The following is a 55,596-nucleotide window of genomic DNA, read 5'->3' as shown; positions in this document are numbered from 1 at the left end:
GTCGCCCTTGACCCGCGCGTGGAGGATCTCGATGAGGTCGCCACGGCGTACGGCGACCAGCGGACCGCCGAGCGCCACCGCCGACCGCTCGAGGTCGATCGAGCGGACCAGCCGGCCGGCGCTGGTGCGGATCGAGCCGGCCGCGACCGGGTGCCCGGCGCGGCGTACGTCGTCGCCGACGCCGATCTCGTCGAGCGCCACCATCGCGTTGGGCCACAGGGTGATGGCTCCGCCCGTGCTGCCGAGCTCGGGGCGCTCGTCCAGCAGGAGGTACGGCGTGGCGGTGTCGTCGCGCTGCAGCCCGGCAGCGAGCGCGAGGCCGGCGATGCCCGCGCCGGCGATCACCAGCGGACGATCCATCGCTACTCGACCGTGGCCTCGCAGTCGTGGACCCCGTCGGTCTGCCCGGCCGCACAGCAGGGAATCCTCGCCGGGACCGCCGCTCCCCCGAGGAGGAGAACAGCGACGCGACAGGTTCGGCGGAGCATGATCGGGACGTTACGCCGAAAGTCGGAGGTACGACGTACGCTTCCGCGCATGTCACGACGCCGTGCGACCGGGTTCGCCGTCCTCACCGTCCTGCTGACCCTCCTCGGCTCGCTCCTCGTCGGCACCGCGCCGGCGCGGGCGGAGCTGCGCGTCCTCGACACCACCTATGCCTGTGACTCGTCCTTCGGTGGCGGGTCCAGCGCGGTCCGGGTGAAGGTCGACGTCCCCGACCGGGTCCGGGCCGGTCGCCAGGTCGACGCCCGGCGGATCACCTTCCGGATCGTGGTGCCGGACGAGCTCGTGCAGCAGATGAGGGATGCCGGCGTCGAGGAGGTCTCGGCGCGCAGCGATGACGCGAAGTACCGCGTGGGCACCAGGCGGGTGCCGATCCGCAACCTCACCGTCCCGCCGACGGCGGTGCCGGCCGACGGGGACATGGTGATCCGGGGTCGCGGCCGCGCTGGCGCGTTCACGATCGACCAGGCCGGCCGGTACGCCGTGAAGGTGCCGCGGTCCTTCACGGCCGTGGTGCAGACAGGAATCCTGCCGGTGAGCCTCTCCTGCACCCTCGCCGACGGCGCTCCGGCCCGGCTGTCGACGCTGCGCGTCGTCCGCTAGCGCCTCCGGTTCGGCGCGGGACAGCCCGCGCCGTACCCTTGGAGGGCCATGCACGACGTCCCGACGGTCTACCTGGACCACGCTGCCACCACACCGATGGTGCGGGCGGCGGTCGAGGCGATGACCGCGCACCTCGCAGACATCGGCAACGCGAGCTCGCTGCACGCCTCCGGCCGGCGGGCGCGGCGGGTCGTCGAGGAGTCGCGCGAGACGATCGCGCAGGCGCTCGGGTGCCGGCCCGGCGAGGTCGTCTTCACCTCGGGGGGGACCGAGGCCGACAACCTGGCGCTCAAGGGCCTCTACTGGTCGCGCCGGGCGGCCGACCCGGCGCGGCGGCGGATCCTCGCCAGTGCCGTCGAGCACCACGCCGTGCTCGACCCGCTGCACTGGCTGGGCGACCACGAGGACGCCGAGCTCGAGCTGCTGCCGGTCGACGACCGCGGGCGCCTCGACACCGCGGCGCTGGCGGCGAGCATCGAGCGGGACCCCGCGTCGGTCGCGCTGGTGAGCGTGATGTGGGCCAACAACGAGGTCGGCACCGTCCAGCCGATCCCCGACGTCGTCGCGCTCGCGGCTCCGCACGGCATCCCCGTGCACACCGACGCCGTCCAGGCGCTCGGCTCGCTGCCCGTGGACTTCGCCGCGGCCGGCGTCGACGCGATGACCATCTCCGGGCACAAGGTCGGCGGCCCGCTCGGCGTGGGTGCGCTCGTCGTACGCCGTGAGGTGGAACTCACCGCGCTCGTGCACGGCGGCGGGCAGGAGCGGGACGTCCGCAGCGGCACGCTCGACGTGCCGGCCGTCGCCGGCTTCGCCGCCGCCGTCGAGCTCGCGGTCAAGGAGCAGGCCGACGAGACGACCCGACTGACGGCGCTCCGGGAGCGCCTCGTCGACGCCGTACGACGCGAGGTGCCGGACGCGGTGCTCAACGGGGTCTCGACAGGCTCGACCGACGGCGGGGGGCTGCCGGGCATCGTCCACTTCAGCTTCCCCGGCTGCGAGGGCGACTCGCTCCTCATGCTGCTCGACGCGCGCGGCATCGAGTGCTCGACGGGGTCCGCCTGCTCCGCTGGTGTGCCGCAGCCGTCGCACGTCCTGCTCGCCATGGGGCGCGACGCCGACGAGGCGCGGAGCTCGCTGCGGTTCTCGCTCGGCCACACCAGCACCGAGACCGACGTCGACGCGCTCGCCGTCGCGCTGGGCCCGTGCGTCGAGCGCGCCCGCGCGGCGCGTGGCTGAGGGAGCGCAGCAGATGTTGGTCGTCGCAGCCATGTCCGGCGGGGTCGACTCCGCCGTCGCCGCTGCCCGGGCGGTCGACGCGGGCCACGAGGTCACCGGCATCCACCTCGCGCTGTCGCGCAACCCGCAGTCCTACCGGTCGGGCGCGCGCGGGTGCTGCACGATCGAGGACAGCAACGACGCCCGGCGGGCGGCAGACGTGATCGGGATCCCGTTCTACGTCTGGGACCTCTCCGACCGGTTCCACGAGGACGTGGTCGTCGACTTCATGGACACCTACGCGGCCGGGCAGACCCCGAACCCGTGCCTGCGCTGCAACGAGAAGATCAAGTTCGCCGCCGTGCTCGACCGGGCGCTGGCGCTCGGGTTCGACGCGGTCGCGACCGGCCACTACGCGCGGCTGGAGCCGACGGCCGACGGTGGAGTCGAGCTGCACCGGGCGGTCGACCACGGCAAGGACCAGTCCTATGTCCTCGGCGTGCTCGACGACCGCCAGCTGCGGCACTCGCTGTTCCCGCTCGGCGACACGCCCAAGGTGGACGTACGCCGTGAGGCGGCGGCCCGTGGCCTGCTGGTCGCCGACAAGCCGGACAGCCACGACATCTGCTTCGTCGCCGACGGCGACAGCACCGGCTGGCTGCGGGAGAAGCTCGGCGAGCGCGCTCCCAACCAGGGTGGGCGGATCGTCGACGAGTCGGGGGAGGTGCTCGGCGAGCACGAGGGGACCTACGGCTTCACCATCGGCCAGCGCAAGGGCCTGCGGATCGGCCGGCCGGCGGCGGACGGGAAGCCTCGCTACGTCCTCGACATCGAGCCGGTCTCCGGCACGGTCACCGTCGGGCCGCGGGAGCGGCTCGCCGTCGAGCGGATCCGGGCCGACCGCCCGCGGTGGTGCGGGAAACCTCTCGAGCACGGGCAGGATGGGGCGGTGGTCACCGTTCAGCTCCGCGCTCATGGCGACGAACATCGAGCTGTCGTCCGCATGACTGGGTCGGGAGACCAGCTGGACATCTCTCTGCTCGACCCGGCGTACGGGATCGCGCCGGGGCAGGCTGCCGTGATCTACCAGGGCAGCCGGGTCGTCGGCTCCGCCACCATCGCCGCGACCGAGCGGGTCTCGGCGTGACGCTGGCGACCGGCGTCGGCTCCTTCCCCGGGACCGACCAGCGCGACTTCGACGAGGCGCTGCGCCTCGTCCTGGGCGAGCTCGACCTGCCGTTCCTGCCCGAGGTGCCGGGACGTGGCGCCCCCGCCGGGATGATCGGCCGCACGCTCGGCCTGGTGACCGAGCTCGACGCCGACCTGCAGCCAGCGGGGTGGCGGCTGACCGGAACGTCCGGCGCCCCAGCGGTCGACCAGCGCCGCGCCCGCAGCCTGCTCGGGCAGGACCTCGACAGCGTGGAGGAGCAGGCGTCCGACCACACCGGCCCGTTCAAGGTGCAGGTGACCGGTCCGTGGACCCTCGCGGCGGCGGTCGAGCGGCCGCGCGGCGACAAGCTGCTCGCCGACCACGGGGCACGCCGCGACCTGGCTCAGGCGCTCGCTGCGGCGGTGGCCGACCACGTCGCCGACGTACGACGCCGCCTGCCGGGCTCCGACCGGATCGTGGTCCAGGTCGACGAGCCCGCCCTCCCGGCAGTGCTCGCGGGCTCGGTGCCGACCGCGTCGGGCTTCGGCAGGCACCGCACGGTGCACCCGCCCGAGGTGAGCGAGGCGCTGGGCTGGGTGCTGGGCGCCGTCCGCGGCGCCGGCGCAGAGCCGTGGGTCCACTGCTGCGCGGCCGACGCGCCGCTGGCGCTGCTCCGCGGGGCAGGCGCGAGCGGGCTCGCGGTCGACCTGTCTCTCCTGGGAGCGGACGGCCACGACGTGCTCGCCGAGGCGATCGAGGCCGGGGAGACGGTCGCGCTGGGCGTGCTGCCGAGCGACGACCCGGCCGAACCGCCGACGGAGAAGGTTGTCGTCAACGAGGTCCACCGCTGGATCGACCTCGTCGGCCTCGACCCGGGTCAGGCCGCGGAGCGTCTCGTGCTGTCGCCTGCGTGCGGGCTCGCCGGAGCCTCGTCGGCATGGGTGCGGCAGTCAGTGGCGCTGCTCCACTCCGCAGCGGCGTCCCTGTCCTGACCGCGGACGCAGGAAGGGGCCCGGCCGAAGCCGGACCCCTTCTCGCAGTTGCGTGATCGATCAGCGGTAGGCCGCGCGGTCCACGCGGTCGTGGTAGCGATGACCGATCTTGCCGCCCGCCATCGCGGCGAGCAGCGTGCCGATCAGGAGTGCGACGCCGGTGATGATGCCGCCCCAGGTCGCGGTGTCGGTCGGGATGGGGATCCGCGGCAGGTCGACGCGGTCCATCACGTTGTACTGGTCGCCGAAGACCACGCCGAGGCCGACGGCCACGAGGGTGACCAGCAGCCCGATCAGCCACACGGTCAGCCCTTGGCGGGCCCCGTCGAAGCGTGACATCCGGCCGGCGACGTACCCGCCGAAGAAGTAGGCGATCACCATCACGGCGACCACGGCGATCGCGGCAGCGAGACCGATGGCACCGGCCTCCCGCTGTGCCTGGTCCTGGGTGACGTCGTTGGCGTTGCCGATCGCGGACGCGATGGCGCCGAGGATGCTGCTCAGCAGCACCGTGAGGGCGATGGCCACCAGCCAGCCTGCGATGGCGGCGCCGATGTTGACGCCTCCGAACTTCCCACGGGCGTGCTCATGGCCTCTGATTGCGGCCCTTTCGTCGACGTGCTCGCCCGCGTGCTCGCCGGCACGGTCGCTTTCGTGAGTGCGGTCTCGTTTGAGGTGAACCACGATGCTTGCCTCCTTCGGCAGTCCTCGATGGACCAGGGTTCGGTACCCCACGCGCCGAAGGCCATCCCGCCGCGGACGTACGACGGCCCGCACCCCCGGTCGGGGTGCGGGCCGTCGGAGCGCGGTCGCAGGCGGTCAGCCCACGTGCACGCCACCTTCGGGACCGTCCGTCGCCAGCTCGGTGTGCTTGACGTTCAGGAAGATCCAGATCACCGCGGATGCGGCCAGCATCATGATCGAGCCGACCAGGAACGCGGAGGTCGCACCCGAGGTGAAGCTGCCCTGGAAGAGCGCGGCCTCGAGGAACGACAGGTCGGTGCCCGGCACCGGTGCCGACGGGTCGACACCGGCCTGGGCGAGCCCGCCCTGCAGGGGAGAGGCCAGCTCGTCGACCCGGTTGTTGGTGAAGTGGAGCGCCACCGTGCTCAGCGTCGCGAGGCCGAGCGCGCCGCCGACCTGCTGCATCGTGTTGAGCACGCCGGAGCCGATGCCCGAGTCCTCGGACTGCACGTGGTGCACCGCGGTGAGGGTCAGCGGAACGAACACCATGCCCATGCCGATCGCCATGAGGACGATGTAGGGGAACAGGCTGGTCCAGTAGTTCACGTCGGAGCCGATCGCGTCCTGGGCGCCGAGGGCGGACAGGACCGCCGACGGGGTGTCGTCGACCGTGACCCGCGAGAACATGAACAGGGCCACCGCGGCCAGCAGGGTCCCGATGCCCGAGAGGTAGCGCGGGTCCATCCGGCTCACCAGGTTGGACGAGAGACCGGCGCCGATCACGATGCCGAACGAGAACGGCAGGAACGCGAAGCCGGCCTCGAGCGGGGTGAAGCCCATGATCTGCTGGATGAACAGGCTCAGGTAGAAGAACATCGCGAACATCGCGGCCGGGGCGATCATCATCGCCACGAAGCTCGTGGCCCGGGTGCGGTTGGCGAAGATCCGCATCGGCAGCAGCGGGTGGTCGACCCGCGTCTCGACGACGATGAAGGCGACCAGCAGGGCCACGCCCGCAGCGAGCGAGCCGATCGTCTGGACGTGGTCCCAGCCGTAGGCCTCCTCGCCGGCCCGGGAGAGGCCGAACACGATGCCGAGCAGACCGAGCGTGCCGGTGATGGCGCCCGGGATGTCGAGCCAGCCGGTGTGCCGCTCCGACTCCTTCAGGACCCGCGGCGCGGCGAAGGCCGCGACGAGACCGATCGGGACGTTGATGAGGAAGGTCAGGCGCCAGCCGTCGACGCCCAGAGGCTGATCGAGACCGGTGAGCCAGCCCCCGAGGATCAGGCCGATGGCGGCACCGATGCCGGACATCGTGGCGTAGGCCGCCATCGCCCGGTTGCGCTGCGGACCAGCGGGGAAGGTCGTGGTGATCAGGGCCAGCGCGGCCGGAGCGGCGAGCGCGGCGCCCACGCCCTGGAGCCCACGCGAGGCCAGCAGGAGCGCCTCGTTCTGGGCGAGGCCGCCCAGGAGCGATCCGACGGCGAAGACCGTGAGGCCGGTCATGAACAGCAGGCGCCGCCCGTAGAGGTCGCCGAGACGACCGCCGAGCAGCAGCAGCCCGCCGAAGGCGAGGGCGTAGCCGGTGACGATCCAGGTCAGGTTGGCCTGGGAGATGTCGAGGTCGGCTCCGATGTAGGGAAGCGCGATGTTGGCGATCGTCGAGTCGAGGACGACCATCAGCTGCGCGGTGAGGATGAGCACGAGGGCGAGACCGGCGTGCGGGACTCTGCCCGGCTGGGGAGCCTTCTCCTGCTCCAGCGGCGCGTCCGGGGAGATCGTCCCCTCGGCGCCGACGGACTCGGTGTGGGTCATGAGTTGGGTTTCCTTGGATGTGAGGTGGGGGAGGTCAGCCGCGGGTCACGGCCGGGATGATGAGCTGGTCGACCACCTTGGCGATCAGCTCGGGCGTCGGCGGGTCGCCGAGCAGGAAGGTGCGGTGCAGGACGATCCCGGGCAGGGCGAGCGCGATCAGCTCCAGGTCGAGACCGTCCCGGAGCTCACCCCGCTCCTGCGCGCGGCGGAACAGCTCGGTGGAGATGGCCTTCTTGGGGCCGATGAAGTCGCGCCGGAACGTCTCGGCGAACTCCGGGTCACGCGACATCGCGGTCACGACGCTGCCGAAGATGGCGATCTGCTTGGTGTCGGTCAGACCGCCCATCCCGCAGAACGTCCCGACCAGGTCCTCGCGGAGCGAACCGGTGTCGGGCGCCGTCATCGGCTCCTTCTCCGAGATCAGCGCGTCGATGACGAGCTGTGCCTTGCCGTTCCACCTCCGGTAGAGGGTCGCCTTCGACGCCTTCGCCCGCGCGGCGACCGCGTCCATCGTCAGCCGGTCGTAGCCGACCTCGGCGAGGATGTCGATCGTCGCGTCGAGGATCTCCTGCTCCCGTTCGCCCTCGACCCGCGGACGCGACTGCGTCTCGCCTGCCTGGGTGGCGTGAGTGGGGGACATGAGGCACCTCGCAGATGGAACGGTACGGTTTCGTTTCACCAAGAGTACGGAACGGTTTCGTTTCACGCAAGTCCTTTTCCAAGGCCATCACCTGCAGGAGACACCGGCCGGCCCTCCGTCGTGACAGCCACCCTGCAGGCAGCCGCCGACACCGCTCCTCCAGGTCGGTCCGATGTCGGGGCAAGGCGGCAAGATGGGGCCTATGAGCGACCTGGTGACCGCCGTGACGAGTCCCCCTGAAGCAGCCCGAGACGAGCACCAGCGGCTTGCCGAGGAGGTCGAGGAGGCCCGATGGCGCTACTACGTCCTCGACGACCCGACGCTGTCGGACGCGGACTTCGACCAGCGGATGCGCCGGCTCGAGGCGCTCGAGGACGAGTTCCCCGAGCTCCGCACGCCGGACTCGCCGACCCAGAAGGTCGGTGGTGCGGTCTCGACCGACTTCACCGCCGTCGACCACCTCCAGCGGATGGAGAGCCTCGACAACGCGTTCTCCTACGACGAGCTGGAGTCGTGGCACGCGAGGTTGGCGCGGGACGGGGCGGCCGAGGCGCCGATGCTGTGCGAGCTCAAGGTCGACGGGCTCGCGATCAACCTGCTCTACGAGAAGGGCCGCCTGGTCCGCGCGCTGACCCGCGGCGACGGCCGCACCGGCGAGGACGTCACCCCCAACGTGATGACGATCGCGGACGTGCCCCACCGGCTGACGGCGACCGACGACTACCCGGTGCCCGACCTGCTGGAGGTCCGGGGCGAGGTGTTCTTGTCGGTGACGGCGTTCGACAAGCTCAACGCGTCGCTGGTCGAGGCCGGGAAGCCGATGTTCGCCAACCCGCGCAACTCCGCGGCCGGCTCGCTGCGGCAGAAGGACCCCCGGGTCACCGCGAGCCGCGACCTCGGCATGGTGTGTCACGGCATCGGCGCCCGGAAGGGCTTCGAGCCGAAGGCCCAGTCGGAGGCCTACGACGCGCTGCGCGCCTGGGGCCTGCCGACCAGCGACCGGGTCCGGGTGCTGGCGACGCTCGAGGAGGTCAAGGAGTTCATCGCCCACTACGGCGAGCACCGCCACGACGTGCACGAGCACGAGATCGACGGCGTCGTGATCAAGGTCGACAGCGTCGCGCTGCAGCGCCGGCTGGGCTCGACCAGCCGGGCGCCGCGATGGGCGATCGCCTACAAGTACCCGCCCGAGGAGGTCAACACCAAGCTCCTCGAGATCCGGGTCAACGTCGGTCGCACGGGTCGCGTGACGCCGTACGGCGTGATGGAGCCCACCAAGGTCGCCGGCTCCACCGTGGAGCGGGCGACCCTGCACAACGCCTACGAGGTGAAGCGCAAGGACGTCCGCCCGGGCGACACGGTGATCCTGCGCAAGGCCGGCGACGTCATCCCCGAGATCCTCGGTCCGGTGCTGCCGCTGCGGCCCGAGGGCCTGGCCGAGTGGGCCATGCCGACCGAGTGCCCCTCGTGCGGCACGACGCTCGCGGAGCAGAAGGAGGGCGACAAGGACCTGCGCTGCCCGAACGCCCGCGACTGCCGCGCGCAGGTGCTCGAGCGGGTCTACCACGTGGCCAGCCGGGGAGCGTTCGACATCGAGGGCCTCGGCTCCGAGGCGGCGTTCGCGCTCGTCGAGGCGGGCGTCGTCGACAACGAGGGCGACGTCTTCGCGCTCGACGCCGACAAGCTGCTGAAGGCGCCGCTCTTCACCCGGGCGCCCAAGAAGGGTGAGGAGGGGCCGCAGCTCAGCGCGAACGCCGTCGGGCTGCTCAAGAACCTCGAGACCCGCAAGCAGGTCCCGCTCTGGCGGGTCCTGGTCGCGCTCTCGATCCGCCACGTCGGCCCGACCGCGGCGCGGGCGCTGGCGACCGAGTTCGGGTCGATGGACGCGATCCGCGCGGCTTCCGAGGCGGAGCTCGCCGCCGCCGAGGGCGTCGGGCCGACCATCGCCGAGGCGGTCATCGAGTGGTTCGCCGTCGACTGGCACGTCGAGATCGTCGACAAGTGGGCGGCCGCCGGCGTCGCGATGGCCGACGAGCGCGACGAGTCGGTGCCCCGGACGATCGAGGGGCTGACCGTGGTGGTCACCGGCTCGCTCGAGGACTTCAGCCGCGACTCCGCCAAGGAGGCGATCATCGCCCGCGGGGGCAAGGCGGCCGGCTCGGTGTCGAAGAAGACCGACTACGTCGTTGTCGGCGAGAATGCCGGGTCCAAGGCCGACAAGGCCGAGCAGCTCGGGGTTCCCGTCCTCGACGAGGACGGGTTCAAGGCGCTCCTGGAGGGTGGCCCGGCCGCGGTCTAGGTGCGTACGACGCGGCAACGGTGTCTGGGAAGAACGCCCCGCGACCTGGTGCGAAGCCCACCATCAGCAGCCCTGGTCACAGGGCGGAAAGACCGAGCTGGCCGACGGCGTACTCCTGTGCTCCTGGCACCACCACCGCGCCCACGACCGAAGATTCCACGCCGACAAGCTCGCCAACGGCGACATCAGGTTCCACCGCCGCAGATAGGCCGTGCGGTTACGGGTCGAAGCCGACGTGCACGTGGTCGCTGTGCGTGGGGTCGGAGAAGTACTGACCGCCGCCGCCGTCGAGGTCGTCGGGGCCGCCCACCTGGTGGGCCCCGGTGCCCGCCGCGATCCGCATCACCCGACGCACCAGCCCGGCTGCCTCGGGGTCGACGACAAGCCGGCCGTCGATGCTCCCGATGTCGTAGGCGAGCCCGTCGGGATGGTTGCTGCGCCGGTCGGTGCCGAAGACCTGCACCGGGTGGGCGGAGATCAGGACGCTGACGCCGATCCGGTGCTGCTCGGCCACCGCGAGCATGGACCGCAGCACGGTGTCGGCGACCAGTCCCGCGGCGACGTCGACACGGCCGGCCCACGGCAAGGTGATGCGATCACTGTTCAACACCCGACGGATCAAGAGTCCCGGATCCTGCAGGGGTGGCACCGGCGGGGCGGCCGTCACCGAGTCGACCTGCCACCCCTCCTGGGTCTGACTGATCCGCACGTCGTACGTCGTCCCACCTCCGTTCACGAAGTCGGCCTCGACCAGGATGCTGGCGTCCGGCGGCAGGTACCCGAAGTACTGCGTGTACGTCGCCCGCCGTACGTCGGGCAGCGCCTCGACGGCGCGTGCGGCGGCGCGCTTCGCAGCGCCGTCGATCTCCGCGGGGTGCGGCCGGTAGCGGGTGGGACTCGGCCCGCCCTGGTTCGTGATGCCGGTCGGGTCGTCGGTCGGGTTGGAGGGAGGTCCGCTCTGCGCCGTCACCGGAGCGGAGACGACGGGCTCGTCGGAGTCCGGCGAACAGCCCACCAGGCCGGCAGGGACCACGACCAGGAGCATCGTGCCGACCGTCACCCGGCAGCCGGACTCGGTTCCCATGGTGGAAGCGTAGGTGCGAGGGGTTACGAGCCGTCGGTGAGCGGGTGTCGCCGCAGCCGGGTCTGGATCAGCCGGCGCTCGGCGTCGTTGCCGGTCAGCTCGAGCGCCCGCCGGTCGGCGGCCTCGGCCTCGTCGGGGCGGCCGGTCAGTCGCAGCAGCTCGGCGCGGGTGGCGTGCCACAGGTGGTAGCCGGCGAGGCTCGACCCGAGAGCGTCGACGTCGGCGAGCGCCCGGGCCGCCTGGCGGGGGCCGAGCTGGGCGAGGGCGATCGCCCCGTTGAGGCGTACGACGGGCGAGGGGTCCTCGCGGATGAGGACGCCGTAGAGCGTGACGATCTGCAGCCAGTCCGTTTCCTCCCACGACGGCGCCTCGGCGTGACACATCGCGATCGCCGCCTGGAGCTGGTAGGGCCCGGGGGAGCGCAGGGAGGCCGCGCGTTCGAGGTGCTCGCCGGCCCGCTTGATCGCCGACGCGTCCCACAGCGTCCGGTCCTGGTCCCGCAACAGCACCAGCTCACCGGTCGGGGTGAACCGGGCGCGGGCACGACCGTGCTGGATCCGCAGCAGCGCTGCCAGCCCCCACGCCTCGGCGTGGTCGGGCAGGCTGTCGGCGACGACCTCCGCCAGCCACGCGGCGTCGCTGCCGAGGTCGCGGTCGTGGGTGCTCCCGGTCGAGGCCACGAAAGCCTCGTTGTAGGCGAGGTAGACGACGGCGAGCACGTCAGGCAGCCGCTCGTCGAGCGCCTCGGGCACCTTGAGGTCGATGCCTGCGGCGACGATCTTGCGCTTGGCGCGCACGATCCGCTGGGCGAGCGTCTGCTCGTTGACCAGGAACGCCCGCGCGATCTGGGGCGTGGTGAGGCCGATGACCGCGCGCAGGGTGAGTGCCAGCCGCGCCTCCGGAGCCAGTGCGGGATGGCAGCAGGCGAAGAGCAGCGGCAGCCGGTCGTCCGGGTCCGGGGCGGCGACCTCGTCGGCCGGGGGCACCTCGTCGAACTGCTCTCCGGACAGCCGTTCGGCGACGCGGGCCCGGCGGCCCCGCGACCGCAGCAGGTCGAGGGCGTTGCGCTGCGCGGCGGTCGCGAGCCAGGCGGCCGGTCGGCGCGGGGTGCCGTCCCGCCGCCATGCCGTCACGGCCTCCACGACCGCGCCCTGCACCGCCTCCTCGGCGACGTCGAAGTCGCCGAAGCGGCGGTACAGGGCGGTGACGAGACGGCCCGACTCCTCGCGGATCGTGGCCGTCAGCAGCGCGTCGCTGGTCGTCACCCGGTCGTCACTCGAACTGGCTGTAGTCCTCGACCATCGGCCGAATCTCGACCGCCACGCCGGGGAGCTCGAGGTGCGGCCACGTCTTGGCGAGCGTGATCGCGGCGTCCATGTCGGGGACGTCGATCACGCTGAACCCGCCGACGACCTCCTTGGCCTCGTTGAACGGGCCGTCGACGACGACGCCACCGTGCTTCACGGTGGTCGCCGTCTCCACGGGCTGCAGCTCGGCGCCGGAGTCCGTGATCACCGAGGCGTTCTCCTGGAACCAGGCGTAGATCTTGCCGTAGACGGCCTGCGTGTCCTCCTCGCTCACACCGGCGAGCTGGGCGGGGTCATGGGTGAACATCAGCACGTACTTCATCTCTCGAGTCCTTTCTCGTGGGTGGATCCTTCACCCGTTCGTCGCCGCCCGTCCCCGGAAATCGACAGCTCTGCGGAAAATTCTCGCGCCCGTTGCAGACTGGGCGATGTGAAGCGAGTCTTGGCGGCGATGGTCTGCGGCGTGTGCGTCCTGACCGGCTGCACCGATCCGGACTCGGAGCCGTCCGACGTCAGCCCGAACCCGGCGCCGGCTCCCTCCGCGGAGTCCGGGCCGCCGTCGAGCGGGCCGACAGGGCCGACAGGGCCAACAGGGCCAACGGAGTCCTCGAAGCCGCCCCACCCGGTGTCGCTGCCCGCCCTCATGCACAAGGAGTACGACGGCGGCCGGCTGCGGCTCGGCACGGAGGTCTACACGACGGCGACCCAGCGGCAGTACGAGGTCACCTACCAGGGCGGTGGCCTCACCATCTCCGGTCGGCTCGCGGTGCCCGAGGGTGCCGGCCCGTTCCCCGCCATCGTGCTCGCGCACGGCTACATCGACCCTGCGGTCTACGTGAACGGCCAGGGCATGACCCGCGAGCGCGAGTGGTTCGCCGACCACGGCTACGTCGCGCTGCACGTGGACTACCGCAACCACGCCGGGTCCGACGACACCGCGATCGGTGAGGCCGACCTCCGGATGGGCTACGCGGAGGACGTCATCAACGCCGTGCTCGCCCTGCGGGCCTGGGCCGGCCCGGTCGACGACGAGCGGATCGCGCTGGGTGGCCGGTCGATGGGCGGCGGTGTGGTCTACAACGCCCTGGTCGCGCAGCCCGGTCTCGTCGACGCCGGTGTCGTGTGGGCGCCGGTCAGCTCCGACGCCGTCGACAGCTACAACCGGTGGATCGCGAACGATCCCGGGCGGCAGGACATCGTCCGCGCGATCGACCGCCTCCACGGTCTCCCGAAGGACAACCCGGAGTTCTGGGACGGCATCAGTGCCCGCACCTACTTCGACCAGGTCACCGAGCCGGTGATGATCCACCACGGCACCTCCGACGACACCTGCCCGATCCGCTGGAGCCGCGAGACCGCGCGGCTGATGCGGGCCGCGGGCGTCGACGTCGACCTGGAGGTCTATGAGGGGGAGGAGCACGCCTTCGGCCCGCAGTTCTTCGCCTCGATGGAGCGGGCCCTCAGGTTCCTCCGCCAGCACGTCCGCTGACCGCTGTCCTCAGGACGAGTCGGCCAGGCCCTCACGCAGGGCCCGGTGGACCGCGACGGCGCCCCAGACCAGGGCGATCACGACGATTCCCGTCGGACCGCCGCCGAACTTGATCATCGAGCCGACGAAGCCGACCGCGAAGAGCAGGTAGAGCCCGAGCACGCCGACGTACGTCGCCCTGGGCGAGCTCAGCCTCCGGCGGACCGCCGGCCACCACCGGCCGAGGAGACCCGCGCGCTGTGGCGCGTCGCCGGGCAGAGGGGGGTGCGGCAGGTGGCGGGCCGCCGGGACCCGGCTGTCGATCTCGTCGACGGCGCGATGACCGTCGGTCCACACCCGCGGGTCGACGGTCACGGAGTAGCCGTCGGCACGGAGCGCCGTGCGGGCTCCGTCCTCGTGCACCATCAGCCCGACCACGTCGTCGTACCGCGCCTCGATCGCGGACTGCTCGTCGCTGACCTGGATCGCGTGGTCGGCCAGCCGCAGCCGGCTGGTGTCGGCCGGCCAGTTGATGCTCCGGAAGGCCCTGCCCGACGCGGCCGGTGCTGTCCTCGGGAACTGCAGCATCCGCAGCCGCCGCTGCGCATCCGTGCCCGGTGGCGCGCCGAGGAGCACCGACTCCCGGACCTGGCCGAATCCCTCCGCGAGACCTGCCACCGTCGTGGCGCGGACCCGCTCGACCATCTGGTCCAGCGTCTCCGGCTCCCGGCCGTGCAGGTAGCGCATGCCGGCACCCATGGCGACGCCGATGGCGGCGTACGGGTCGCGCATGCCGCGGACGATCCGGTCGACCGTCTCGGTGACCCACTCCTCGCGCGGACCGGCGGCGGCCAGTTCGTCCAGCAGGCCGAGGGTCGTGTCGACGATGCCCGCAGTCAGCTCCGGTCGGATGTCGGAGCCGGCGGTGACGACGGCGGTCTCGCGGTCGACGCGCTCGTAGTTCGTCCACGGCGCATAGGCGCCGCCCTCCTCGTGGCGCAGACGCTCGACCAGCACCCGCTGGAGCACCTCGACCCCGACGAACATCGGGCCCTCGCGAGGGACGGTGCCGGAGACGACGATGCCGGACCCCTCCTCGTACGCAGCCGGCGGCGACTCGACCGGCACGGCCTCGACCAGCGGGCGCAGGTCGCCCGCGGGGAGCTCGATCCGCAGGTCCGGGGGAGGCGGGCCGTCCAGGATCAGCACCGCGTTGCCGACGGTGAAGACCCGGCCGACTCGCTCGGCCAGCTCGTCCTGGCTCGCCCGGCCGAGGCCAGGTTCGGCGTACGCCGCCAGGCCCGGCCCGCGGGCGCCGTACCTCCAACTGAGGGCGCGAGCGAGCGGGCTGCTGCCCCGCACGTCGGCCTCTGCCCGGAGCACGCCGATCTCGTGGTCGAGCCGCTCGAAGGCAGGAGCCGCCAGCCAGCGGGTCAGGCGCGCCAGGTGCTCCCCGACGTCAGCCCCGTCGCCGTGGAAGTCGAAGGCGGTGTCGGTCAGCGTGACGTGCCCGTTGATGTCGACCGTGCCCCCGCGAGGGAACCGGTCGAGGGCCGCGTGCTCGATCAGGTGCTGCCATCCCGACTCGGTGATGTCCTCGTCGGCGATCCCGGAGCGGAACGCGAGCCGGGCAGCGAGCGTCGGGCGACCGGTGTCCACCCAGAAGCACCGGACGCCGTCCACCTCGGTGTCGTGGAGAGTCGTCATCGCGGGCACAGGCTAGGCGGGATCGACCCTCCTGACCTAGGAACTTCAAGGATCGCCCGGGTCGAGACGGCCACCGGCCCGACACCCCCGCAGCGGTGCCGGGCCGGAGCCTCGGGTACGCCCTTCGGTCAGGACTCGTAGGTCCGACCGCCGAGCCTCAGCTCGATGGTCTGCTCCTCGACGTACTCCGACTCACGCCACTCGCACTGGTCCGGGTTCTCCGCACAGTTCTCGTAGAACTCGGGATCGGTGTGGCACTCGAGGCCGCCGTCGGGGCAGACCGGGTCGCTCATCGTGTAGGTGATCGGGTCCGGCTCGGGGATGTCCGGCTGCGCGTAGGGCTCGGTCGTGCACTCGCCGGTCGCCGTGTCGCAGGTCCGGACCTGCGACTTCTCGACCTGGAAGAGGTCGCCATCGGCCGTCCAGCCCCAGTCGTACGGCGTGCCGAAGACCGTGACGTCCGAGCCGGACTCCAGGTCGAACACCTGCGTCGGCACCTCACGGTCGGGCTCGACCTGCGCCTCCTCCCCCGCAGCGAGCGCCGCGTAGCGGCCGTCAGGGGAGAGCACGAGCGAGCCGGAGCCCGACGACACCAGGACGTCGCCGGTCGCGACGTCGACGACGGCCGACTCGCCGTCGACTGTGGCCGTCACCCGGCCGGCGGCCACGTTCCAGACGCTGGGGATGTCCGACTCGGAGACCTCGCCGGACCGCCAGTCGACGGCGTACGCCGGGTTGTCGTAGCCGTCCTGGACGTAGAGGGTTTCGTCGTCGATGGACACCGGGAACCAGGTCTCCGCAGTCGCCCCGACCGTGACCCGCGCCTCCTCGACGTCCGCCGCAACGTCGTACACGACGGCCTGCAGCTCGCCGTCCACAGCCTCGGCGTAGGCGATGTACTGCTGGTCGACGTCACTGGCGTGGACCGTCTCCTCGGTCTCGAGGCCGAGCCGCTCGACCGTGCCGTCGGGGCTGACCAGCGAGAACCGTTGGGGGCCGCCGCCGTCACTGGCGGAGCTGTCGCCGTGCCTCACCACGACACCGGCCGAGGTGTAGAAGAGCGACTTGACGGCGTTGTCCTGGATCTCTGCCCGATGGCTCGGTCCGTCGTAGAACACCTGGTTGCCGTAGGAGAAGACGGCGTTGTCGCTGATCGTCGGGGAGGACGGGTCCGGAGCGGCCTTCCCGCCGCCGTCACCCGCGAGTGCGACGACGCTGCCGCCGACCACGACCGCGGCGGCGACGCCGGCGGCACCGGCCACCAGCCGGTTGCGGCGGCGCAGGCCGCGACCCTGCCGCAGCACGGCGTCGGTCGAGGGAGGGGGGACGTCCAGCACGCCGGCCTCGTCGCCGAGCAGCTGCCTGAGTCGTTCAGTCATTGTTCGCTCCTGCCGGGATGACGCTGTCGCCGAGCAGGGCTCGGAGCTTGCTCAGCGCCTCGGAGGTCTGGGACTTCACGGTGCCCTCGGTGATGCCGAGCGCGTGGGCGACCTGGGCGACGCTCAGGTCCTCGTAGTAGCGGAGGACGACGACAGCCCGCTGCCGCGGCGGCAGCGTGCCGAGCGCGTCGATCACCGTCCGCCGGTCGCTCAGGTCGGTCTCGTGCCGGGAGTGGGGCGGCGGCTCGGGCAGGAACTCGGTCGGACGCTCGTTGCGCCACCCCTTCTTCCGGAACCACGACGCCGCGGTGTTGACCAGCGTCGTCCGGGCATAGCCCGGCGCCGCATCGATGCTGCGTACCCGCCGCCAGTTCGCGTAGGTCTTCGCCAGCGCCGTCTGGACCAGGTCCTCGGCCTCGGCTGCGTCGCCGAGCATCAGGTACGCCGTGCGGTAGAGGCTCGCCCAGCTCGCGTGCACGAGCTCGGCGAACTCCTCATCCGTCGGTGGCCGCGTCATCCACTCACCCTCTCCTCGCCCATGGCTGTCACGGTGACAGATGCGACGGCACTAAGGATCGGTTGGGCGGGGGCGTCAGTCGGCGAGCGGGACCTCCGCCGTGGTCCGGCGGCCGAGCCGGCTGTGGGTGCGCCCGTAGACGACGTAGAACACGACGCCGATCGCCATCCACACCAGGAACCGGACCCAGGTCCCGCCGGTGAGGTTGAGCATCAGGTAGAGGCACAGCAGCGCCGACGCGATCGCCACGACCCAGACGGCCGGCGTCCGGAAGGCCCGCGGCAGGTCGGGTCGGGTACGCCGCAGCACCACCACGCCGAGGCTGACCAGCACGAACGCGAACAGGGTGCCGATGCTGACCAGGTGGACCAGCGTCTCGAGATCGACCAGGCCGCCGATGATCGCGACCGCGACGCCGGTGACCGCCGTGATCACCCAGGGGGTGCGGAAGGTCGGGTGCACCTTGGCCAGTGCGGGTGGCAGCAGGCCGTCGCGCGCCATGGCGAACGCCACCCGGGTCTGGCCGAGCATCAGGATCATCACGACGACGATCAGGCCGATGCACGCCCCGATCGCGATCAGCCGGCCCATCCAGTCCATGCCCACCGAGTCGAAGGCGGTGGCCAGGGGCGCGGCGTCCAAGGCGTCGATGTCGGTGTAGTTCTGCATGCCGGTGATCACCAGGCTCACGGCCATGTAGAGGAGCGTCACGATCGCCAGGGAGCCGAGGATGCCGCGCGGGATGTCGCGCTGGGGGTTGCGGGTCTCCTCGGCGGTGGTCGCCAGGATGTCGAAGCCGATGAAGGCGAAGAACACGACCGAGGCTGCCGAGATGACCCCGGCAACGCCGTACACCGCCGGGTCGAGGCCGAAGAGCCAGGTGATCAGGGTGGTGTCCATGAACCCGGCCTCGGTGTCCCGCGCCGGCTTCGACTCGGGGACGAACGGGGAGTAGTTGTCGACATCGATGTGGGAGACGCCGAACAGGATCACCGCGGCGATCACGAGGAGCTTGATCGCGACGATGACCTGGTTGAGCCGGCTCGAGAACTTGATGCCGGCGATCAGCACGCCGGTCACCAGCAGCGCGATCAGTACGGCGGGCAGGTCGATCACCCCGCCGGCCGCCGACCCGATCTGGGCCGGGACCTCGAACGCAGTGCCCTCGACGACCTCCTGGAAGTACCCGGAGAAGCTGGTCGACAGCGCGGCGGCGCCGATCGTGAACTCCAGCGCCAGGTCCCAGCCGATGATCCACGCGATCAGCTCGCCGAAGGTCGCGTAGCTGAAGGTGTAGGCGCTCCCGGCGACCGGCACCGTCGAGGCGAACTCCGCGTAGCAGAGCGCCGCGAGCGCGCACGCCAGGCCGGCGATCGCGAACGAGATCGTGATCGCCGGTCCGGCGTTGGTCTTGGCCACCGTCCCGGTGATCACGAAGATCCCGGCACCGATGATCACCCCCACGCCGAACACGATCAGGTCGAGGACGCCGAGGTCCTTCTTGAGCCGGTGCTCAGGCTCGTCGGTCTCCGCGATCGACTGCTCGACGGTCTTGGTGCGGAGCAGGCTTGCTCGCATGTTCATGAGGGCATCTCCTTCGTCCCGAGCCGGACACCTGACGATCAGAGAGCAACCCTAGACTGGCGCTCATGCCTGAGCGCCGTACTGAGCCTGTCGAAGTGATCTCCCGCGACGAGGTGGCCCACCTGGCCGACCTCGCCCGGATCGACCTCGACGACGCCGAGCTGGACCACCTGGCCCCCCAGCTCGCCGTGATCCTCGAGTCGGTCGCGTCCATCCGCGGTGTCGCCGGTGATGACGTCCCGCCGACGTCGCACCCGATCCCGCTCACCAACGTGTTCCGTGAGGACGTCGTGGTCCCGGGCCTGACCGCGGAGCAGGCGCTCTCCGGTGCGCCCGCGAGCGAGGACGGACGGTTCTCCGTCCCGCGGATCCTGGGGGACGAGCAGTGACGACCGGGGGAGACTGGACCAGGAAGACCGCCGCCGAGCTGGCCGACGCGCTGGCCGCCGGCGAGGTGACCTCGGTCGAGCTGACCCAGGCTCACCTCGACCGGATCGCAGCGGTCGACGGCGACGCCACCGCAGGCGTGCACGCGTTCCTCCACGTCGACCGCGAGGGCGTCCTGGCGCAGGCGGCGGCCTCGGACGAGCGGCGCGCGGCCGGGGAGCCGCTCCACCAGCTCGATGGCGTGCCGATCGCGGTGAAGGACGTCCTCACCACCCAGGGGCTGCCGACGACCTGCGGCTCGAAGATCCTCGAGGGGTGGGTCCCGCCGTACGACGCGACCGTCGTGCGCAGGATCAAGGACGCCGGCCTGCCGATCCTCGGCAAGACCAACATGGACGAGTTCGCCATGGGGTCGTCCACCGAGCACTCCGCCTACGGCCCGACCCGCAACCCGTGGGACCAGACCCGGATCCCCGGCGGATCGGGCGGCGGCTCGGCCGCGGCCGTGGCGGCCTACGAGGCGCCGCTCGCGGTCGGCACCGACACCGGCGGCTCGATCCGCCAGCCGGGTGCGGTCACGGGCACGGTCGGCGTGAAGCCGACCTACGGCGCCGTCTCGCGCTACGGCCTGGTCGCGCTGGCCAACAGCCTCGACCAGGCGGGGCCGGTCACCCGGACCGTGCTCGACGCGGCGCTCCTGCAGGAGCTGATCGGCGGCCACGACCCGCTCGACTCCACCTCCGTGGACCAGCCGCTGCCGTCGCTGGTCGACGCCGCCCGCCAGGGGGCGACCGGCGACCTCTCCGGAGTCCGGATCGGGGTCATCACCGAGCTCTCGGGTGACGGCTGGCAGCCGGGCGTGATGACGCGCTTCCAGGAGTCGGTCGACCTGCTGGTCAAGGCCGGCGCCGAGGTGGTCGAGGTGTCGTGCCCGACGTTCGTGCACGCGCTGGCGACGTACTACCTGATCCTGCCGGCGGAGTGCTCCTCCAACCTCGCGAAGTTCGACGCCATGCGCTACGGCCTCCGGGTCGTGCCGGAGGGCAACCCGAGCGCCGAGGACGTCATGAAGGCCACCCGCGACGCCGGTTTCGGCGACGAGGTGAAGCGCCGCATCATCCTCGGCACCTACGCGCTGTCGAGTGGCTACTACGACGCCTACTACGGCCAGGCGCAGAAGGTCCGCACCCTGATCAGCCGCGACTTCGCCACCGCGTTCGAGCAGGTCGACGTCCTGGTGTCGCCGACCGCGCCGACGACCGCGTTCGAGCTGGGGGAGAAGCTCGACGACCCGCTGGCGATGTACCTCAACGACCTCGCCACCATCCCGGCCAACCTGGCCGGCGTGCCGGGCATCTCGGTGCCCGCCGGGCTCGCCGACGAGGACGGGCTGCCGGTCGGCTTCCAGGTCCTCGCGCCCGCGCTGGCCGACGACCGCTGCTACCGGGTGGGCGCCGCGCTCGAGGCGCTGCTGACCGCCGAGTGGGGCGGGCCGCTGCTCGACCGCGCGCCCGTCCTGGAGGAGATCCGATGACCGATCACTCGCCGACCCTTATCCCGTTCGACGACGTGCTGGCGTCGTACGACCCTGCCCTGGGCCTCGAGGTCCACGTCGAGCTCAACACGGCGTCGAAGATGTTCTGCGGCTGCTCGACGGAGTTCGGCGCCGACCCGAACACCCAGGTCTGCCCGACCTGCCTCGGCCTGCCCGGCTCGATGCCGGTCGTCAACGGCAAGGCGGTGGAGTCGGCGATCCGGATCGGGCTGGCGCTCAACTGCGAGATCGCTGAGTGGTGCCGGTTCGCGCGCAAGAACTACTTCTACCCGGACATGCCGAAGAACTTCCAGACGTCGCAGTACGACGAGCCGATCTGCTTCGACGGCTACATGGACGTCGAGGTCGAGGGTGAGACCTACCGGGTCGAGATCGAGCGCGCGCACATGGAGGAGGACACCGGCAAGTCGCTGCACGTGGGCGGCGCGACCGGCCGGATCCACGGCGCCGACTACTCGCTCGTCGACTACAACCGGGCCGGCATCCCCCTGATCGAGATCGTGACGAAGCCGATCCTCGGTGCGGGCGAGAAGGCGCCGGAGGTGGCGCGGGCCTACGTCTCCCAGCTCCGCGACCTGATCGTCGCGCTGGGGGTGTCGGACGCCCGGATGGAGCAGGGCTCGATCCGCGCCGACGTCAACCTGTCGCTCGCGCCGAAGGGGTCCGGCCTGCTCGGCACCCGCACCGAGACCAAGAACGTCAACTCGCTGCGCTCCGTCGAGCGTGCTGTCCGCTACGAGATGTCGCGGCACGCCGCGGTGCTCGACGCGGGGGAGCGGATCCTGCAGGAGACCCGCCACTGGCACGAGGACACCGGCGTCACCACCTCCGGCCGGGAGAAGTCCGACGCCGAGGACTACCGCTACTTCCCCGAGCCGGACCTGGTGCCGGTGGCCCCGACGCGGGAGTGGGTGGAGGAGCTGCGCGGCACGCTGCCGGAGAACCCGACCGCGCAGCGCGCCCGGCTGCAGGCCGAGTGGGGCTTCTCCGACCTCGAGATGAGGGACACCGTGGGTGCCGGTGCGCTCGCGCTGGTGGAGCAGACGGTGGCTGCGGGCGCGTCGCCGCAGGCGGCGCGCAAGTGGTGGCTGGGCGAGCTCGCCCGGCGGGCCAACGACACCGACACCCCGATCGACCAGCTCGGCGTGACGCCGGCCGACGTCGCCGCCGTGCAACAGCTCGTCGACGCCGGCACGATCAACGACAAGCTCGCGCGCAAGGTGTTCGAGGGCCTCTACGCCGGCGAGGGGACCCCCGCCGAGATCGTCGAGAAGAGCGGTCTGGCGGTGGTCTCCGACGACGGCGCGCTGTCGACGGCGGTGGACAAGGCGATCGCCGCCAACCCTGACATCGCCGACAAGATCCGCGACGGCAAGGTCGCCGCCGCGGGTGCGCTGATCGGCGCGGTCATGAAGGAGATGCGCGGGCAGGCCGACGCCGGACGGGTGCGGGAGCTGATCCTGGAGAAGCTGACCTGAGGTCCGGTTCTCGGGCCGATGGTGTCAATCGGGCCGCGCGGGCTTAGGCTGCGCGGGATCAATCCAATACGCCCGTGGCGGGGGAAGCCGGTCGAATTCCGGCGCTGACCCGCAACCGTAGGCCGGACTTTCGGGAGTACGGCGAGCCGGAGCACCTGTCACGGCGCGTCCCTGACGCAAGCGCTGTCGCGGAGAGCAGCGGGTCGGGCCGTCGACATCGGTTCCCTCCCCCTGCTGCAGCGGGAAGGAACACATGTCCAGCACCATCGTTCGCCGGTACGGCGCCGCCCTCGTGGGCGGCGCGCTCGCCGTCAGCCTGACGGCAGCACCGGCCCAGGCCCACGAGGACCCCGACCGTCTTCCGAAGGCGATCGGCACCACCTGGCTCAGCTCCCGGCTCGACGACGGGCTCCTCCACGCGGCGTACGACGGCGGGTCGGGGGCGGTCAGCTACAACGACTACGGCGGCACGGTCGAGGCGGCGTACGCGCTCGACGCGATCGGTCGCACCCGGCTCCTGCCGCGGATCACCGGCGCGCTCGCGGAGACGGTCGACTCCTACATCACGGGCGCCGACTTCGGCGCGCCCGACGACCACTACGCCGGTCCCACCGGCAAGCTGCTGTCGTTCGTGAGCGACCTCGGCGGCGACGCCGACCCGGCCGCGTTCGGCGGCACCGACCTGGTCGCCCGGATGGAGGCGCTGACCGGCGAGTCCGGCCGGATCGCCGACGCCGGCGGATCCGACTTCGCCAACGTCTACGGCCAGACCTGGGCGGCCCGCGGCCTGCTCAACGTCGGCTCTCCGGAGGCCGAGGCGGCGGTCGACTTCTTGCTGACCCAGCAGTGCAGCGGCGGCCACTTCCTCAGCTTCTTCACTGACACCTGCGACGGCTCGGCGGCCGGCCCCGATGCCACGGCCTTCGCCGTGGTCCTCCTCCACGAGCACGCCGCCGGCGATCCGGAGCTGGCGGCGGCGCTCGCCAAGGCGACCGACTGGCTGGTGGGCTGGCAGGCGCGGAACGGGTCTCTCTCCGACGACAACGGCATCGCCAACGCGAACAGCACCGGTCTCGGCGGCTGGGCGTTCTCCGTGGCCGGACGCGACCGCGCAGCGAAGAGGGCCGCGATCTGGCTGCGGTCCCGGCAGGTGCCCGGGCGCTCCTGCGACAAGGCGCTGGCAGGCGAGCGTGGCGCCATCGCGTACGACAAGCGGGCCTACGCCGCCGGCCGTCGGTCCGGCATCAGCGCGCTCGTCGCGGGCGAGTGGCAGACCGTGGCAGCACAGGCACTCCCCGCCCTGGCTCACGCGCCGTCGACGCACGTCCCACTCGCGGTCGACGCCCCCGAGCGGGTCGAGGCCGGCTCGCGGGTGCGGGTGCGGATCGAGGGACTGGCCGAGGGCGAGCGGGCCTGCGTCGGCATCGGCCGGCGGACGGTCGCGATCGTCGGCGGGCGCGAGGGCGACCCCGTCTTCGCACGAGTCACCGTCAGGCAGCCGGCGGGCAAGCGGGCCGTGAAGGTGCTGACTGCCGACGACACCGCGATCGACCGCATCGTCGCGCGCTGATCACCGTGGCACGGAGGACGATCGGACCGGTGGTCGCGACCTTGCTGGTCGCGGCCGCCGGGATCCTCGCCGCCCCGACCCCGGCTGCTTCCGCGGCGTCCGCCGCGGCTGCTTGCTCCGGGGCGACGGGGGTGACGGTGGTCGTCGACTACAACGAGCTCGACGGGCCGACCCGCGCCGGCTGCGCGCCGGACGCCGGCGGTGAGTCCGCCTCTCAGGCGTTCCGTGACGCCGGGTTCTCGCTGGAGTACCACCCCCAGCAGCCCGGCTACGTCTGCAAGGTCACCGGCCTGCCCAGCGACGGCGAGTGCCTCGAGAACGACGCGTTCTGGAGCCTGTGGTGGTCGGACGGGAAGTCGGGCCGCTGGGTCTTCTCCAACCAGTCCGTCGGCGGGCTGAGCGTGCCGGACGGCGGGTACGTCGCCTTCGCATGGCACGAGGGCGCGGGCAACGCGCAGCCGCCCGACGTCGTACCCACGCCGCACGAGGCGCCGGACCCGCCCGACGGCAACGACGGCAACGACGGCGGCGGTGGCAACGACGGTGGCAACGGCGGTGGCAACGGCGGTGGCAACGGCGGTGGCGACGGCACCAGCGGCGGGGACACGGACGACGACCAGTCGTCGGCCGTTCCGTCGACGAACACGACGCCCACGACGCCCACGACCGACGAAGCCACGTCGTCCGCGTCCAGTTCCGGGTCCGCGTCCGCGAAGGCCGACCGTCCGAAGAACCGCCGCGACCGCGGGACCCCGTCGGAGAGTCCGACCTCGAGCAGCACCCTCCCCGCGGCCGCGGACATCACCGACGGCGCGCCGCCGAGCGACCTCGCCACGGACGCGTCCGAGGACGAGGACGGCGCGCTCCCGACGTGGATCGGCCTCGGCATCGCAGTGCTCGTGCTCGGCGCGGCGGGCCTGGTGACAGTCCTCCGGAGGCGCACGGGATGAGGTTGGCGCGGGACCTCCACCCGGTCGCCTGGTGGTGCTGGGCGGTCGGTCTCGCCGTCGGCGCGTCCTGCACGACCAACCCGTTCCTCCTCGGGCTGCTGCTCGTCGTCGCCACCATCACCGTGTTCGCCTGCCGCGGCGACCAGCCGTGGGCGCGGTCGTTCCGGCTCTACCTGTGGCTCGGCCTCATCGTGCTCGTGGTGCGGGTGCTGTTCCGGCTCCTCGTCGGCGGCAACGACGCCGGGCACGTGCTGGTCGCGCTGCCCGAGATCCCCCTGCCCGACTGGGCAGCCGGCGTAAGCCTGCTCGGGCCGTTCAGCCGAGAGGAGCTCGTGGCCGCGGTCTACGAGGGGCTCCGGCTGTCGACCCTGCTCATCGCCGTCGGCGCCGCCAACGCGCTCGCGAACCCGAAGCGCCTTATGCGGTCGCTGCCGCCTGCTCTCTACGAGATCGGCACGGCGATGGTCGTGGCGATCACCGTCATCCCACAGCTCGCCGACAGCGCCCGCCGCGTGCGGGCCGCACAGCAGCTGCGCGGGGGCGACCGGGGGCGCGTCCGCGGGCTGCGACGGCTGCTGGTCCCGATCCTGGAGGACGCGTTCGAGCGGTCGCTGTCGCTCGCGGCGGGGATGGACGCCCGCGGCTACGGCCGGTCCGGTACGGCGACCGTGGGCCAGCGTCGTACCACCGGTGCGCTGATGATCCTCGGGCTGCTCGGCGTCGGGGTCGGCGTCTACGCGTTCCTCGACTCCACCGCCCCGCGGGTTCTCGCCTGGCCGATGCTCGCCGTCGGCGTGGTCGCGGCGCTGGCCGGGTTCGTGACGGCCGGCCGGCGGGTGGAGCGCACCCGCTACCGGCCGGAGCGCTGGCAGCCCATCGAGTTCGTCGTCGCCGGGTCCGGGCTCGCCGTCGGTGCCGCGCTGTGGGCCGTGCTGCACTGGGACCCGCTCGTCGCACACCCGGGCGTGCTCGGCGTGCCCGCGCTCAGCCTGGGCGCCCTCCTGGGCGTGCTCGTCGGCGTGGTCCCGGTCTTCGTCGCACCACCTCCCCTGACGGCGCAGAACCGGGCTGCCATCGCACCTGAGCCCACCTCCGAGCCCTCGAGGGTGGCCGTCTGATGTTCGAGCTGCGCGACGTCACCTTCCGCTACGACGACCGGTTGGTCCTCGACCACGTCGACCTCGCCATCGACCACGGCGAGCTGGTGCTGCTCGCCGGGCCGACCGGCGTGGGCAAGTCGACCCTGCTCGGCGTCGTCGCGGGCCTGGTGCCGGCCTTCACCGGCGGGACCCTCACCGGCGACGTGGTCATCGACGGCGCGAGCGTGCTCGAGGTGCCGGCGCGGGAGCGCGCCCACCTGGTCGGCTACGTCGGCCAGAACCCGCCCGCGTGGTTCGTCACCGACACCGTCGAGGAGGAGCTCGCATTCGGGATGGAGCAGCTCGGCCTCGCCGCGCCGACCATGCGGCGCCGGGTCGAGGAGACGCTCGACCTGCTCGGAATCGCCGACCTGCGCCACCGTGACCTCCGGACCCTGTCGGGTGGTCAGCAGCAGCGCGTCGCGATCGGGTCGGTCCTGACGACCCACCCCCGGCTGCTGGTCCTCGACGAGCCGACCTCCGCGCTCGATCCCACAGCAGCCGAGGACGTCCTCGCGACGGTGACCCGGCTGGTCCACGACCTCGGGGTCTCGGTGCTGGTCGCCGAGCACCGCCTCGAGCGGGTGGTGCCCTTCGCCGACCGGCTGTGCCTGCTGGGCGAAGGCGGTCGGGTCCGGGTCGGCGACCCCGCCGGGCTCCTGGTCGACGCGCCGATCGCCCCTCCGATCGTCGAGCTCGGCCGGCTCGCCGGCTGGTCGCCGCTCCCGCTCACGGTGCGGGACGCGCGCCGTCGCACTGCCGAGCTGCGGTCGCGGCTCGGCACGCCGCCGGACCCTCTCCCGGTCGAGACGGGGCCGACAGGTCCGGTACGACGCGGGCCGGCCGCCGAGGTGCGCAATCTGGTGGTCGCGCACGGGCCGGTCCCGGCGCTCCGCGACGTCGACCTGGACCTCGTGCCCGGGACCGTCACCGGGTTGATGGGCCGCAACGGCGCGGGGAAGTCGACGCTCCTGTGGTCGCTGCAGGGGCGGCACGCCGCGACCCGCGGCACCGTGCGGGTCGGCGGTGACGACCCGCACCGGCTCAGGCCGGAGGCACGGCGCCGGCACACCGGGCTGGTGCCGCAGAGTCCCGCCGACCTGCTCTACCTGGAGACGGTCGCGGAGGAGTGCGCCGCGGCGGACCGTACGGCGTCCGCGGCGGTCGGCACCTGCGCCGGGCTCCTCGAGCGACTCGCTCCCGGCATCGACCCGGCCGGGCACCCGCGCGACCTCTCGGAGGGCCAGCGGCTGGCGCTCGCCGTCTCCATCGTGCTCACCGCCGGCCCGCCGGTCCTGCTGCTCGACGAGCCGACCCGCGGCCTGGACTACCCGGGCAAGCACGCGCTGGCCGGGATCCTGCGGGACCTCGCGGCCGAGGGACGTGCCGTCCTGGTTGCCACCCACGACGTCGAGTTCGTCGCCCAGGTCGCGGACGACGTCGTGGTCCTCGCCGAGGGCGAGGTCGTGTCGAGCGGGCCGGTCCGCGAGGTCGTCGCCGAGTCGCCGGCCTTCGCGCCCCAGGTGACGAAGGTGCTCGGGCCCGGCTGGCTCCGGGTCGACGAGGTCGCCGCCGCGCTGGCCACCTCCGCGGAGGTCTCGCCGTGAGCGCCGTCGTGGAGCGGTCCGCGGTCGCCGTACCCCTGCGCCTGCGGTCGGCCGTCGTGCTCACCCTGGCCTCGCTGATCGGCCTCATGATGCTCGGCTGGCCGCTCATCCTGGAGGCCGACCCGACCGAGCGGGTGGACCCGCCGTTCCTCTTCCTCGCGCTGCTGCCGGTGATCCTCGCTGTCGTGCTCGCCGAGATCAGCGAGGGCGGCATGGACGCGCGCGTGCTCGCGATCCTCGGCGTTCTCAGCGCCGTCAACGCGATCCTGCGCGGCGTCAGCGCCGGCACAGCGGGGCTGGAGCTGGTGTTCTTCCTGCTCATCCTCGGCGGCCGGGTCTTCGGCCCCGGCTTCGGGTTCGTGCTCGGCTGCACCTCGCTCTTCGCGTCGGCGCTCATGACTGCCGGCGTCGGCCCGTGGCTGCCGTTCCAGATGCTCGTCGCGGGCTGGGTCGGCATGTTCGCCGGGCTCCTGCCGCGGCGCGTGTCCGGCCGATGGGAGGTCGCGATGCTGGTGGTGTACGGCGTCCTCGCCGCCTACGCCTACGGCCTCCTGATGAACCTTTGGGGCTGGCCGTTCATCCTCGGCGTCCAGGTGCCCGGCCAGGACTCGACCGACCTGTCCTACGTACCGGGGGCGCCACTCCTGGAGAACCTGCACCGGTTCGTGCTCTACACGCTGCTCACGTCGACCGGCGGCTGGGACACCGGTCGCGCGATCACCAACGCACTCGCCGTCGCCCTGCTCGGGCCGGCTGTGCTCACCACGCTGAGGCGGGCTGCCCGGCGGGCGCGGGTGGAGCGTCGGCCTGCTGCGTCCGGCTAGGTGACATCACAACTAGGGCGCCACCACCAGGATCCGGTCGTCCTCGGCGGTCGGCTGCCCGCGGCCGTCGTGGTTGCTGGTGGTGAGCCAGAGCCGCCCGTCGGGCGCGACCACGACGGTGCGGAGCCGGCCGTACTCGCCGGCGAGGAACGCGGTGGGGTCGCCGGCGGCCCGGCCGTCGACGGGGATCCGCCAGAGCCGCTCGCCGCGCAGCGCGGCCATCCAGAGCTCCCCGTCGAGGTAGGCCAGGCCGGACGGCGAGGCCTCGTCGACGGGCCAGGTGAGCTCGGGGTCGTGGTAGTCGGGCTCGCCGCCCTCGCCCTCGACCACCGGCCAGCCGTAGTCGTCGCCGGCCTCGATCAGGTTGAGCTCGTCGAAGCTGCTGGACCCGAACTCGCTCGCCCACAGCCGACCGTCGTCGTCGAACGCCAGTCCCTGCACGTTGCGGTGGCCCCACGACCACACCTCGTCGTCGAACGGGTTGCCGGGAGCCGGCTCGCCGTCCGCGGTGATCCGGAGGATCTTCCCGGCATAGCCGCTGCGCTCCCGGGCCAGCTCGTCCTCGCCGATCTCCCCGGTGGAGACGTAGAGGTAGCCGTCCGGCCCGAACTCCAGCCGGCCGCCGTCGTGGATGAACCCGCCGGGGATGCCGGTCAGGATCGGCTCGGTCTCTCCGAGCTCGCCGCCGGTCAGCTCGGCGCGCACGACCCGGTTGTCCTCGGCCGTGCAGACGTAGAAGTAGAGGAGGTGGTCCTGCTCGAAGTCGGGGGAGACGGCCACGCCCAGCAGCCCGGCCTCGCCCTGCGGGGCGGTCTCGGGGATCCGGCCGACCTCGACGACCTCACCCTCGCCCCCGCCCTCCGGTGGCGTGATCACCAGCACCCGTGCGGTGTCCCGCTCCGTCACGACGGCGCGGCCGTCGGGCAGGAAGTCGAGGCCCCACGGCACGGACAGCCCGCTCGCGACCGTGTCGACCACCTCGGGCCGGCCACCTCCGTCGGTCGTCGGGCTCGGGTCCGGCGGGTCGCTGGTCGGAGCGGACGTGGCGGGCGTCTGGGTGCTCTCGGCGACGGGCGGGTCGTCCTCCTCGCTGCAGCCGACGAGCCCGACGAGCCCGACGAGCAGAGCCGCGAGGGCGACCAGGGCGACGGTCGGACGACGGGCGCTCATGCGGCGACCCTACTCAGACTGACGTGACGCGACCTTGTCCAGGAAGTCGAGAAGCAGCGCGTGCACCTGGTCGGGCTGCTCGAGCTGGATGAAGTGGGAGCCGCGCAGCTCGACGTAGTCGGCGTCGGACAGCCGGTCGGCCGCGGTGGCCATGTCGCGGGCACCGGCCAGCACGTCGTACGTCGCGGCGACGAAGCGGGCGGGGACCTCGATGTCGCTCAGCGAGACGCGGGCGTGCTTGGAGGTGCCGAGGGCCAGGTGGGCGTACCACTGCACCGGGGTCTTGATGAACTCGCGGATCCCGACGGCGGTCATCTCCGGGTCGGCGACCGGGAGCATGAAGCCGCTGTGGGAGATCAGCGCCACCGCGCGGGGACCGATGGGCAGCCGGGTCGTGACCGGGCTGACGGCCCAGCCGGTCAGCTTCGCCGCTCGGCACGCGGTGATCGTGATCAGCCGGCCGAGCGGGTGGGGGAGCCGGAACGGCGCGAGCATGGTGCGGAACGTGTCACCGGGCACGCCGCAGACGGCGAACAGGCCGGCGACCCTCTCGGGGTTGCGGACCGCGAGCTCGAACATGGTGTTCACACCCATCGACCAGCCCATGAGGACCGCCCGGTCGATGCCGAAGTGGTCCATGACGGAGAGCCCGTCCTCCACGAAGCGCTCGATCTCCACGTGCCTCTTGTCGGCCGGGCGGTCCGAGCCGCCGACCCCGCGGTGGTTCCACGACACGACGCGGACGCCGCAGGCCGGGTCGAGCAGCGCCGGCCAGAGGTAGGCGTTGGTGCCGAGCCCGTTGCACAGCACGACGGTCGGCCCGTCGATCAGGCCGTCGGGGTCGTTGGTCCACGCCCGGACGTGGGTCCCGTCGTCGGACAGGATGTCGTGGAACGACACGAGTCCCGTCCGGGTGGCGTCGGGCGTGGAAGTGGACATGCCCGGATTCTGCCCGAGGCGGGCCCGCTCCGGGGTGTGCCGTGCCGCACACGGGCACGGCCGGGGCCGGGCCGAGTGGTGCCGGTCAGCCGTGGGCGGTGCGCTCGGCGGCGCGTCCGGCGAGGTACGACGCCACTTCCTCACGTTCCTCCCGGCGGCGGGAGCAGGCGCTGAGGGCGATCATGGCGTTGCGGCGGGAGAGCTGCTGCGACGAGACCGGCCAGTCCGAGATGGCCTGGCGGAGGCGGACGAGATGGCGCAGGGAGGGGAACACGGCGTCACTCCGAGGGGGGAAGCATGGGGGATGGGCCAACGGTAGTGCCGACGTCGTCTCGGGCACATCAGGGGGACGTGACAGTTCGGTGAAATGATCCGGCGTGCGAGGGCCTGCCTTGGTGGGGCCCGGGTGGGCCGGTCGCGCCTCTCAACCGGCGGTGGGCGCCGGCTCGGGAGGTGTCGTCGTCCGGGTGGCGCCGACGCTGGCGACGACGACGCAGGCGATCGCCGCCCACTGCACGAGGCTGAGCTGCTCACCGACGACGAGCAGCCCGGCCAGGGCCGCGGCCGCGGGCTCCAGACTCATCAGCACGCCGAGCAGCGCGGGGCGCAGCCGGCGCAGCGCCACCAGCTCGCAGCTGTAGGGGATCACCGAGCTGAGCAGGCCGACCACGGCGCCGAGGGCGATGATGCGCGGGTCCGCCAGCGGGCCCCGGTCGGTGCCGGCCAGGGTCGGCGAGAGCAGCAGCACCGCGACCAGGCTGGCGACGGCGAGACCGTCGAGGCCTTCCCACCGCCGTCCGGTGTGCGCGCTGAGCAGGATGTACCCGGCCCACGACGCGCCGGCCAGGCACGCGAACGCCACGCCGACGGGATCGAGGTCGGCCCGCTCGGCGCCGAGGAGTCCGACGCCGAGCGCTGCGAGCGCGACCCAGGCCAGGTCGCGGGCCCGACGAGACCCGAACGTCGCCAGCGCGAGCGGCCCGATGAACTCGATGGTGACCGCGATCCCGATCGGGATCCGGCTGAAGGACTGGTAGATCGCCCAGTTCATCAGGCCGAGGGACACCCCGAACCCGAGGACGGTCAACCAGTCGGTGCGGTCGCGGCCGTGGAACCGGGGCCGGGCGACCACCAGCAGGACGAGCGCACTGGACGCGAGCCGCAGCCAGACCAGGCCGGTGGGGGAGATCTCGTCGAAGAGGTTCTTCGCGACGCCGGCCCCGAGCTGGACCGTGGCGATGCCGACGAGCACCAGCCCGATAGCCGGACCCCGCTCGAGCCGTGGGTGCGTCACCCGGCCAACCCTAGGAGCGCCGACGGGCCAAAAACCGGTCCGAACGGCCGTTTTGCATCCGATTGGCGGATTCCCGCAGGCCTGAACCCGTCTAGCGTCACTGGCACGGCGGCGGCATCCATCACGGGCTGGGTGACACCAGGGACACCGCGCTCGCTCCCACCCAGCACAGCCCGAAAGGGGCCGGAAATGAATGCAAGAAGGCGGCTACTCAGTCGCATGGTCGTGCTCGGCGTCCTGGCCGCACCCGTGGCGGCGGCACCGTTCGCGACCTCGGCCACGGCGTCGCCGGCGCCGGCCAGCAAGGGCGCCGCAGCCGTTGCCGACGAGCAGTTCATCAGCAGCAACGGCAGCGTCGTGAGCGCGGCCGAGTTCGCCCGCGAGGCCGGCTCCAGCTCTTCGGCGCCTTCCTACCGCGGGACGAACACCCCGATCTCGACGGTCCAGCGGAGGACCCCGTCCACCACGGGTGCCGGCGGCGGCTCCGCTGCCGAGACGCCGATCGCTCCGGACCGGCGGGTCCAGATCACCGCGACCACGTCGTACCCGAACCGCGCTGTCGTGTGGATCACCTTCAAGACGACCGCGACGAGCGGCACGTCCTCGTGCACCGGCTTCATGATCGCGCCGAACGTGGTCGCCACTGCCGGCCACTGCGTCAACTTCGGAGCCAACGGCGGCTCCGGGTTCTTCAACAAGCCGAGCTTCCAGATCTTCCCCGGCCGCAGCGGGTCGAGCAGCCCGTACCTGTGCCCGGGCAACACCGTCGCCAAGGCCAGCCAGCTGTGGACCAACAGCACCTGGAACAGCAGCGGCGCGGAGACCCACGACTACGGCGCCATCACGCTGAGCTGCAACATCGGCGACACGACCGGCTACTTCGGCTGGACGACCTCCAGCCAGGCGGTCGGGAACGCCGTCGACACCCAGGGCTACCCGGGTGACAAGCCGAGCGGCACCCAGTGGGACGCGGACAACTGCTCGACGAGCACGACGTCGACCAGCTTCGTCCAGTGCACGATCCAGGCCACCTCGTCCACCCAGATGTTCTACCGGAACGACACCGCTGGTGGTCAGAGCGGATCGCCGCTCTTCACGGTGACCTCGAGCAGCTGCACGTGCGCCATCGGCATCCACGCCTACGGTCTGCACGGATCCTCGCCGCACTCGACGAACAACCACGGCACACGGGTGAACACCACCGTGGCCAACTTCTTCAGCCTGATGCGCAACGGCGGACTGGTCTGACGGACTGGTCTGACAGAGAGCACCAGCAGGTGGCGGGCGGTCGGAGGACCGCCCGCCACCGGCATTTTTCGAAGGAGGTTGTCGGTGACCGATGACATCGTGGACGCCAACCGGTCAGTGTTTGCGTAGCCGCCGGGTCTCGACCGGCTCGACCAGCGAGAACGGAGATACGTATGGGCACCATCCTGATGGTCGGCACCCGCAAGGGGCTCTGGGTCGGCCGGTCCGACGACCGACGCGAGGAGTGGTCCTGGAGCGGTCCCCACCACGACATGGAGGAGGTCTACTCCTGCCTGGTCGACACGCGCGGGTCGAGACCGCGGCTGTTCGCCGGGACGTCGTCGAGCTGGCTCGGCCCCCAGGTGCGGTGGTCGGACGACCTCGGGGAGAGCTGGCAGGAGACCCCGGGTGGCGCGATCCGGTTCCCCGAGGGCAGCGGCGCGACGGTCGAGCGGGTGTGGCAGATCGTGCCGGGGGTCGGTGACGGCGTCCTGCACGCGGGCACCGAGCCGGGCGCGGTGTGGACGTCGGTCGACGGCGGCGCCACGTTCGCGCTCGAGGAGGCGCTGTGGAAGCACCCGCAGAAGGAGGAGTGGGGAGCCGGCTTCGGCGGCCAGGCGTTCCACACGATCCTCCCGCACCCGACCGACCCGGACTCGATCACCGCGGCCATCTCGACCGGCGGGGTCTACCAGACCCGGGACGGCGGCGGCTCCTGGGAGCCGCGCAACCAGGGGATCCGGGCGGACTTCCTCCCCGAGGACCAGCGCTACCCGGAGTTCGGCCAGTGCGTGCACAAGGTGACCCGTCACCCGAGCCGCCCGGAGCGGCTGTACCTGCAGAACCACGGTGGCGTCTACCGGTCCGACGACGAGGGCGGGTCGTGGACCTCCATCGGTGACGACCTCCCGAGCGACTTCGGGTTCCCGGTCGTCGTCCACCCGCACCGTCCCGACACGATCTACGTCTTCCCGCTCGGCGGCGGCGACGGCCGCTACCCGCCTGACGCGGAGGCCCGGGTCTGGCGGTCTGACGACGCGGGCGGGTCGTGGACGCCGTACGACGACGGCCTTCCGAACCCGTTCTACGTCGGCGTCATGCGCGACGGCATGTGCGCGGACACCCACGACCCGGCCGGGCTCTACCTCGGCGCCCGCAACGGCTCGGTCTGGGCCTCGGCGGACGACGGGGCCACGTGGCGGCAGATCGTGAGCAACCTGCCCGACGTCCTGTGCGTCAAGGCGGGCGTCACGCAGGACTGAGCAGGGGCCGGCACAAGGACCGGACACGGGGCGGTCGCGACCTGCCGCCCCGACTACCCTCGACGCATGGCTCGACCGACTGACCAAGACGCCGCCTCCACGGGCAACCAGCCCGACATCAAGCCCCGCTCGCGCGACGTCACCGACGGCTTGGAGCGGGCGGCCGCCCGCGGCATGCTGCGCGCGGTCGGCATGGGCGACGACGACTTCGCCAAGCCCCAGATCGGCGTCGCGTCGAGCTGGAACGAGATCACCCCCTGCAACCTGTCGCTCGACCGGCTCGCGAAGGCCGTCAAGAACGGCGTGCACGCCGGCGGCGGCTACCCGCTGGAGTTCGGCACGATCTCGGTCTCCGACGGCATCTCGATGGGCCACGAGGGAATGCACTTCTCGCTGGTGTCGCGCGAGGTCATCGCCGACTCCGTCGAGGTGGTCATGCAGGCCGAGCGGCTCGACGGGTCGGTCCTGCTGGCCGGCTGCGACAAGTCGCTGCCCGGCATGCTGATGGCGGCCGCGCGGCTCGACCTGGCCAGCGTCTTCCTGTACGCCGGCTCGATCATGCCGGGCAACGTCGACGGCCGCGACGTGACGATCATCGACGCCTTCGAGGCGGTCGGTGCGTGCCTGGCCGGCAAGATCACCCGCGAGGAGGTCGACCGGATCGAGCGGGCCATCTGCCCGGGCGAGGGCGCCTGCGGCGGCATGTACACCGCCAACACGATGGCTTCGATCGGGGAGGCGCTCGGCATGTCGCTGCCCGGGTCGGCGGCTCCGCCGGCGGTGGACCGCCGCCGCGACGGCTTCGCGCACAAGTCCGGCGAGGCGGTCGTCGAGATGCTCCGCCGCGGCATCACCGCCCGCCAGATCATGACCAAGGAGGCGTTCGAGAACGCCATCGCCGTCACCATGGCGCTCGGCGGCTCGACCAACGCCGTCCTCCACCTGCTGGCCATCGCCCGCGAGGCCGAGGTCGACCTCGACCTCGACGACTTCAACCGGATCGGCGACAAGGTCCCGCACCTCGGTGACCTGAAGCCGTTCGGCCGCTACGTGATGAACGACGTCGACCGGATCGGCGGCATCCCGGTCGTCATGAAGGCGCTGCTCGACGCGGGCCTGCTGCACGGCGACTGCCTCACCGTGACCGGGAAGACCCTGGCGGAGAACCTCGCCGACATCGCCCCGCCGACCGTCGACGGCGACATCATCCGCGAGCTCGACAAGCCGATCCACAAGACCGGCGGCATCACGATCCTCAAGGGCACCCTCGCCCCGGAGGGCGCGGTCGTGAAGAGCGCCGGCTTCGACGAGTCGGTCTTCGACGGCGTGGCCCGGGTGTTCGACGGCGAGCGCGCCGCGATGGACGCGCTCGAGGACGGCAGGATCCAGCCCCGCGACGTGGTCGTGATCCGCTACGAGGGTCCCAAGGGCGGGCCGGGCATGCGCGAGATGCTCGCGATCACCGGTGCGATCAAGGGTGCCGGTCTCGGCAAGGACGTCCTGCTCGTCACCGACGGCCGGTTCTCGGGCGGCACGACGGGCCTCTGCGTCGGCCACATCGCCCCGGAGGCCGTGGACGCAGGACCGATCGCGTTCGTCCGCGACGGCGACCCGATCACCCTCGACGTCGCGAACCGCACCCTCGAGCTCCACGTGGAGCCGGAGGAGCTGGAGCGGCGCAAGGAGGGCTGGGAGCCGCTGCCGCCGAAGTACACCCGCGGCGTGCTCGGCAAGTACGCCAGGACGGTGCAGTCGGCGGCCCTGGGCGCCATCACCGGCTGAGCCGCCTCCGGGCGATCAGCAGGCCGGCCGTCACCACGAGGAGAAGCAGGAGGGCCGCCGGCCAGGCGGCGTCGTACGACGTCCGGCCGGCCTCCTCGCCCGCCGCCGCTTCCGTCAACGGCCCGTCGGGCCCGGCCGGCCCGACCGGAGCAGCCTCGGGCCGGACGGTCGCGACGACGGCATGTGGCTCGGCCGCTGCGCCCATCGCGACGAGGTGCTCGGCCAGCGCCGGTGTGCGCGCCCAGCCTCCCTTCCCCTGCCCGGGCAGGAATCGCACCCACGCCCCGCCCTCGGCGAACGGGTAGGCGTGCTGGACGGCCCAGTCCATGTCGAGGACGGTCCAGGTCAGGACGTAGCGGGGGCCGAGCTCCGCGGGTGTCAGACCCGGCGACCGGGCCAGCCGGCCCGAGCCGAACAGGGCGAAGATCCGCGACGCGTCGCCGAGCGTCCCCATGTCGACGCCGGCGACGGGCTTCTCGTAGGTCAGGTGGGCGTCGACGCCCGGACCGGTCACCGCGACGTCGGTCGGACCCTTCCCGACGGCGGGGGCCGCCGTCGCGGCGGCCACGAGGACGAGGACGAGGGACAGCGCTCGCAGAACGGTCTTCATGCCACGGATACCCCGCCCGCGCGGGTTCGGTTCCGCGTCAGCGGACGGACCGGCCGATCGCGACGGCCTCCGCGACGTCCAGCCGCCCACCCTCGAGCCGGAAGGTGACGCCGGAGCCGGCGTCCCAGACCAGGGTCCGGCCCGACAGCCGCTCCGTCGCGGTGACCTCGGCTCCCTCCCGGTCGACGTAGGTGACGTCGTGCGGCGCGCCGATCCACCACGCCTGCACACCGCGTACCCGGACCGGCTCGACCGCCGTGTCGCCGACGTCCTTGCTGAAGACCGGGCCGAGCCGGCCCTCGAACTGGGTGAGCTCGACCCCGGCGTCGTGCCAGGTCATCGTCACCAGGCGGTCGCCGTCGGAGACCACCACCTCGTCCGGAGGGCCGAGCCGGCGCGGCACCGCGACCGGGAAGTCGACGGCGGCCCGCGCGTCCGCCACCGAGCCCGGCCGCGGGTCCGGGATCGGGGCGCGTGGCTCCGGCGGTGCGTCGGGCGTCTCCTGCGAGATCTCGATCCCGGCCACCCCGAGGAGGTCCACGGCGACCGCCCGCACCTGCGGCACCAGCAGCGAGCAGGCCGCCACCGCTGCTGCGGCCGCCGCGACGATCCGCCCGCGGTTCCGCGGCCGGGGCTCGTCGAGCCTGGCCAGCACGCGGTCGGGCAGGTCGGCCGGCACCGCCGGCGCCACGCGGTCGGCCAGGGCCGCCAGCTCATGCTCGATCATGGCTCGCCTCCAGGTCGGTCAGCTCTCCGCGCAGCCGGGCGAGGGCCCGCGACGCTCGCGACTTCGCCGTGCCCGGTGGGATGTCGAGCGCCGCCGCGGTCTCCGCCTCGCTGAGCCCGAGCAGCCACCGGCACACCACGACCTCCCGCTCGGCGGTGCGAAGGCGGCGTACGGCCGCCAGCAACGCGCGCTGCCGCTCCGCGGCGAGGACGTCGAGCGCCGGGTCCGGTCCCTCCCGCAGGTCCAGCGCGCGGACGGCGAGCGCGTCGCGGCGACCGCGCCCGCGCACCGTGTTGCGGGTCTGGTTCGCGACGATCCGGACCAGCCACGGCCGGAACGGCGCTCCGGGACGGAACCGGTCGAGCGCCTGCCAGGCCTTCACGAACGCCTCCTGCACCACATCGTCGACGTCCGGTCCGGCGCCGAACCAGGCCGCCGCCCGGGTCGCGGCAGCACCGTGCCGGGCGACCAGGTGCGCGAACGCGTCCCGGTCACCCGCCTGTGCGCGCCGTACCGCCTCGGTGTCGTCCGTCGCTGGCTCCGGTTGTGGTGGCTGGTGTCCTCATTACACCGCGGGACTCCCGATGGTTCCCGCCGCCGCGACAACTACGCTCGCCGCATGGCAAAGGTGTACAAGTCCGTCGCGGGGCGGGTGCGGGAGTTCATCGAGGCACAGCACGTCTTCTTCGTCGCGACGGCGCCGCTCGCCGCCGACGGGCACGTCAACCTGTCTCCGCGCGGCGTCGCCGGGACCTTCGCCGTGCTCGACGAGCACACCTTCGCCTGGCTCGACGGGACCGGCAGCGGGAGCGAGACCATCGCCCACCTGCGGGAGAACGGCCGGATCACGGTGATGTTCTGCGCGTTCGACGGCCCGCCCAACATCGTGCGCCTGCACGGCACCGGGCGGGTGGTCACGCTCTACGACGAGGAGTACGACGGGCTCGCCGCTCACTTCACCGAGCTGCCCGGCGCCCGCGCGATCGTCGTGGTCGACGTCGAGCGGGTCTCGGACTCATGCGGCTACGGCGTGCCGCTGATGACCTATGCGGGTGAGCGTGACCTGATGCAGCGGTACTTCCGGCGCAAGGGCGCCGAGGGCTCGGCCGACTACCGGCGCCGCAAGAACCGCACCAGCCTCGACGGACTGCGCGCCTTCGACGACGACCCGCTCGACGAGTGGTCCACGCTGGCCGGCCTGGCCGCGATCCGCGAGCGCCTGGCCGCCCAGATCGACGGGTGGGAGTACCCCGTGTCCTACGGGCTCGCGGTGGACGGCGAGTTCGTCCACGTCAACGAGCCGGGCGGCACGCACAAGCTGCCCGCCGTCGTGCTCGCCACGGTGCTCAAGCACGACGGCGGCACGGCCACCCTGGAGGTCAGCCGCCAGCAGCTCGACGAGGCGATCACGGCCCTCGCGCCCGCGGCGGCGTGCACGGAGGTCGACCACCCGAACCTCGCCGCCTGGCGGGCGATCGCCGCCCGCCTCGACGCGAACGGCGGGGGCAGTGTCGCCGCCGTGTTCGTCCGCTCCACCGACGACCCGGTCGGGTCGGAGCTCGACGCCGTCCTCCGCTCCCGGTGGTGAGGGGTGTGCCCGAGCAGAACGCCTTCGGTCAGTACGTCGGCGACGTCGTGCCCGGCTGGGAGCCGCGGCCCGCGCCCGAGCCGGTCACGCTGCAGGGCAGCTACGTCCGGGTCATCCCGCTGAGCTCGGTCCACTACGCCGACCTCTACGACGCCGTCTGCGGGCTCGAGGACGGCGGGCTGTGGACCTACCGGCCGATCGCCAGGCCGACGTCACTGGCGGACCTCTGGATGCACCTCGCCGAGCTGGTCGACTCCCCGGTGGACCTGACGTTCACGCTGGTCCCGACCGAGGGCGAGCGCGCGGACCGGGCGACCGGGATCGCGTCGTACATGAGGATCGATCCACGGACCGGCCAGGTCGAGGTCGCGGGCGTCCTCTTCGGGCGCGCCCTCCAACGGACCCGCGCGGCGACCGAGGCGATCCACCTGCTGATGCGGCACGCGTTCGACGACCTCGGCTACCGCCGGTTCGAGTGGAAGTGCGACAGCCTCAACGAGCCGTCGCGACGGGCCGCCCGGCGACTGGGGTTCGTCTACGAGGGCAGGTTCCGCAACCACATGGTCACCCAGGGCCGCAACCGCGACACCGACTGGTTCTCGGTGACGGCCGAGGAGTGGCCGCAGGTCTCGGCTGCGCATCGGGCGTGGCTCGACCCCGCCAACTTCGACGGGGACGGCCGGCAGCTGACGCGGCTGTCGGCGCTGTAGCGGCGTCAGAGCGGCGCGCCCACCCGGAGAGATCCAACGGATGCAGGGTGGGGGAACCCTCTTCGAGTTTTCTTCCCGTCGGTCGTCGGGACATCCGCGCGTGGCAGGGTGGGGACCATGGGCGGGGCCGAGGTGACCGCGGGGGAGATGCTGACGGGCATCGTCGGTGATCTGGTCGCGCACATCGAGGAGCGGACGCCGGCAGCGGTCGCCGACGAGCCCGACGCCGTCCACCAGCTGCGGACCTCGGTCCGCCGGCTGCGCAACGTCCTTGCCGCGTTCGCGGACCACTTCGAGCCCGGCGCCGTCGGCGGGCTGCGCGCCCGGCTGGCGGAGTACGGCGACCGGCTCGGCCGGGCTCGAGACCTCGAGGTCCGTACGGAGTGGTGCGAGGAGGTCGCGACCGAGGTCGGCCTCGACAGCGTGCTGCGGGGCCGCCTGGTCGCGCCGCTCCTGGCGGCCCACGCCGATGCCCACGGCGCGCTCGTGAGCTGGGCTGCGTCGCCGGAGGCGCGTCAGCTGACCGCGGCCCTCTCCGCGTGGGCCGGGTCGCCGGCGCTCGTCGACGGCGGCGACCGGCCGGCCGAGGCAGTCGCGCGCGAGGCGGTCACGGCCCAGGTCGACCGGGTCCTCCGCCAGGTCCCCGACTACCAGGACGACGCCGAGGCGGCGCACTCGCTGCGGAAGGCCGCGCGCCGGCTCCGGCACACCGCCGACGCGGTCACGCGACCGCCGGCCGAGGTGCTCGGGAAGGACGCGGCGGCGCTCGGGGCGCTGGGCTCGCGCATCCAGTCGCTGCTCGGGGACCACCGCGACGCGCTGCTGCTGGCCGACTACGTCTGTGACTCGCTCCCGGACGAGGCCGCCCCGCGGGCGTCGTACCTCACCGTCGTCGAGGCCGCCCGGCGCGCCGCCGATGCCGCGAAGGCGGCGGTGCCCGACGTGCTCGAGGAGCTCGAGGCGGCTGTCCGCGGGTCGTGACAGGCTGGCCGCATGGAGCAACGGATCAGCTTCGTGACCCTGGCCGTGACCGACCTCGACGCCACCCGGCGGTTCTACGTCGACGGGCTCGGCTGGCACCCCGAGCTCGACGTGCCGGGGGAGGTGCTGATGTTCCGCACCGGCGAGCACCTCGTCCTCTCGCTCTGGGACCGCGCCCACTTCGCGGCGGAGGTCGGCGCGGAGCCGATGTCCGGGGGCCTGCCGCCGATCACCCTCGCCCACAACCTGGCGACGAAGGAGGCGGTCGACACGGTGCTCACCACCGCCCGCCGCGCCGGCGCCGACCCGGTGGCCGACGCGGTCGAGCGCGACTGGGGCGGCTACACCGGCTACTTCGCCGACCCCGACGGCTACCGCTGGGAGGTCGCCTTCAACCCGGGTCCGATCGGCGAGCTCGTGCTCCCGTGAGAACTCCCGAATCTGAGACGGCCGTCTTGTCATTTGGGACGCGTGGGAGGCTGGGCGCACGGCACGACGTGCGACGGCGTAGTCTGTGCGCATGCGCCAGAGCCTCATTCTCGTACGCACCGGACGCGCCGGCTGACCCAGCCACGCGCGTCCGCCCCTCGTTGCCTCGCAACCGAGGGGTTTTTTGTTGAGTACGACGACCAGCCAGTGCCGGGTGCGCGGGCACCACGAGATGTAAGGAACGAAAGCCGGATGAGCGAGCAGCAGTTGCAGGGCGGGGGAGTCACCGGGGCCGAGTCCCTGGTGAAGTCCCTCGAGGCCGCAGGCGTGACCGACATCTTCGGCATCCCCGGGGGCGCGATCCTCCCGGCGTACGACCCGCTGATGGACAGCCCGATCCGCCACATCCTGGTCCGCCACGAGCAGGGCGCCGGCCACGCTGCGCAAGGGTACGCCGCCGCGTCCGGGCGGGTGGGCGTGTGCATGGCCACCTCCGGCCCGGGGGCGACCAACCTGGTGACGCCGATCGCCGACGCCCACATGGACTCCGTCCCGATGGTCGCCATCACCGGCCAGGTCGGGGCCGCGATGATCGGCACCGACGCCTTCCAGGAGGCGGACATCCGCGGCATCACGATGCCGATCACCAAGCACAACTTCCTCGTCACCGACCCCGCCGAGATCCCGCGCACCATCGCCGAGGCGTTCCACATCGCGTCCACCGGGCGTCCCGGCCCGGTGCTCGTCGACGTCGCCAAGTCGGCGCTGCAGGCCGACACGACCTTCGACTGGCCGACCGAGATCGTGCTCCCCGGCTACCGCCCCGTCACGCGCCCGCACGCGAAGCAGATCCGCGAGGCCGCCCGCCTGATCCTCGACTCCCGCCGGCCGGTGCTCTATGTCGGCGGCGGCACGATCCGCTCGCGCGCGTCGAAGGAGCTGCTCGCGCTCGCCGAGCTGACCGGCATGCCGGTCGTCACCACGCTGATGGCGCGGGGCGCCTTCCCCGACAGCCACCCGCAGCACCTCGGGATGCCGGGCATGCACGGCACCGTCGCCGCGGTCGCCGGTCTGCAGAAGAGCGACCTGATCATCAGCCTCGGCGCCCGCTTCGACGACCGGGTGACCGGCACCCTCGACTCGTTCGCCCCCGGGGCCAAGGTCATCCACGCCGACATCGACCCGGCCGAGATCGGCAAGAACCGCCACGCCGACGTCCCGATCGTGGGCGACGTCCGTGAGGTGCTGATCGACCTGATCACCACCCTGCGCACGGAGCAGGAGGCGGGCAACACCGGTGACTTCGAGGGCTGGGTCCAGTTCCTCGCCGGCGTGAAGGCGAAGTACCCGCTCGGCTACGACAAGCCGACCGACGGGGGCCTCGCCCCGCAGTACGTCATCGAGCGACTCGGACTGATCTCCGGTCCGGACACGATCTACACCGCCGGCGTCGGCCAGCACCAGATGTGGGCCGCGCACTTCGTCTCCTACGAGCGTCCGAACACCTGGATCAACTCCGGCGGCCTCGGCACGATGGGCTTCGCGGTCCCGGCGGCCATGGGCGCCAAGGTCGCCATGCCCGACAACACCGTGTGGGCGGTCGACGGCGACGGTTGCTTCCAGATGACCAACCAGGAGCTCGCGACCTGCGCGATCAACGACATCCCGATCAAGGTCGCGGTCATCAACAACGAGTCGCTCGGCATGGTGCGGCAGTGGCAGACGCTGTTCTACAACTCCCGCTACAGCAACACCGACCTGCACTCCAAGCGGATCCCCGACTTCGTGAAGCTGGCCGACGCCTACGGCTGCGTGGGCCTGGCCTGCGAGTCGCCCGACGACGTCGACGCCACCATCGCGAAGGCGATGGAGATCAACGACGTCCCGGTCGTGGTCGACTTCCGGGTCCACCGCGACGCGATGGTGTGGCCGATGGTCGCCGCCGGCACCAGCAACGACGACATCAAGTACGCGCGCGACCTCGCGCCCCAGTTCGACGAGGATGATCTGTAAGCCATGGCCAAGCACACCCTCTCCGTCCTGGTCGAGAACAAGCCGGGCGTCCTTGCCCGGATCGCCGCCCTGTTCAGCCGGCGTGGCTTCAACATCGAGTCGCTCGCGGTCGGCCCGACCGAGCACGACGAGATCTCGCGGATGACGATCGTCGTCAACGTCGAGGACAGCCCGCTGGAGCAGGTCACCAAGCAGCTCAACAAGCTGGTCGAGGTGATCAAGATCGTCGAGCTCGACCCGGCCGCGTCGGTCCAGCGCGAGCTGGTGCTGGTCAAGGTGGGCGCGACGCCCGAGATGCGCGGCCAGGTGCTCGACGCCGTCCAGCTCTTCCGCGCCAAGGTGGTCGACGTCGCCGCCGACGCGGTGACCATCCAGACCATCGGCAACGCCGGCAAGATCGCCGACTTCCTGCGGGTGCTCGAGCCCTTCGGCATCCGCGAGCTCGTGCAGTCCGGCGCCATCGCGATCGGCCGCGGGCCGCGCTCGATCTCCGAGCGGGGCAAGCCGGTCGCCGTACCCGTTCCTCCGGCTGCCAACAGCTGAGCTTCCACGTTTTCCCCAACCAAGAAGGAGTGGCCCCCAGTGGCTGAGATCTACTACGACGACGACGCCGACCTGTCCCTGATCCAGGGCAAGCACGTGGCCGTCATCGGTTACGGCAGCCAGGGCCACGCCCACGCGCTGAACCTCCGCGACTCGGGCGTCGACGTCCGCGTCGGCCTGCAGGAGGGCTCGAAGAGCCGCGCGAAGGCCGAGGAGGAGGGCCTGCGCGTCCTCACCCCGCGCGACGCCGCGGAGGAGGCAGACGTCATCGTCATCCTCGCGCCCGACCAGGTGCAGCGGCACCTCTACCGCGACGAGATCGCCCCGGCCCTGGCCGCCGGCGACACCCTGGTGTTCGGCCACGGCTTCAACATCCGGTTCGGCTACATCGAGGCCCCCGAGGGCGTCGACGTCATCCTGGTCGCTCCGAAGGCGCCGGGCCACACCGTGCGCCGCGAGTACGTCGCCGGCCGCGGCATCCCGGACATCATCGCGGTCGAGCAGGACGCCTCCGGCCAGGCCTGGGACCTCGCGAAGTCCTACGCGAAGGCCATCGGTGGCACCCGCGCCGGCGTCATCAAGACGACGTTCGCCGAGGAGACCGAGACCGACCTGTTCGGTGAGCAGGCCGTCCTCTGCGGTGGCGTCTCCCACCTGGTGCAGGCGGGCTTCGAGACCCTGATGGAGGCCGGCTACCAGCCGGAGATCGCCTACTTCGAGGTGCTCCACGAGCTCAAGCTGATCGTCGACCTCATGTGGGAGGGCGGCATCGCCAAGCAGCGGTGGTCGGTCTCCGACACCGCCGAGTACGGCGACTACGTCTCCGGTCCGCGGGTCATCGACGCGAACGTGAAGAAGTCGATGGAGGGCATCCTCGCCGACATCCGCGACGGGTCGTTCGCCGAGCGCTTCATCGGCGACCAGGACAACGGCGCCAAGGAGTTCCTGTCCCTGCGCGAGCAGGAGGCCGCCCACCCGATCGAGGCGACCGGCAAGGCGCTCCGCTCCCACTTCGCGTGGAAGCAGCAGGACTCCGACTACGTCGAGGGCTCCGCCGCTCGCTGAGTCCCGTCCCACTGCTTGAGTCCTACGGCTCGCACCCTCCGGGGTGCGGGCCGTACGGGGTTCCGCGGGCTCTCAACGAGAACCTGTTCTAGTTTCGGCTAGGCTCGGGCCGTGGACCTCGTCGCAGTCGAAGAGATCAAGCGCCTCAAGCACCGCTACTTCCGCTCTCTGGACCTCAAGGACTGGGCCACCTTCGGCGACTGCCTGACGGTGGACGTCCGGGCCCGCTACGGGACCCAGGCCATGGACAAGCCGGTCCACTACGACAGTCGTGACGCGGTCGTCGGCTTCATGACCGACAACCTCGGCCCCGGTGTGGTGACCGTCCACATCGCCAACCACCCCGAGATCGACGTCGACGGCGACTCCGCGACGGGCTCGTGGGCCTTCGAGGACACCGTGATCGTGCCGGAGATGAGAGTCCTGATCCGCGGCGCCGGCTACTACCGCGACGAGTACCGCCGCGACGCCGACGGCAGCTGGCGGATCGCCGCGACGTCGTACGAGCGGATCTACGAGGCGATGACCTCTCTCGACGACACGCCCAGCTTCACGCTCCTGGCGAACCGCTGGGACCCGACCCTCCAGCACTAAAAGGGGCGTGCGCCCGGCGTCCCGGACGTAGGGTGCCGCGGTGACCGAAGACAAGACCCCCTGGCTGCCCGAGGACTGGCAGCACCCCACCCGCGTCGAGCTCCCGACCGGACACCACCTCCGGCCCATCCACCCCGACGACACCGAGCTCGACATGCCGGCGGTGATGGGCTCTCGCGAGCGCCTCTGGTCGATCTACGGCGAGGCATGGGGATGGCCACCCGCGGACATGACCGCGGAGCAGGACCGGGAGGACCTCCAGCACCACTGGGACGAGATGGAGACGCACGAGTCGTTCAACTACGCGCTGTTCGACGCCGACGAGACGGAGCTGATCGGCTGCGTCTACATCGATCCCACCGACAAGGCCGGCGCTGACGCCGACATCTCCTGGTGGGTGCGCGACGAGTACGTCGGATCCGACGTCGAGGCGGCGCTCGACGCGCTGGTCCCGGCCTGGATCGAGCGGGACTGGCCGCTGTCGGCCCCGCGGTACGTCGGGCGCGACCTCACCTGGGCGGAGTGGCTGGCGATCCCGCGCGAGCGGTGAGCCCGGCGAGCAGAGGTTTCGGTGGGCCGTCGGTCAGCCGGCGAACGCGTTCCACAACGCGCTGACACCGACCGCCGCGCCGTACCAGAAGGCGAGGAGGGACAGCAGGATCGCGGCCCACGTCGCCTGCCTCTCGCCGGGAGTCGGCGGTGCCGCCGGCCTGCGGACCGGAAGGTCGCGTGCGTGTGCGGCGAGCATCGGTGCCTCGATTCGGTCGGGACGTCCAGGATCCCGCGCCGAGGACGGCGCGGGATCCTGCGTTGGGACACGATCGACCTGGTCAGAAAGGACTACTTCACCTCGGACCGCATGACCAGCCAGAGGCCGATCGCGAGCGGCAGCAGGATCCAGATCCCCGACGTGACGCCGAGCTGGACCCACTCCTCGTTGGTCAGCTTCGAGTCGAACAGCAGGAAGCGGGTCTGGTTCACGTCGAACCAGCCGGCGTTGTCACGCCACCACTCCTGGGAGGAGGCCAGCGCGCCGGACAGGCCGGGCAGCACCAGGTTGACCACGAAGTAGCCGACGATCGCGGCCGGGGAGTTGCGGAACAGCAGGCCGAGCGCGAAGCCGATCAGCATGCCGAGCTCGTTGGCCAGCACGATCTGCGCGAACGTCCACGCGGGGATGTCCCAGACCGCGTCGTTGCCGGTGATCGCGGAGCTGACGAGGTTGCCGAGCGCGCCGACGCCGAGGGCGATCAGCATCGAGACGGCACCGATCACCAGCGCGTTGACGAGCTTGGCGCCGATGACCCGGCTCCGGCTCGGCACCAGCGTGAACGAGGTGAGCGCGGTCCGCTGGCTCCACTCGCTGGTCACGGCGAGCACGCCGATGATCGGGAGCACGATGGACATCGGGCTGCCGACGGACGCGGCGAACGAGTCGAACGACAGCTCGTCGCGGTCACCGAGCAGGATCGTCAGCGTCGTGGCGATCACCGACGCGATGACGATGCTCGCCATCAGCCAGAAGCCGGATCGGGTGTCGAACATCTTGCGCAGCTCGACGCCCAGGATCCGGGTGAACGGGATCGGCTCCGGCACGGCCCGCTCTCGGGAACGGGGGGCGACGACAGGGGCGTCCAAGGTCGCGGTGCTCATGCCGCGGCTCCTTCCAGGTGGTCGCGCTGACTCTCGGCGGTCAGCTCGAGGAACATCTCCTCCAGGCCGGCGCCGTCCGCCGTCCGGAGCTCGGTGAGGGGGATGCCGGCGGCGAACGCCGTACGGCCGACGGTGGCGAGGTCGGCATCGGTGAAGACGGCGCCGTCGGCGACCGACGTCACGAGACCGGCGGCCTCGAGTGCCTGGGCGAGGACGGCCGGGTCTCCGGCGCGCGCGAGGGTGCCGGTCGACGCCAGCAGCTCCTGCTTGGTGCCACCGGCGACGATCCGGCCGTTGCCGATCACCACGATGTCGTCGGCGATGACCTCGATCTCGTGGAGCAGGTGGCTGGAGAGCAGCACGGTGCCGCCCTGGTCGGCGAACTCGCGCAGCAGGTCGCGCATCCACCGGATGCCGGCCGGGTCGAGGCCGTTCGCGGGCTCGTCGAGGATCAGCACCTCCGGGTCCCCGAGCAGCGCCGTGGCGATGCCGAGCCGCTGCCGCATGCCGAGGGAGTAGTTGCGCACGCGGCGGCCCGACTCCTCCTCGGTCAGGCTGACGCGGTCGAGCATCTGCTCGACCCGGGCCTTCGGCAGCCCCATCGTGCGGGCGGCGATGGTGAGGATCTCGCGGCCGGTGCGGCCGGCGTGCTGGGCGGAGGCGTCGAGCAGGACGCCGACCTCCCGGCCGGGGTTCGGCAGCGCCGCGAACGGCCGGCCGAGCAGGTGCACGTGGCCGGACGTGGGCTCGGTCAGGCCCACCATCACCCGCATCGTGGTGGACTTGCCGGCGCCGTTCGGCCCGAGGAAGCCGGTCACCCGACCGGGCTGTGCGGTGAACGACACGTGGTCGACGGCGGTGAAGGCGCCGTACCTCTTGGTCAGGGACTCGATGGTGATCATGGCCGTGAGCCTTCCGGTCACCACCCCTCGCGCGCGTCGGGCAGACCCCTTGATCCACCCCTGACCCGACCCTGGGAACAGGTCAGGGGTGCCGCCGGTTGGGACCTGTCGTGCGCATCGACATCTGGTCCGACGTGGTCTGCCCCTGGTGCTCGATCGGCAAGCGCCGCCTCGAGCGGGCACTGGCCGACTTCCCCCACCGCGACCAGGTCGAGGTCGTCTACCACTCGTTCCTGCTGGACCCGACCGCGCCCACCGGGTCCACGGGGCCGACGGAGACCGCGCAGCAGATGCTCGCGCGCAAGTACGGGCTCACCGCCGAGCAGGCGGCCGAGAAGCAGGCGATGGTCACCTCCCTCGCGGCCGAGGAGGGCATGGAGTGGCGCCGGCCCCACGAGTCGCCGCACGTCGGCACGGTCGACGCCCACCGGCTCCTCCACCTCGCCCTCGCCGCGGGCGGCCCGGCACAGCAGGCCGCGCTCAAGAACGCGCTGCTGCTGGCCTACTTCGACGAGGCCCGCAACGTCGCCGACCACGCCGTCCTGCGCGAGGTCGCCGTCGGCGTCGGCCTCGACGCCGCCCGGGTCGACGAGGTGCTCGCCGGCGAGGAGTACGCCGCCGACGTCACGGCCGACATCGCCCAGGCGCGTGCGTACGGCGCGAACGGGGTCCCGTTCTTCGTCGTCGACCAGAAGTACGGCGTCTCCGGCGCCCAGCCCGCCGCGTTCTTCAGCGAGCTCCTCGAGCGCGCCTGGGCCGAGGCGCAGCCCGTCCTCGAGACCGTACCCGGCGCACCCGACGCGGAGGCGTGCGGCCCCGACGGCTGCGCCATCTGACGGTCCTGACTAGCGGACCCGCCAGACGACGAGCCAGGGGAGTGCGCCCGCTAGCGCCAGCGTGAGGGCGACCAGGACGACGGGCGGCTCGCCCCACTCCTCGGCCGCCGCGGCCACCACGGCGACGGCGCCGGTGACCGCGAGCAGCCCGCCGCACCGTGCCGCGAGCCGGCCGACGACAGCGGCGGACGGCGCGCAGCCGCGCGGCCCGGCGGCGGCGTGCGCCAGCGCGAGGTGGAAGACCAGGCCGCAGCAGGCGACCACGAACGTCCAGCCCGCCGACGGCTCGGGGACCGCGACGAGCCACCAGCCGACCAGGCCCCCCAGCGTGACCAGACCGGCCCCCGAGTCGGGGACCTCCGCCGCCACCACCGCGAGGAGCACCACGAGGACTGACGGCCACCACGGCGTCCCGGGGGCGACCCGGTGGACCGCGAGCACCGCGACCGCGACCGGCACGACCGTGAGCAGGCGTACGACGACGCCCGGGACCGTGATCGTCAGCAGCCGGGCGCCGGAGCGGTCCTCGACGACGAACCCGGTGACGGAGCTGCTCTTCGTGGGCTGATTCATCGGACCACCAGCCTCGGCGTCGCCCGGCGCCGGGTGAGGTCGCGCAGGACCTGGTCCAGGCTGTGCGCGCCGGCCCACGGCACGACCGGGATGCCGAGCGAGGCCAGCTGGGTGGTCTCGACCCGCCGCTGGAGCATCCGGATCCGCCAGGCGAGGGCCGCGGGCGTCGTACCCGTCTCGTCCTCCATGCCCGGCGGGAGGGTGTCGATCACGACGACGTCGATGCCGGCCCGGTTGAGGATGGCGACCTGCTGCGTGGCGGCACGGTCGATGAGCGGGGAGAGCATCAGCGCGAGGGTGCCGGCGCCGAGGCCCTGACGCGCCGCGAGCGCGTCCTCGCCACGGGCCGTGCCGGGCTCGATCAGGCAGAGCGTGTCGAGGATCCGCCGCAGCTGGTGCAGGCCGGTCCCGGCCGGCACGAGGCTGACGCCCCACGCGCCGAAGACCCGGACGCCGACCCGGTCGCCGCGGTGGAGGAAGTGCTCGGAGAGCACCGCAGCTGCACGGACGGCGAGGTCCATGCTGCTCTTCTCGCCGTCGATGCCGGTGCTCTCGCCGACGTCGTTGACCGCGTCGATGAGGACGGCGACGTGGGCGTCCTCGTCGGCGTACGTCGCCGTCACGTGCAGCCGCCCCGTGCGGGCGGAGACCGGCCAGTGGATCCGGCGCAGCCGGTCGCCGGCCCCGAACGGCCGGACCTTGGCGAACTCGGTGCCCTCGCCGGGGCGCGCGGCACGCTCCATGCCGACCAGTCCGCGCGGGTGCGGCGCCGGTGCGGCCGCGTTGAACGGCGAGGTCACCGGGAGCACGGTCATCCGCATCCCCACGAGCGGGAACGGACCCCAGCGCCAGGAGTACCAGGCGTCGTACGCCGCGACGGCGGGGGCGCCGAGCTTGCGCCGGCCCCAGCGGAGCGGTCGCAGCGCGACCTGCGCGGTCGCTGAGCCGGGCGCGTCGCCGTCCGAGCCCTCGGCGAGCAGGACCCCTTCGGAGGGCTCGACGTCGAGCAGCTTCTGCCCGGGCAGGACGACCGTGGCGATCCCGCCGGGCGGGATCCCCTCGACGGTGCCCTCCCACGTGACCTCCTCGCCCTCGTTGACCGTGAGCGCGGTCAGCGGCGTCGTGGCCGTGGGCTCGGTGGTCGGGCGACGGGCCGAGCCGAGCGCCACCAGGACCAGCGGCGCGGCGATCACGACGGCGTCAGGTCGCCCCACGGCCACGCCGATCACGAGCGTGGCCAGCCCGACCACCGCGGCCCGGAGGTGGGCGTAGGTGGGCTGCCAGCCGGTCATCGGGCCGACCCGGTCCGGTCCCGCGCGGTGGGCGCCGGCACCTGGCCGAGCACGGTCTCGACCACCGACCGGCCGGAGATGTCGGTCATCCAGAGCTCGGGCCGGATCGTGATCCGGTGGGCGAGGGCGGGTACGGCGACCGCCTTGACGTCCTCGGGCACGACGAAGTCACGGCCCGCGATCACGGCGTACGCGCGGGCGACGAGCATCAGCGCGAGCCCGCCCCGCGGCGACGACCCGACCAGGGTGTGCTGGTGCTTCCGGGTCGCGGCGGCGAGCGCGACGCAGTAGCGGCCGATGTCGGGGTCGACCGTCACCGTCTCGACGGCGGCCTGGATCTCGCGGAGCTCCTCCTTGGTCACGATGCGGTTGAGCGTCTGCTCCTCGCGCTGCCGCTCGAGGCGCCGGCGCAGGACCTCCCACTCCTCCTCGGAGTCCGGGTAGCCGAAGCCGACCCGCAGCAGGAACCGGTCGAGCTGGGCCTCCGGCAGGGGATAGGTGCCCTCGTACTCCACCGGGTTGGCCGTTGCCAGCACGTGGAAGGGCGGGTCGAGCACGAACGTCTCGCCCTCCACGGTGACCTGGCGCTCCTGCATCGCCTCCAGCAGCGCGGCCTGCGTCTTGGGTGGCGTCCGGTTGATCTCGTCGGCGAGGAGCAGGCCGGTGAAGAGGGGACCCTGGCGGAACTCGAACTCGGCCTTGCCCTGGTCGTAGATGAACGACCCGGTGAGGTCGGCCGGCAGCAGGTCCGGCGTGAACTGCGCGCGCCGGAACTCCAGCCCCAGCGTCTGGGCGAACGACCGTGCAGCGAGGGTCTTGCCGAGACCGGGGAAGTCCTCCAGCAGCACGTGCCCGCCCGCCAGGATCGCGCTCAGCACGAGGGTGAGCGCGTCGCGCTTCCCGACCACCGCCCGCTCGATCTCGTCGAGGACCGCGCGGGCCTTGTGGGGTACCTCCGAAAGTCCGGTCACAGCTGCTCGATCCTCCTGAGTGCCTCGGCGAGCTCGCGTCGATAACGGTCGGGGGAGCGCGGCGGGGGGCCGACGACGAACGCCGCCGCGGCGGGGTCGAGCCGGGTCTCCGCCAGCACCGGCATCGCCAGCAGCTGGGCGGTCACCTCGCGCAGCACCTGGTGGGCGGCGGTCGTGTCCTCGACGGAGAGCAGGCGCTCGATGTGGTTGATCTGCTGGTCGTGGGCCCGGTTCTCCCGCAGCTGGAGCGGCGCATCCTCCGGCCAGGTCGCGGAGTCCACCGTGCGGCTCACGAACGCGGTGTAGAGCGCCACCGCTGCCACGGTGAGCACGATCGCAGCCCAGACGACGGTCATCGGGTCCTCGCCCCCGGCCTCCCCAGCGTCGCCAGCAGCCGGCGCAGGCAGGCGGCCGCCTCCGCGCGGTGCTCCTCGGTGACCGGGTGGCGGGAGAACCGGGCCTCCCGGTAGAGCGCGGCCAGGCGCTCGATCGCCTCGGCGTCCAGGTGGTACGACGCCAGCGCGCGCTCGACGAGCTCGCTCGGTGTCTCCGCCGGCCGGTGCGGGAAGTGCTCGCTCTCGACCGCCTGCTCGAGCCGGACCCAGGTGGCCACGATCGCGTTGCGCGGGGAGCCCTCGCCGATGCCGCGCGCGCCCTCGTCGAGGGCCCCGGGCAGCGCCGGCTCCTCCGCCTCGTCGGGCGGCGCGACCTCGGTGACCGGGCTGTGGCGCACTCCCACCCGTCCGGTGAGCCGCCGGCGCCGTCGTACGACCCGGAGCCGGGCGAGGACCAGCAGCGCGGCACCGAAGATCAGCGCCGACGGCACCAGCAGCAGCAGGTCGGCCGGCGGCAGCCACGGGAGCCACGGCTCGTCGTCCGGCTCGGGCTGGCCGTCCTCGGGGTCGGACCGCTGATCCGCCCGCTCCCGGCTGTCGCCCTCCTCGACGACCCGGGACCGGTCGTCGTCGCGCTCGAGGCCGACCCTGCTCGGCCCGTTGAACGTGGCCGCGACCAGCGCGCAGAGCAGCAGCACGAGCGCGCCGAGCGCGACTGCTCCGTGCGTGGACGGGCGGGGGGAGTCCGGCCCCATGACGGCACGTTAGTCCCCCGCGCGTGCCTCGGCATCCGACCGTGGTCGGAGGGACGCCCGGGACCTGACACAGGTTCGTGACAAGCAACGGTGGTCCGGTACCGTGAGGAGCGGCACAGCGTCGTGCAAACCTCTCTCCGCGCACGATCCTCCCGAAGGACACCTGCTGTGACTGACCGTCCCGTCGTTCTCATCGCCGAAGAGCTCAGCCCTGCCACTGTCGAGGCGCTGGGCCCGGACTTCGAGATCCGTCACTGCAACGGCGCCGACCGTGCCGAGCTGCTCCCGGCGATCGCCGACGTCGACGCGATCCTGGTGCGTTCCGCGACGAAGGTCGACGCCGAGGCGCTGGCCGCCGCCAACCGCCTGCGGGTCGTCGCCCGCGCCGGCGTCGGCCTCGACAACGTCGACGTGAAGGCCGCCACGCAGGCCGGCGTGATGGTCGTCAACGCGCCGACCTCCAACATCGTCTCCGCCGCTGAGCTCGCCGTTGCGCTGATGCTCGCCGCCGCTCGCCACATCTCGCCCGCCCACTCCGCGCTCAAGAACGGCGAGTGGAAGCGGTCGAAGTACAGCGGCATCGAGCTCTACGAGAAGACCGTCGGCATCGTCGGTCTGGGCCGGATCGGGGTGCTCGTCGCCCAGCGCCTGAGCGCGTTCGGGATGAACGTCATCGCCTACGACCCCTACGTGCAGGCCGGACGCGCCGCGCAGATGGGCGTCCGTCTGGTCGACCTCGACGTCCTGCTCGCCGAGTCCGACTTCATGTCGGTCCACCTGCCGAAGACCCCCGAGACCCAGGGCCTGATCGGTGCCGAGCAGCTCGCGCAGGCCAAGCCCTCGCTGGTGCTCGTCAACGCCGCCCGCGGCGGCATCGTCGACGAGGCGGCGCTCTACGACGCCCTGAAGACCGGCCGCATCGCCGCTGCCGGCCTCGACGTCTTCGCCAAGGAGCCGTGCACCGACAGCCCGCTCTTCGAGCTCGAGAACGTCGTCGCCACCCCGCACCTCGGCGCATCGACCGACGAGGCGCAAGAGAAGGCAGGCATCGCCGTCGCGAAGTCGGTCCGGCTGGCGCTCGCCGGCGAGCTCGTCCCCGACGCGGTCAACGTCCAGGGCGGCGTGATCGCCGAGGACGTCCGTCCCGGCATCCCCCTCACCGAGAAGCTCGGCCAGATCTTCACCGGCGTCGCCGGCGAGGTCGCCCAGCAGCTCGACGTCGAGGTCCGCGGCGAGATCACCGAGCACGACGTGAAGGTCCTCGAGCTGGCTGCCCTCAAGGGCGTGTTCAGCAGCGTCGTGGAGGACCAGGTGTCCTACGTCAACGCGCCGCTGCTCGCGGCCGAGCGGGGCATCGCCGTACGCCTCGTCACCGACCCGGAGAGCGCCGACCACCGCAACCTGATCACGATCCGTGGCACCCTCGCCGACGGCGCGCAGGTCTCGGTCAGCGGCACCCTGATCGGCATCCACCAGCGCGAGCGGCTGGTCGAGGTCAACGGCTACGACATCGACATCGAGCCGACCGACCACCTGGCGTTCTTCACCTACGACGACCGACCGGGCATGGTCGGCACCGTCGGCCAGATCCTCGGCGACGCCGAGGTCAACATCGCCGGCATGCAGGTGGCCCGCGACAGCAAGGGCGGCAAGGCCCTGGTCGCCCTGTCGGTCGACTCGGCCATCCCCGCCGAGACCCTCGCCGAGATCGAGTCGTCGATCAGTGCCACGTCGATCCGTGCGGTGGATCTGGTCTGACGGCGGGAGACAGTTTCACCGGCCGGCCGGAGAAACTCACGCTGGGCGTACGAAGCTTCATCGGCCAAGAGACAAATTCACCGGCCGGCCGGTGAAACTCTCGCTGGGCGTACAAAACTGTCTCGCCATCAAGCGACCAGCACCCCGGCCCGCCTTCCCCGCACCGGCACAGTCGCGGCCCCGGCGCCCGCCCGGGTGACCACGGCCCAGGCGGCGGCGATGCGGCGTACGGCGTCCTCGAGGTCGTGGGCCGGCACGGTGTAGGGGATCCGCAGGTAGCGGTCGAGGCCGCCCTCGGGGGCGAAGGACGGGCCGGGAGCGAGCAGGACGCCGTGGCGCTCGGCCTCGACCGACAGCGCGGTCGCGCCGGCCTCGGGCAGGTGGCACCACAGGGCCATGCCGCCGGCGGGCTTGCGGAAGGTCCAGTCCGGCAGCTCGGCCGCCAGTGCGGCGCACAGGGCGTCCCGCTGCTCGCGCAGCCGCTGCAGGTGCGGGGCGAGGACGGCGTCGATGTCGCCGGTCAGCAACCGGGTCAGCACGATCTGCTCGAGCACCGGGGCGCCGAGGTCCTGCCCGACCCGCGCCCGGGTCAGCTGGTCGACCAGGTCGTGGGGCGCTCGGATCCAGCCGAGCCGCAGGCCGCCCCACACGCTCTTGCTGGCGCTGCCGACGGTCACGGCGTCCTTGGCGTACGACGCGAACGGGCGCAGCGGCGGTGCCTCGCCGAGCTGCAGCATGTGGTGCGCCTCGTCGACCACGGCGGTCGCGCCGTGCTCGGCCAGCAGCCGCGCGTACGCCGCCCGGTCCCGCTCCGACATCACCAGGCCGGTCGGGTTGTGGTGGTCGGGCATGACGTGGACCAGCCGCGGCGACCGCTTGGCGAGCACGCCGGCGACGGTGTCGAGGTCCCAGCCGTCGGGGTCGAGCGGCACGGTGACGAGGCGTCCGCCGCCGGTCCGCAGTGCCTGCACCGCGTTGGGGTACGTCGGTGACTCCATGAGCACTCGGTCCCGCGGGCCGGCGAGGGCCCTGCCAACGACCGCTGTCGCGGCGAGCGCACCCGCGGTGACGATGATCTGGTCGGGCGAGGTCGGCAGGCCGCGGG

55 protein-coding genes, 1 pseudogene and 1 riboswitch (2 of these 57 cut by a window edge) are annotated in these 55,596 nt (G+C 72.3%); of the genes and pseudogenes, 29 read left to right on the top strand and 27 right to left on the bottom strand.

Features of this window, described 5'->3' with window-relative positions:
* A protein-coding gene (locus F0U47_RS17855) for an FAD-dependent monooxygenase (protein ID WP_149751837.1) crosses the window boundary here: on the bottom strand, positions 1-360 show its start. 768 nt of this gene lie to the left of the window's left edge; only the first 360 of its 1,128 coding nucleotides appear in the window; the start codon lies at positions 358-360; its stop codon lies beyond the left edge, outside the window.
* A 177-nt stretch (positions 361-537) separates the two neighbouring features.
* Between F0U47_RS17855 and F0U47_RS17850 the strand changes: the two genes are divergently transcribed.
* Genes F0U47_RS17850 through F0U47_RS17835 form a run of 4 tightly spaced genes read left to right on the top strand, consistent with a single transcriptional unit; the run spans position 538 to position 4,467 of the window.
* Positions 538-1,107 carry a DUF6801 domain-containing protein gene (locus F0U47_RS17850; RefSeq protein WP_149751836.1) on the top strand — a complete coding sequence of 190 codons (570 nt, stop codon included), beginning with the start codon at positions 538-540 and terminating at the stop codon, positions 1,105-1,107.
* 48 nt (positions 1,108-1,155) lie between these two features.
* Entirely contained in the window at positions 1,156-2,346 is a 1,191-nt protein-coding gene (locus tag F0U47_RS17845) for a cysteine desulfurase family protein (protein WP_149751835.1), read from the top strand.
* Positions 2,347-2,359: 13 nt separating this feature from the next.
* Positions 2,360-3,472, top strand: coding sequence for a tRNA 2-thiouridine(34) synthase MnmA (gene mnmA, locus F0U47_RS17840; RefSeq protein WP_149751834.1), 1,113 nt, complete (start codon positions 2,360-2,362; stop codon positions 3,470-3,472).
* On the top strand, positions 3,469-4,467 hold the full coding sequence (locus F0U47_RS17835; RefSeq protein WP_149751833.1) for a uroporphyrinogen decarboxylase/cobalamine-independent methonine synthase family protein: 999 nt from the start codon (positions 3,469-3,471) through the stop codon (positions 4,465-4,467). The genes mnmA and F0U47_RS17835 overlap by 4 nt, the downstream gene beginning before the upstream one ends.
* Positions 4,468-4,527: 60 nt before the next feature.
* Here the strand turns inward: F0U47_RS17835 and F0U47_RS17830 are convergent, their stop codons facing one another.
* From F0U47_RS17830 to F0U47_RS17820, 3 genes are all read right to left on the bottom strand, one after another.
* Entirely contained in the window at positions 4,528-4,995 is a 468-nt protein-coding gene (locus F0U47_RS17830) for a hypothetical protein (protein ID WP_149751832.1), read from the bottom strand.
* 291 nt (positions 4,996-5,286) lie between these two features.
* Positions 5,287-6,966: an MFS transporter gene (locus tag F0U47_RS17825; protein WP_149751831.1), complete on the bottom strand. Its 1,680-nt coding sequence runs from the start codon at positions 6,964-6,966 to the stop codon at positions 5,287-5,289.
* A gap of 34 nt (positions 6,967-7,000) precedes the next feature.
* On the bottom strand, positions 7,001-7,606 hold the full coding sequence (locus tag F0U47_RS17820) for a TetR/AcrR family transcriptional regulator (protein WP_149751830.1): 606 nt from the start codon (positions 7,604-7,606) through the stop codon (positions 7,001-7,003).
* 202 nt (positions 7,607-7,808) lie between these two features.
* Here F0U47_RS17820 and ligA point away from each other — a divergent pair, with 202 nt between their 5' ends.
* Together ligA and F0U47_RS22145 are read left to right on the top strand one after the other, a co-directional pair.
* Positions 7,809-9,905 (top strand): NAD-dependent DNA ligase LigA, encoded by a 2,097-nt coding sequence (gene ligA / locus F0U47_RS17815; RefSeq protein ID WP_149751829.1) that lies wholly within the window; start codon positions 7,809-7,811, stop codon positions 9,903-9,905.
* Positions 9,805-10,113: an HNH endonuclease gene (locus tag F0U47_RS22145; protein WP_368666151.1), complete on the top strand. Its 309-nt coding sequence runs from the start codon at positions 9,805-9,807 to the stop codon at positions 10,111-10,113. The genes ligA and F0U47_RS22145 overlap by 101 nt, the downstream gene beginning before the upstream one ends.
* A gap of 9 nt (positions 10,114-10,122) precedes the next feature.
* Here F0U47_RS22145 and F0U47_RS17810 read toward each other — a convergent pair whose 3' ends face one another.
* Genes F0U47_RS17810 through F0U47_RS17800 form a run of 3 tightly spaced genes read right to left on the bottom strand, consistent with a single transcriptional unit; the run spans position 10,123 to position 12,618 of the window.
* Positions 10,123-10,989: a hypothetical protein gene (locus tag F0U47_RS17810; RefSeq protein WP_149751828.1), complete on the bottom strand. Its 867-nt coding sequence runs from the start codon at positions 10,987-10,989 to the stop codon at positions 10,123-10,125.
* Positions 10,990-11,012: 23 nt separating this feature from the next.
* The gene (locus tag F0U47_RS17805; RefSeq protein ID WP_149751827.1) at positions 11,013-12,254 is read right to left on the bottom strand and encodes an RNA polymerase sigma factor; all 1,242 of its coding nucleotides are present in this window, start codon (positions 12,252-12,254) and stop codon (positions 11,013-11,015) included.
* 7 nt (positions 12,255-12,261) lie between these two features.
* Positions 12,262-12,618 carry a YciI family protein gene (locus F0U47_RS17800; protein ID WP_149751826.1) on the bottom strand — a complete coding sequence of 119 codons (357 nt, stop codon included), beginning with the start codon at positions 12,616-12,618 and terminating at the stop codon, positions 12,262-12,264.
* Between the two features lie 108 nt (positions 12,619-12,726).
* Between F0U47_RS17800 and F0U47_RS17795 the strand changes: the two genes are divergently transcribed.
* Complete coding sequence (locus F0U47_RS17795; RefSeq protein ID WP_246159686.1) at positions 12,727-13,785, top strand: alpha/beta hydrolase family protein; 1,059 nt, start codon at positions 12,727-12,729, stop codon at positions 13,783-13,785.
* Positions 13,786-13,794: 9 nt separating this feature from the next.
* On the opposite strand, the gene F0U47_RS17790 is transcribed toward F0U47_RS17795, so the two are convergent.
* The 4 genes from F0U47_RS17790 to F0U47_RS17775 form a co-directional block, all read right to left on the bottom strand.
* On the bottom strand, positions 13,795-15,471 hold the full coding sequence (locus F0U47_RS17790; protein ID WP_149751825.1) for a peptidase M16 family protein: 1,677 nt from the start codon (positions 15,469-15,471) through the stop codon (positions 13,795-13,797).
* A 128-nt stretch (positions 15,472-15,599) separates the two neighbouring features.
* The gene (locus F0U47_RS17785; RefSeq protein ID WP_149751824.1) at positions 15,600-16,850 is read right to left on the bottom strand and encodes a hypothetical protein; all 1,251 of its coding nucleotides are present in this window, start codon (positions 16,848-16,850) and stop codon (positions 15,600-15,602) included.
* Positions 16,843-17,367, bottom strand: coding sequence for a SigE family RNA polymerase sigma factor (locus tag F0U47_RS17780; RefSeq protein ID WP_149751823.1), 525 nt, complete (start codon positions 17,365-17,367; stop codon positions 16,843-16,845). Before F0U47_RS17780 ends, F0U47_RS17785 begins: the two co-directional genes overlap by 8 nt.
* 75 nt (positions 17,368-17,442) lie before the next feature.
* Positions 17,443-18,951, bottom strand: coding sequence for an amino acid permease (locus tag F0U47_RS17775; protein WP_246159685.1), 1,509 nt, complete (start codon positions 18,949-18,951; stop codon positions 17,443-17,445).
* A 65-nt stretch (positions 18,952-19,016) separates the two neighbouring features.
* Here F0U47_RS17775 and gatC point away from each other — a divergent pair, with 65 nt between their 5' ends.
* From gatC to F0U47_RS17735, 8 genes are all read left to right on the top strand, one after another.
* Positions 19,017-19,340 (top strand): Asp-tRNA(Asn)/Glu-tRNA(Gln) amidotransferase subunit GatC, encoded by a 324-nt coding sequence (gatC, locus tag F0U47_RS17770; protein ID WP_149751822.1) that lies wholly within the window; start codon positions 19,017-19,019, stop codon positions 19,338-19,340.
* Positions 19,337-20,872, top strand: coding sequence for an Asp-tRNA(Asn)/Glu-tRNA(Gln) amidotransferase subunit GatA (gene gatA, locus F0U47_RS17765; RefSeq protein WP_149751821.1), 1,536 nt, complete (start codon positions 19,337-19,339; stop codon positions 20,870-20,872). The genes gatC and gatA overlap by 4 nt, the downstream gene beginning before the upstream one ends.
* Positions 20,869-22,371: an Asp-tRNA(Asn)/Glu-tRNA(Gln) amidotransferase subunit GatB gene (gene gatB, locus F0U47_RS17760; RefSeq protein ID WP_149751820.1), complete on the top strand. Its 1,503-nt coding sequence runs from the start codon at positions 20,869-20,871 to the stop codon at positions 22,369-22,371. Before gatA ends, gatB begins: the two co-directional genes overlap by 4 nt.
* Positions 22,372-22,429: 58 nt before the next feature.
* Positions 22,430-22,547, top strand: a riboswitch (cobalamin riboswitch).
* A gap of 77 nt (positions 22,548-22,624) precedes the next feature.
* Positions 22,625-23,941 (top strand): prenyltransferase/squalene oxidase repeat-containing protein, encoded by a 1,317-nt coding sequence (locus F0U47_RS17755; protein WP_149751819.1) that lies wholly within the window; start codon positions 22,625-22,627, stop codon positions 23,939-23,941.
* A 29-nt stretch (positions 23,942-23,970) separates the two neighbouring features.
* Positions 23,971-24,891, top strand: a complete 921-nt coding sequence (locus F0U47_RS17750) for a hypothetical protein (protein ID WP_149751818.1) — start codon at positions 23,971-23,973, stop codon at positions 24,889-24,891.
* A complete protein-coding gene (locus tag F0U47_RS17745; protein ID WP_149751817.1) occupies positions 24,888-26,009 on the top strand; it encodes an energy-coupling factor transporter transmembrane component T in 1,122 nt (373 codons plus the stop codon). Before F0U47_RS17750 ends, F0U47_RS17745 begins: the two co-directional genes overlap by 4 nt.
* Positions 26,009-27,637 (top strand): ABC transporter ATP-binding protein, encoded by a 1,629-nt coding sequence (locus F0U47_RS17740; RefSeq protein ID WP_149751816.1) that lies wholly within the window; start codon positions 26,009-26,011, stop codon positions 27,635-27,637. Before F0U47_RS17745 ends, F0U47_RS17740 begins: the two co-directional genes overlap by 1 nt.
* Positions 27,634-28,461 (top strand): ECF transporter S component, encoded by an 828-nt coding sequence (locus F0U47_RS17735; RefSeq protein WP_438362084.1) that lies wholly within the window; start codon positions 27,634-27,636, stop codon positions 28,459-28,461. The genes F0U47_RS17740 and F0U47_RS17735 overlap by 4 nt, the downstream gene beginning before the upstream one ends.
* A gap of 12 nt (positions 28,462-28,473) precedes the next feature.
* Here the strand turns inward: F0U47_RS17735 and F0U47_RS17730 are convergent, their stop codons facing one another.
* From F0U47_RS17730 to F0U47_RS17715, 4 genes are all read right to left on the bottom strand, one after another.
* Positions 28,474-29,631 carry a PQQ-dependent sugar dehydrogenase gene (locus F0U47_RS17730; protein WP_149751815.1) on the bottom strand — a complete coding sequence of 386 codons (1,158 nt, stop codon included), beginning with the start codon at positions 29,629-29,631 and terminating at the stop codon, positions 28,474-28,476.
* A gap of 9 nt (positions 29,632-29,640) precedes the next feature.
* Positions 29,641-30,570, bottom strand: coding sequence for an alpha/beta fold hydrolase (locus tag F0U47_RS17725; protein ID WP_149751814.1), 930 nt, complete (start codon positions 30,568-30,570; stop codon positions 29,641-29,643).
* 85 nt (positions 30,571-30,655) lie between these two features.
* The gene (locus tag F0U47_RS17720) at positions 30,656-30,844 is read right to left on the bottom strand and encodes a hypothetical protein (protein ID WP_149751813.1); all 189 of its coding nucleotides are present in this window, start codon (positions 30,842-30,844) and stop codon (positions 30,656-30,658) included.
* Between the two features lie 150 nt (positions 30,845-30,994).
* Positions 30,995-31,864, bottom strand: coding sequence for an EamA family transporter (locus F0U47_RS17715; RefSeq protein WP_246159684.1), 870 nt, complete (start codon positions 31,862-31,864; stop codon positions 30,995-30,997).
* Positions 31,865-32,083: 219 nt separating this feature from the next.
* Between F0U47_RS17715 and F0U47_RS17710 the strand changes: the two genes are divergently transcribed.
* The 3 genes from F0U47_RS17710 (at position 32,084) to ilvD (ending at position 36,156) form a co-directional block, all read left to right on the top strand.
* Positions 32,084-33,112: a trypsin-like serine peptidase gene (locus tag F0U47_RS17710; protein WP_188111408.1), complete on the top strand. Its 1,029-nt coding sequence runs from the start codon at positions 32,084-32,086 to the stop codon at positions 33,110-33,112.
* A gap of 173 nt (positions 33,113-33,285) precedes the next feature.
* The gene (locus tag F0U47_RS17705; protein ID WP_149751811.1) at positions 33,286-34,374 is read left to right on the top strand and encodes a WD40/YVTN/BNR-like repeat-containing protein; all 1,089 of its coding nucleotides are present in this window, start codon (positions 33,286-33,288) and stop codon (positions 34,372-34,374) included.
* 66 nt (positions 34,375-34,440) lie between these two features.
* Positions 34,441-36,156, top strand: a complete 1,716-nt coding sequence (ilvD, locus tag F0U47_RS17700) for a dihydroxy-acid dehydratase (protein WP_149751810.1) — start codon at positions 34,441-34,443, stop codon at positions 36,154-36,156.
* On the opposite strand, the gene F0U47_RS17695 is transcribed toward ilvD, so the two are convergent.
* From F0U47_RS17695 to F0U47_RS17685, 3 genes and pseudogenes are all read right to left on the bottom strand, one after another.
* On the bottom strand, positions 36,146-36,766 hold the full coding sequence (locus tag F0U47_RS17695) for a hypothetical protein (protein ID WP_149751809.1): 621 nt from the start codon (positions 36,764-36,766) through the stop codon (positions 36,146-36,148). The two genes, ilvD and F0U47_RS17695, sit on opposite strands and share 11 nt — an antisense overlap.
* A 37-nt stretch (positions 36,767-36,803) precedes the next feature.
* Positions 36,804-37,493 carry a hypothetical protein gene (locus tag F0U47_RS17690; protein WP_149751808.1) on the bottom strand — a complete coding sequence of 230 codons (690 nt, stop codon included), beginning with the start codon at positions 37,491-37,493 and terminating at the stop codon, positions 36,804-36,806.
* Positions 37,480-37,968, bottom strand: a pseudogene (locus F0U47_RS17685) (RNA polymerase sigma factor); the annotation flags it as partial. The gene F0U47_RS17690 and the pseudogene F0U47_RS17685, both read right to left, overlap by 14 nt.
* 144 nt (positions 37,969-38,112) lie before the next feature.
* On the opposite strand from F0U47_RS17685, the gene F0U47_RS17680 reads away from it, so the two are divergent.
* The 9 genes from F0U47_RS17680 (at position 38,113) to F0U47_RS17640 (ending at position 45,966) form a co-directional block, all read left to right on the top strand.
* Positions 38,113-39,081 carry a pyridoxamine 5'-phosphate oxidase family protein gene (locus tag F0U47_RS17680; RefSeq protein WP_149751806.1) on the top strand — a complete coding sequence of 323 codons (969 nt, stop codon included), beginning with the start codon at positions 38,113-38,115 and terminating at the stop codon, positions 39,079-39,081.
* Positions 39,078-39,791 (top strand): GNAT family N-acetyltransferase, encoded by a 714-nt coding sequence (locus F0U47_RS17675; protein ID WP_246159683.1) that lies wholly within the window; start codon positions 39,078-39,080, stop codon positions 39,789-39,791. Before F0U47_RS17680 ends, F0U47_RS17675 begins: the two co-directional genes overlap by 4 nt.
* 117 nt (positions 39,792-39,908) lie before the next feature.
* On the top strand, positions 39,909-40,772 hold the full coding sequence (locus tag F0U47_RS17670) for a CHAD domain-containing protein (protein WP_149751805.1): 864 nt from the start codon (positions 39,909-39,911) through the stop codon (positions 40,770-40,772).
* A 12-nt stretch (positions 40,773-40,784) separates the two neighbouring features.
* Positions 40,785-41,201 (top strand): VOC family protein, encoded by a 417-nt coding sequence (locus F0U47_RS17665; protein ID WP_149751804.1) that lies wholly within the window; start codon positions 40,785-40,787, stop codon positions 41,199-41,201.
* A 252-nt stretch (positions 41,202-41,453) separates the two neighbouring features.
* On the top strand, positions 41,454-43,214 hold the full coding sequence (locus tag F0U47_RS17660) for an acetolactate synthase large subunit (protein WP_149751803.1): 1,761 nt from the start codon (positions 41,454-41,456) through the stop codon (positions 43,212-43,214).
* 3 nt (positions 43,215-43,217) lie between these two features.
* A complete protein-coding gene (gene ilvN / locus F0U47_RS17655; RefSeq protein ID WP_149751802.1) occupies positions 43,218-43,757 on the top strand; it encodes an acetolactate synthase small subunit in 540 nt (179 codons plus the stop codon).
* Positions 43,758-43,796: 39 nt separating this feature from the next.
* Positions 43,797-44,822 (top strand): ketol-acid reductoisomerase, encoded by a 1,026-nt coding sequence (ilvC, locus tag F0U47_RS17650; RefSeq protein WP_149751801.1) that lies wholly within the window; start codon positions 43,797-43,799, stop codon positions 44,820-44,822.
* A 111-nt stretch (positions 44,823-44,933) separates the two neighbouring features.
* Positions 44,934-45,416, top strand: a complete 483-nt coding sequence (locus tag F0U47_RS17645) for a nuclear transport factor 2 family protein (RefSeq protein ID WP_149751800.1) — start codon at positions 44,934-44,936, stop codon at positions 45,414-45,416.
* A 40-nt stretch (positions 45,417-45,456) separates the two neighbouring features.
* Positions 45,457-45,966 carry a GNAT family N-acetyltransferase gene (locus F0U47_RS17640; protein ID WP_149751799.1) on the top strand — a complete coding sequence of 170 codons (510 nt, stop codon included), beginning with the start codon at positions 45,457-45,459 and terminating at the stop codon, positions 45,964-45,966.
* 33 nt (positions 45,967-45,999) lie between these two features.
* Here F0U47_RS17640 and F0U47_RS21345 read toward each other — a convergent pair whose 3' ends face one another.
* The 3 genes from F0U47_RS21345 to F0U47_RS17630 all read right to left on the bottom strand — a co-directional run bounded on the left by F0U47_RS21345 (position 46,000) and on the right by F0U47_RS17630 (position 47,971).
* Positions 46,000-46,164: a hypothetical protein gene (locus tag F0U47_RS21345; protein WP_188111407.1), complete on the bottom strand. Its 165-nt coding sequence runs from the start codon at positions 46,162-46,164 to the stop codon at positions 46,000-46,002.
* A gap of 92 nt (positions 46,165-46,256) precedes the next feature.
* Positions 46,257-47,069: an ABC transporter permease gene (locus F0U47_RS17635; protein WP_149751798.1), complete on the bottom strand. Its 813-nt coding sequence runs from the start codon at positions 47,067-47,069 to the stop codon at positions 46,257-46,259.
* Positions 47,066-47,971, bottom strand: a complete 906-nt coding sequence (locus F0U47_RS17630; protein WP_149751797.1) for an ABC transporter ATP-binding protein — start codon at positions 47,969-47,971, stop codon at positions 47,066-47,068. Before F0U47_RS17630 ends, F0U47_RS17635 begins: the two co-directional genes overlap by 4 nt.
* Positions 47,972-48,081: 110 nt before the next feature.
* Between F0U47_RS17630 and F0U47_RS17625 the strand changes: the two genes are divergently transcribed.
* The gene (locus F0U47_RS17625; protein ID WP_149751796.1) at positions 48,082-48,807 is read left to right on the top strand and encodes a DsbA family oxidoreductase; all 726 of its coding nucleotides are present in this window, start codon (positions 48,082-48,084) and stop codon (positions 48,805-48,807) included.
* A gap of 9 nt (positions 48,808-48,816) precedes the next feature.
* On the opposite strand, the gene F0U47_RS17620 is transcribed toward F0U47_RS17625, so the two are convergent.
* From F0U47_RS17620 to F0U47_RS17600, 5 genes are read right to left on the bottom strand one after another with little or no spacing between them, the layout of a single operon-like run.
* Positions 48,817-49,380, bottom strand: a complete 564-nt coding sequence (locus F0U47_RS17620) for a hypothetical protein (RefSeq protein WP_149751795.1) — start codon at positions 49,378-49,380, stop codon at positions 48,817-48,819.
* A complete protein-coding gene (locus F0U47_RS17615) occupies positions 49,377-50,672 on the bottom strand; it encodes a DUF58 domain-containing protein (RefSeq protein WP_149751794.1) in 1,296 nt (431 codons plus the stop codon). The genes F0U47_RS17620 and F0U47_RS17615 overlap by 4 nt, the downstream gene beginning before the upstream one ends.
* Entirely contained in the window at positions 50,669-51,643 is a 975-nt protein-coding gene (locus F0U47_RS17610) for an AAA family ATPase (protein WP_149751793.1), read from the bottom strand. The genes F0U47_RS17615 and F0U47_RS17610 overlap by 4 nt, the downstream gene beginning before the upstream one ends.
* The gene (locus F0U47_RS17605; protein WP_149751792.1) at positions 51,640-51,999 is read right to left on the bottom strand and encodes a hypothetical protein; all 360 of its coding nucleotides are present in this window, start codon (positions 51,997-51,999) and stop codon (positions 51,640-51,642) included. The genes F0U47_RS17610 and F0U47_RS17605 overlap by 4 nt, the downstream gene beginning before the upstream one ends.
* Positions 51,996-52,733: a DUF4129 domain-containing protein gene (locus F0U47_RS17600; RefSeq protein ID WP_149751791.1), complete on the bottom strand. Its 738-nt coding sequence runs from the start codon at positions 52,731-52,733 to the stop codon at positions 51,996-51,998. The genes F0U47_RS17605 and F0U47_RS17600 overlap by 4 nt, the downstream gene beginning before the upstream one ends.
* 168 nt (positions 52,734-52,901) lie before the next feature.
* Here F0U47_RS17600 and serA point away from each other — a divergent pair, with 168 nt between their 5' ends.
* Positions 52,902-54,491, top strand: a complete 1,590-nt coding sequence (serA, locus tag F0U47_RS17595) for a phosphoglycerate dehydrogenase (RefSeq protein ID WP_149751790.1) — start codon at positions 52,902-52,904, stop codon at positions 54,489-54,491.
* 128 nt (positions 54,492-54,619) lie between these two features.
* Here serA and yczR read toward each other — a convergent pair whose 3' ends face one another.
* A protein-coding gene (yczR, locus tag F0U47_RS17590; protein WP_149751789.1) for a MocR-like transcription factor YczR crosses the window boundary here: on the bottom strand, positions 54,620-55,596 show its 3' portion. Its footprint extends 478 nt past the window's final position; only the last 977 of its 1,455 coding nucleotides appear in the window; its start codon lies beyond the right edge, outside the window; it ends in the stop codon at positions 54,620-54,622.

Source organism: Nocardioides antri, assembly GCF_008373765.1.
Classification (GTDB): Bacteria; Actinomycetota; Actinomycetes; order Propionibacteriales; family Nocardioidaceae; genus Nocardioides; species Nocardioides antri.
This window is presented reverse-complemented; position numbering and strand designations above follow the sequence as displayed.

Excerpts from the sequence above, each read along its gene's own strand:
- F0U47_RS17850 (WP_149751836.1), top strand. The coding sequence starts at position 538 with ATGTCACGACGCCGTGCGACCGGGTTCGCCGTCCTCACCGTCCTGCTG.
- F0U47_RS17845 (WP_149751835.1), top strand. The coding sequence starts at position 1,156 with ATGCACGACGTCCCGACGGTCTACCTGGACCACGCTGCCACCACACCG.
- mnmA (WP_149751834.1), top strand. The coding sequence starts at position 2,360 with ATGTTGGTCGTCGCAGCCATGTCCGGCGGGGTCGACTCCGCCGTCGCC.
- F0U47_RS17825 (WP_149751831.1), bottom strand. The coding sequence starts at position 6,966 with ATGACCCACACCGAGTCCGTCGGCGCCGAGGGGACGATCTCCCCGGAC.
- F0U47_RS17820 (WP_149751830.1), bottom strand. The coding sequence starts at position 7,606 with ATGTCCCCCACTCACGCCACCCAGGCAGGCGAGACGCAGTCGCGTCCG.
- ligA (WP_149751829.1), top strand. The coding sequence starts at position 7,809 with ATGAGCGACCTGGTGACCGCCGTGACGAGTCCCCCTGAAGCAGCCCGA.
- F0U47_RS22145 (WP_368666151.1), top strand. The coding sequence starts at position 9,805 with ATGCCGGGTCCAAGGCCGACAAGGCCGAGCAGCTCGGGGTTCCCGTCC.
- F0U47_RS17810 (WP_149751828.1), bottom strand. The coding sequence starts at position 10,989 with ATGGGAACCGAGTCCGGCTGCCGGGTGACGGTCGGCACGATGCTCCTG.
- F0U47_RS17800 (WP_149751826.1), bottom strand. The coding sequence starts at position 12,618 with ATGAAGTACGTGCTGATGTTCACCCATGACCCCGCCCAGCTCGCCGGT.
- F0U47_RS17790 (WP_149751825.1), bottom strand. The coding sequence starts at position 15,471 with ATGACGACTCTCCACGACACCGAGGTGGACGGCGTCCGGTGCTTCTGG.
- F0U47_RS17785 (WP_149751824.1), bottom strand. The coding sequence starts at position 16,850 with ATGACTGAACGACTCAGGCAGCTGCTCGGCGACGAGGCCGGCGTGCTG.
- F0U47_RS17780 (WP_149751823.1), bottom strand. The coding sequence starts at position 17,367 with ATGACGCGGCCACCGACGGATGAGGAGTTCGCCGAGCTCGTGCACGCG.
- F0U47_RS17775 (WP_246159685.1), bottom strand. The coding sequence starts at position 18,951 with ATGAACATGCGAGCAAGCCTGCTCCGCACCAAGACCGTCGAGCAGTCG.
- gatC (WP_149751822.1), top strand. The coding sequence starts at position 19,017 with ATGCCTGAGCGCCGTACTGAGCCTGTCGAAGTGATCTCCCGCGACGAG.
- gatB (WP_149751820.1), top strand. The coding sequence starts at position 20,869 with ATGACCGATCACTCGCCGACCCTTATCCCGTTCGACGACGTGCTGGCG.
- F0U47_RS17755 (WP_149751819.1), top strand. The coding sequence starts at position 22,625 with ATGTCCAGCACCATCGTTCGCCGGTACGGCGCCGCCCTCGTGGGCGGC.
- F0U47_RS17745 (WP_149751817.1), top strand. The coding sequence starts at position 24,888 with ATGAGGTTGGCGCGGGACCTCCACCCGGTCGCCTGGTGGTGCTGGGCG.
- F0U47_RS17740 (WP_149751816.1), top strand. The coding sequence starts at position 26,009 with ATGTTCGAGCTGCGCGACGTCACCTTCCGCTACGACGACCGGTTGGTC.
- F0U47_RS17730 (WP_149751815.1), bottom strand. The coding sequence starts at position 29,631 with ATGAGCGCCCGTCGTCCGACCGTCGCCCTGGTCGCCCTCGCGGCTCTG.
- F0U47_RS17725 (WP_149751814.1), bottom strand. The coding sequence starts at position 30,570 with ATGTCCACTTCCACGCCCGACGCCACCCGGACGGGACTCGTGTCGTTC.
- F0U47_RS17710 (WP_188111408.1), top strand. The coding sequence starts at position 32,084 with ATGGTCGTGCTCGGCGTCCTGGCCGCACCCGTGGCGGCGGCACCGTTC.
- F0U47_RS17705 (WP_149751811.1), top strand. The coding sequence starts at position 33,286 with ATGGGCACCATCCTGATGGTCGGCACCCGCAAGGGGCTCTGGGTCGGC.
- ilvD (WP_149751810.1), top strand. The coding sequence starts at position 34,441 with ATGGCTCGACCGACTGACCAAGACGCCGCCTCCACGGGCAACCAGCCC.
- F0U47_RS17695 (WP_149751809.1), bottom strand. The coding sequence starts at position 36,766 with ATGAAGACCGTTCTGCGAGCGCTGTCCCTCGTCCTCGTCCTCGTGGCC.
- F0U47_RS17690 (WP_149751808.1), bottom strand. The coding sequence starts at position 37,493 with ATGATCGAGCATGAGCTGGCGGCCCTGGCCGACCGCGTGGCGCCGGCG.
- F0U47_RS17680 (WP_149751806.1), top strand. The coding sequence starts at position 38,113 with ATGGCAAAGGTGTACAAGTCCGTCGCGGGGCGGGTGCGGGAGTTCATC.
- F0U47_RS17670 (WP_149751805.1), top strand. The coding sequence starts at position 39,909 with ATGGGCGGGGCCGAGGTGACCGCGGGGGAGATGCTGACGGGCATCGTC.
- F0U47_RS17665 (WP_149751804.1), top strand. The coding sequence starts at position 40,785 with ATGGAGCAACGGATCAGCTTCGTGACCCTGGCCGTGACCGACCTCGAC.
- F0U47_RS17660 (WP_149751803.1), top strand. The coding sequence starts at position 41,454 with ATGAGCGAGCAGCAGTTGCAGGGCGGGGGAGTCACCGGGGCCGAGTCC.
- ilvN (WP_149751802.1), top strand. The coding sequence starts at position 43,218 with ATGGCCAAGCACACCCTCTCCGTCCTGGTCGAGAACAAGCCGGGCGTC.
- F0U47_RS21345 (WP_188111407.1), bottom strand. The coding sequence starts at position 46,164 with ATGCTCGCCGCACACGCACGCGACCTTCCGGTCCGCAGGCCGGCGGCA.
- F0U47_RS17635 (WP_149751798.1), bottom strand. The coding sequence starts at position 47,069 with ATGAGCACCGCGACCTTGGACGCCCCTGTCGTCGCCCCCCGTTCCCGA.
- F0U47_RS17630 (WP_149751797.1), bottom strand. The coding sequence starts at position 47,971 with ATGATCACCATCGAGTCCCTGACCAAGAGGTACGGCGCCTTCACCGCC.
- F0U47_RS17620 (WP_149751795.1), bottom strand. The coding sequence starts at position 49,380 with ATGAATCAGCCCACGAAGAGCAGCTCCGTCACCGGGTTCGTCGTCGAG.
- F0U47_RS17615 (WP_149751794.1), bottom strand. The coding sequence starts at position 50,672 with ATGACCGGCTGGCAGCCCACCTACGCCCACCTCCGGGCCGCGGTGGTC.
- F0U47_RS17605 (WP_149751792.1), bottom strand. The coding sequence starts at position 51,999 with ATGACCGTCGTCTGGGCTGCGATCGTGCTCACCGTGGCAGCGGTGGCG.
- F0U47_RS17600 (WP_149751791.1), bottom strand. The coding sequence starts at position 52,733 with ATGGGGCCGGACTCCCCCCGCCCGTCCACGCACGGAGCAGTCGCGCTC.